The sequence below is a fragment of the Aquimarina sp. AD1 genome (assembly GCF_003443695.1).
Classification (GTDB): Bacteria; Bacteroidota; Bacteroidia; order Flavobacteriales; family Flavobacteriaceae; genus Aquimarina; species Aquimarina latercula.
In genome coordinates this window covers 1465073-1522743 of record NZ_CP031966.1, presented here as the reverse complement: position 1 = coordinate 1522743, position 57671 = coordinate 1465073, and the positions used below count along the sequence as shown (strand labels likewise).

The 57671-nt window shown below is 31.7% G+C and carries 54 protein-coding genes (2 of these 54 running past the window's edge); 36 read left to right on the top strand and 18 right to left on the bottom strand.

The window, feature by feature from the left end; genetic code table 11:
• The 7 genes from D1815_RS06875 to hutH all read right to left on the bottom strand — a co-directional run.
• A protein-coding gene (locus tag D1815_RS06875) for a PAS domain S-box protein (protein WP_118386434.1) crosses the window boundary here: on the bottom strand, positions 1–1163 show its 5' portion. Its footprint begins 727 nt before the window's first position; 1163 of the gene's 1890 nt are visible here — the first part of the coding sequence; the start codon lies at positions 1161–1163; its stop codon lies off the left edge, out of view.
• 253 nt (positions 1164–1416) lie between these two features.
• Positions 1417–1929: a hypothetical protein gene (locus D1815_RS06870; protein WP_118386433.1), complete on the bottom strand. Its 513-nt coding sequence runs from the start codon at positions 1927–1929 to the stop codon at positions 1417–1419.
• A gap of 67 nt (positions 1930–1996) precedes the next feature.
• Positions 1997–2626 carry a hypothetical protein gene (locus D1815_RS06865; protein ID WP_027391158.1) on the bottom strand — a complete coding sequence of 210 codons (630 nt, stop codon included), beginning with the start codon at positions 2624–2626 and terminating at the stop codon, positions 1997–1999.
• Positions 2627–2683: 57 nt separating this feature from the next.
• Complete coding sequence (gene hutG, locus D1815_RS06860) at positions 2684–3637, bottom strand: formimidoylglutamase (protein WP_118386432.1); 954 nt, start codon at positions 3635–3637, stop codon at positions 2684–2686.
• 48 nt (positions 3638–3685) lie between these two features.
• The gene (locus D1815_RS06855; RefSeq protein ID WP_118386431.1) at positions 3686–5689 is read right to left on the bottom strand and encodes a urocanate hydratase; all 2004 of its coding nucleotides are present in this window, start codon (positions 5687–5689) and stop codon (positions 3686–3688) included.
• A 59-nt stretch (positions 5690–5748) separates the two neighbouring features.
• On the bottom strand, positions 5749–6996 hold the full coding sequence (gene hutI, locus D1815_RS06850; protein WP_118386430.1) for an imidazolonepropionase: 1248 nt from the start codon (positions 6994–6996) through the stop codon (positions 5749–5751).
• A 2-nt stretch (positions 6997–6998) separates the two neighbouring features.
• Entirely contained in the window at positions 6999–8579 is a 1581-nt protein-coding gene (gene hutH / locus D1815_RS06845) for a histidine ammonia-lyase (protein ID WP_118386429.1), read from the bottom strand.
• Positions 8580–8662: 83 nt separating this feature from the next.
• Between hutH and D1815_RS06840 the strand changes: the two genes are divergently transcribed.
• Together D1815_RS06840 and D1815_RS06835 are read left to right on the top strand one after the other, a co-directional pair.
• Positions 8663–9553: a LysR family transcriptional regulator gene (locus D1815_RS06840; RefSeq protein WP_027391163.1), complete on the top strand. Its 891-nt coding sequence runs from the start codon at positions 8663–8665 to the stop codon at positions 9551–9553.
• A 147-nt stretch (positions 9554–9700) separates the two neighbouring features.
• Positions 9701–10330, top strand: a complete 630-nt coding sequence (locus D1815_RS06835) for a porin family protein (protein ID WP_118386428.1) — start codon at positions 9701–9703, stop codon at positions 10328–10330.
• Positions 10331–10395: 65 nt separating this feature from the next.
• Here the strand turns inward: D1815_RS06835 and D1815_RS06830 are convergent, their stop codons facing one another.
• From D1815_RS06830 to D1815_RS06805, 6 genes are all read right to left on the bottom strand, one after another.
• Positions 10396–10761, bottom strand: a complete 366-nt coding sequence (locus D1815_RS06830) for a nuclear transport factor 2 family protein (protein ID WP_027391165.1) — start codon at positions 10759–10761, stop codon at positions 10396–10398.
• Between the two features lie 87 nt (positions 10762–10848).
• On the bottom strand, positions 10849–12156 hold the full coding sequence (locus D1815_RS06825) for a deoxyribodipyrimidine photo-lyase (protein ID WP_027391166.1): 1308 nt from the start codon (positions 12154–12156) through the stop codon (positions 10849–10851).
• 1 nt (position 12157) lies between these two features.
• Positions 12158–12856: an SDR family NAD(P)-dependent oxidoreductase gene (locus D1815_RS06820; protein WP_027391167.1), complete on the bottom strand. Its 699-nt coding sequence runs from the start codon at positions 12854–12856 to the stop codon at positions 12158–12160.
• 40 nt (positions 12857–12896) lie between these two features.
• Positions 12897–13364 (bottom strand): SRPBCC family protein, encoded by a 468-nt coding sequence (locus D1815_RS06815; protein ID WP_118386427.1) that lies wholly within the window; start codon positions 13362–13364, stop codon positions 12897–12899.
• 70 nt (positions 13365–13434) lie between these two features.
• On the bottom strand, positions 13435–13791 hold the full coding sequence (locus D1815_RS06810; protein WP_118386426.1) for a hypothetical protein: 357 nt from the start codon (positions 13789–13791) through the stop codon (positions 13435–13437).
• A gap of 83 nt (positions 13792–13874) precedes the next feature.
• On the bottom strand, positions 13875–14534 hold the full coding sequence (locus D1815_RS06805; RefSeq protein ID WP_118389907.1) for an MIP/aquaporin family protein: 660 nt from the start codon (positions 14532–14534) through the stop codon (positions 13875–13877).
• A gap of 122 nt (positions 14535–14656) precedes the next feature.
• Between D1815_RS06805 and D1815_RS06800 the strand changes: the two genes are divergently transcribed.
• A complete protein-coding gene (locus D1815_RS06800; protein ID WP_027391171.1) occupies positions 14657–15496 on the top strand; it encodes a DUF2911 domain-containing protein in 840 nt (279 codons plus the stop codon).
• 349 nt (positions 15497–15845) lie between these two features.
• Here D1815_RS06800 and D1815_RS06795 read toward each other — a convergent pair whose 3' ends face one another.
• Positions 15846–16826 (bottom strand): Gfo/Idh/MocA family protein, encoded by a 981-nt coding sequence (locus D1815_RS06795; RefSeq protein WP_118386425.1) that lies wholly within the window; start codon positions 16824–16826, stop codon positions 15846–15848.
• Positions 16827–17045: 219 nt separating this feature from the next.
• Here D1815_RS06795 and D1815_RS06790 point away from each other — a divergent pair, with 219 nt between their 5' ends.
• From D1815_RS06790 to D1815_RS06765, 6 genes are all read left to right on the top strand, one after another.
• Positions 17046–17378 (top strand): hypothetical protein, encoded by a 333-nt coding sequence (locus D1815_RS06790; RefSeq protein WP_027391173.1) that lies wholly within the window; start codon positions 17046–17048, stop codon positions 17376–17378.
• A gap of 309 nt (positions 17379–17687) precedes the next feature.
• Positions 17688–18434 (top strand): 3-oxoacyl-[acyl-carrier-protein] reductase, encoded by a 747-nt coding sequence (gene fabG, locus D1815_RS06785; protein ID WP_027391174.1) that lies wholly within the window; start codon positions 17688–17690, stop codon positions 18432–18434.
• A gap of 163 nt (positions 18435–18597) precedes the next feature.
• On the top strand, positions 18598–20628 hold the full coding sequence (locus tag D1815_RS06780) for a VWA domain-containing protein (RefSeq protein ID WP_118386424.1): 2031 nt from the start codon (positions 18598–18600) through the stop codon (positions 20626–20628).
• Positions 20629–20653: 25 nt separating this feature from the next.
• Entirely contained in the window at positions 20654–21469 is an 816-nt protein-coding gene (locus tag D1815_RS06775) for a prohibitin family protein (RefSeq protein ID WP_118386423.1), read from the top strand.
• A 262-nt stretch (positions 21470–21731) separates the two neighbouring features.
• Positions 21732–23936, top strand: a complete 2205-nt coding sequence (locus tag D1815_RS06770; RefSeq protein ID WP_118386422.1) for an ATP-binding protein — start codon at positions 21732–21734, stop codon at positions 23934–23936.
• A gap of 264 nt (positions 23937–24200) precedes the next feature.
• Positions 24201–24824, top strand: a complete 624-nt coding sequence (locus tag D1815_RS06765; protein ID WP_118386421.1) for a hypothetical protein — start codon at positions 24201–24203, stop codon at positions 24822–24824.
• A gap of 105 nt (positions 24825–24929) precedes the next feature.
• Here the strand turns inward: D1815_RS06765 and D1815_RS06760 are convergent, their stop codons facing one another.
• Both D1815_RS06760 and D1815_RS06755 read right to left on the bottom strand, forming a co-directional pair.
• Positions 24930–25445: a hypothetical protein gene (locus D1815_RS06760; protein ID WP_027391179.1), complete on the bottom strand. Its 516-nt coding sequence runs from the start codon at positions 25443–25445 to the stop codon at positions 24930–24932.
• A 15-nt stretch (positions 25446–25460) separates the two neighbouring features.
• Entirely contained in the window at positions 25461–26378 is a 918-nt protein-coding gene (locus D1815_RS06755) for an OmpA family protein (RefSeq protein ID WP_118386420.1), read from the bottom strand.
• A gap of 327 nt (positions 26379–26705) precedes the next feature.
• On the opposite strand from D1815_RS06755, the gene hisG reads away from it, so the two are divergent.
• The 21 genes from hisG (at position 26706) to pdxH (ending at position 48306) form a co-directional block, all read left to right on the top strand.
• Positions 26706–27563: an ATP phosphoribosyltransferase gene (hisG, locus tag D1815_RS06750; RefSeq protein ID WP_118386419.1), complete on the top strand. Its 858-nt coding sequence runs from the start codon at positions 26706–26708 to the stop codon at positions 27561–27563.
• A 14-nt stretch (positions 27564–27577) separates the two neighbouring features.
• The gene (gene hisD, locus D1815_RS06745) at positions 27578–28870 is read left to right on the top strand and encodes a histidinol dehydrogenase (protein WP_118389905.1); all 1293 of its coding nucleotides are present in this window, start codon (positions 27578–27580) and stop codon (positions 28868–28870) included.
• Positions 28871–28911: 41 nt separating this feature from the next.
• The gene (locus tag D1815_RS06740) at positions 28912–29754 is read left to right on the top strand and encodes a DUF3667 domain-containing protein (RefSeq protein WP_118386418.1); all 843 of its coding nucleotides are present in this window, start codon (positions 28912–28914) and stop codon (positions 29752–29754) included.
• Between the two features lie 21 nt (positions 29755–29775).
• Positions 29776–30825, top strand: a complete 1050-nt coding sequence (gene hisC / locus D1815_RS06735) for a histidinol-phosphate transaminase (protein WP_118386417.1) — start codon at positions 29776–29778, stop codon at positions 30823–30825.
• Between the two features lie 42 nt (positions 30826–30867).
• Positions 30868–32007, top strand: coding sequence for a bifunctional histidinol-phosphatase/imidazoleglycerol-phosphate dehydratase HisB (gene hisB / locus D1815_RS06730; RefSeq protein ID WP_118386416.1), 1140 nt, complete (start codon positions 30868–30870; stop codon positions 32005–32007).
• A gap of 54 nt (positions 32008–32061) precedes the next feature.
• On the top strand, positions 32062–32655 hold the full coding sequence (gene hisH, locus D1815_RS06725) for an imidazole glycerol phosphate synthase subunit HisH (RefSeq protein WP_027391185.1): 594 nt from the start codon (positions 32062–32064) through the stop codon (positions 32653–32655).
• A 17-nt stretch (positions 32656–32672) separates the two neighbouring features.
• The gene (gene hisA, locus D1815_RS06720) at positions 32673–33401 is read left to right on the top strand and encodes a 1-(5-phosphoribosyl)-5-[(5-phosphoribosylamino)methylideneamino]imidazole-4-carboxamide isomerase (protein ID WP_118386415.1); all 729 of its coding nucleotides are present in this window, start codon (positions 32673–32675) and stop codon (positions 33399–33401) included.
• Between the two features lie 6 nt (positions 33402–33407).
• Positions 33408–33923 carry a DinB family protein gene (locus tag D1815_RS06715; RefSeq protein WP_118386414.1) on the top strand — a complete coding sequence of 172 codons (516 nt, stop codon included), beginning with the start codon at positions 33408–33410 and terminating at the stop codon, positions 33921–33923.
• Positions 33923–34678, top strand: coding sequence for an imidazole glycerol phosphate synthase subunit HisF (gene hisF / locus D1815_RS06710; protein ID WP_118386413.1), 756 nt, complete (start codon positions 33923–33925; stop codon positions 34676–34678). The genes D1815_RS06715 and hisF overlap by 1 nt, the downstream gene beginning before the upstream one ends.
• A 50-nt stretch (positions 34679–34728) precedes the next feature.
• On the top strand, positions 34729–35325 hold the full coding sequence (gene hisIE / locus D1815_RS06705) for a bifunctional phosphoribosyl-AMP cyclohydrolase/phosphoribosyl-ATP diphosphatase HisIE (protein ID WP_027391189.1): 597 nt from the start codon (positions 34729–34731) through the stop codon (positions 35323–35325).
• Positions 35326–35479: 154 nt separating this feature from the next.
• Positions 35480–38275, top strand: coding sequence for a gliding motility-associated C-terminal domain-containing protein (locus tag D1815_RS06700; protein ID WP_118386412.1), 2796 nt, complete (start codon positions 35480–35482; stop codon positions 38273–38275).
• A 3-nt stretch (positions 38276–38278) separates the two neighbouring features.
• Positions 38279–39196: a type IX secretion system membrane protein PorP/SprF gene (locus D1815_RS06695; RefSeq protein ID WP_118386411.1), complete on the top strand. Its 918-nt coding sequence runs from the start codon at positions 38279–38281 to the stop codon at positions 39194–39196.
• A gap of 3 nt (positions 39197–39199) precedes the next feature.
• On the top strand, positions 39200–41257 hold the full coding sequence (locus tag D1815_RS06690; protein ID WP_118386410.1) for an OmpA family protein: 2058 nt from the start codon (positions 39200–39202) through the stop codon (positions 41255–41257).
• Positions 41258–41431: 174 nt separating this feature from the next.
• Entirely contained in the window at positions 41432–43258 is a 1827-nt protein-coding gene (gene rpsA / locus D1815_RS06685; protein WP_027391195.1) for a 30S ribosomal protein S1, read from the top strand.
• Between the two features lie 193 nt (positions 43259–43451).
• Positions 43452–44111, top strand: a complete 660-nt coding sequence (locus D1815_RS06680) for a hypothetical protein (protein WP_155839586.1) — start codon at positions 43452–43454, stop codon at positions 44109–44111.
• A gap of 148 nt (positions 44112–44259) precedes the next feature.
• Positions 44260–44799 carry a bifunctional pyr operon transcriptional regulator/uracil phosphoribosyltransferase PyrR gene (gene pyrR, locus D1815_RS06675; RefSeq protein WP_027391197.1) on the top strand — a complete coding sequence of 180 codons (540 nt, stop codon included), beginning with the start codon at positions 44260–44262 and terminating at the stop codon, positions 44797–44799.
• A 58-nt stretch (positions 44800–44857) separates the two neighbouring features.
• The gene (locus tag D1815_RS06670) at positions 44858–45787 is read left to right on the top strand and encodes an aspartate carbamoyltransferase catalytic subunit (RefSeq protein WP_027391198.1); all 930 of its coding nucleotides are present in this window, start codon (positions 44858–44860) and stop codon (positions 45785–45787) included.
• 4 nt (positions 45788–45791) lie between these two features.
• Positions 45792–46124, top strand: coding sequence for a ribonuclease Z (locus tag D1815_RS06665; RefSeq protein WP_108804469.1), 333 nt, complete (start codon positions 45792–45794; stop codon positions 46122–46124).
• Positions 46125–46177: 53 nt separating this feature from the next.
• Positions 46178–46630 carry a thioredoxin family protein gene (locus D1815_RS06660; protein WP_118386409.1) on the top strand — a complete coding sequence of 151 codons (453 nt, stop codon included), beginning with the start codon at positions 46178–46180 and terminating at the stop codon, positions 46628–46630.
• Between the two features lie 60 nt (positions 46631–46690).
• On the top strand, positions 46691–47596 hold the full coding sequence (locus tag D1815_RS06655; protein WP_118386408.1) for a ribonuclease Z: 906 nt from the start codon (positions 46691–46693) through the stop codon (positions 47594–47596).
• A 59-nt stretch (positions 47597–47655) separates the two neighbouring features.
• Entirely contained in the window at positions 47656–48306 is a 651-nt protein-coding gene (gene pdxH, locus D1815_RS06650) for a pyridoxamine 5'-phosphate oxidase (RefSeq protein ID WP_118386407.1), read from the top strand.
• A gap of 41 nt (positions 48307–48347) precedes the next feature.
• Here pdxH and D1815_RS06645 read toward each other — a convergent pair whose 3' ends face one another.
• On the bottom strand, positions 48348–50525 hold the full coding sequence (locus tag D1815_RS06645; RefSeq protein ID WP_158594460.1) for an OmpA family protein: 2178 nt from the start codon (positions 50523–50525) through the stop codon (positions 48348–48350).
• 393 nt (positions 50526–50918) lie between these two features.
• Here D1815_RS06645 and D1815_RS06640 point away from each other — a divergent pair, with 393 nt between their 5' ends.
• The 4 genes from D1815_RS06640 (at position 50919) to D1815_RS06625 (ending at position 55110) form a co-directional block, all read left to right on the top strand.
• Positions 50919–51404 (top strand): histidine phosphatase family protein, encoded by a 486-nt coding sequence (locus D1815_RS06640; protein ID WP_118386405.1) that lies wholly within the window; start codon positions 50919–50921, stop codon positions 51402–51404.
• Positions 51405–53510 (top strand): polyphosphate kinase 1, encoded by a 2106-nt coding sequence (gene ppk1, locus D1815_RS06635; protein ID WP_118386404.1) that lies wholly within the window; start codon positions 51405–51407, stop codon positions 53508–53510. It begins immediately after the preceding gene.
• Between the two features lie 5 nt (positions 53511–53515).
• Positions 53516–54424, top strand: a complete 909-nt coding sequence (locus tag D1815_RS06630; RefSeq protein ID WP_108804462.1) for a Ppx/GppA phosphatase family protein — start codon at positions 53516–53518, stop codon at positions 54422–54424.
• 131 nt (positions 54425–54555) lie between these two features.
• Positions 54556–55110: a porin family protein gene (locus tag D1815_RS06625; RefSeq protein WP_118386403.1), complete on the top strand. Its 555-nt coding sequence runs from the start codon at positions 54556–54558 to the stop codon at positions 55108–55110.
• Positions 55111–55120: 10 nt separating this feature from the next.
• Here D1815_RS06625 and D1815_RS06620 read toward each other — a convergent pair whose 3' ends face one another.
• Positions 55121–55771: a Crp/Fnr family transcriptional regulator gene (locus tag D1815_RS06620; RefSeq protein ID WP_027391208.1), complete on the bottom strand. Its 651-nt coding sequence runs from the start codon at positions 55769–55771 to the stop codon at positions 55121–55123.
• Between the two features lie 243 nt (positions 55772–56014).
• Here D1815_RS06620 and D1815_RS06615 point away from each other — a divergent pair, with 243 nt between their 5' ends.
• A complete protein-coding gene (locus tag D1815_RS06615) occupies positions 56015–56560 on the top strand; it encodes a DUF4440 domain-containing protein (protein ID WP_118386402.1) in 546 nt (181 codons plus the stop codon).
• Between the two features lie 128 nt (positions 56561–56688).
• A protein-coding gene (locus D1815_RS06610) for an alanine racemase (protein WP_118386401.1) crosses the window boundary here: on the top strand, positions 56689–57671 show its 5' portion. It continues 295 nt past the right edge of the window; only the first 983 of its 1278 coding nucleotides appear in the window; its start codon is at positions 56689–56691; its stop codon lies off the right edge, out of view.

Genomic DNA, 57671 nt, shown 5'->3' with positions numbered 1-57671 from the left:
TTTAGTTCTATTTCATAAAGTTTTAATTCAGTGATATCTGTTGCAGTCCCTACATAACCAATAATTTCTTTTCGTTCATTATACTCAGGAATAGCTTGGCCTAATACCCAAATAGTAGTTCCATCTGGTCTAATAAATCTATATTCAGCATGTGAAGATTCTCGTCTTTTTGTATTATTATACCAGTCAGATTTTAATTTCTTTCTATCCTCTGGATGTACTGCTTTTAGCCATCCATCGTTCATTGCTTCTTGTTGGGCTAAACCGGAAATTTCGCACCATTTTTCGTTAACAAAGGTAGTTTTTCCATTGGCTTTAGTCATAAAAATGCCTACAGGAGAAATATCGGTTAATGTTCTATATCTGTTTTCGCTTAGCTGAATTACCTTTTCTGCTTCTTCAAATTTTTGACGATAGGTTAGTGAGTGATAAACATCCTTAAAAGTAGAATAGCTGTTTTCGGAGATTTCTTTTTGAAAGTATTTAATGTATATGGTAAATAAAATACCATAATAAATACTCATAACTATTTTAGAAGATAGTCCAGAAATTAGAAAATTTGTTACATCCATAGGTCCCCAAAACCCTACAATACTAAACATCAAAGCATCAAATGAAAGGATCAAAAGCATCGTGAAAAGTATTCTTAGAAAAAGAGATTGTATATGTTTAGAAATGTACTCAAAGACAAAAATTATAAGAATAGAATCAAGGAATAAAAGAATAGTACCATAAATTAGAAGAAATATATTGGTGTTAAAAAAATCAGATAACATAGTAAATGAAACCTGATGAATACTAGAATCTTTTAAGTTAATACCGAAAAGGAGTAATAAGATTACTATCATCAAGTTAGCAATAACGAGTGCGTATATTAGCTTTCTTGTTAATAAAGCATCTTCTTTAATGTAGAAAATTAATACGGTAAACAGTGTTACGGAAAAAAGAACGGAGGATCCTGGAGATACCGTAATTCCATTATATATTTCAAAATACATTGTTGTTGCTGTGAATACCTGTATGAATTGAAACATTCCTAAGGCTGTAAATAACAGTCCGTTACCTGTTACTTTTCGAAAATGAAATAACGTTAATACCAAAAAGGATACTACAAACCCTTGTAGCAAGAAAACTGATATTTGATAAAAATTTACTTCTTCCATAAAACATTCTGAACCATCTTTATTTAAGAATAAATAAAGTGATTGTAATTTATATTAAAAAAGCCCGAGAGGTAATCTGTGTGCGCAAATCTAAATGGGGAATTTAGATATATACATATATCCCGAAGATACGAAAGTAATTATATTTTGAATGCAATGAAATACAAGTTTTCCTATAAGTAAGTTTCTTAGTTAATTATTTGTGTAATAAAATGAATACGTTTTTACTGTTTAAGTTTTAAAAACATAATATTTATCGCTGTAGATACGTGTATCCAAAAAATAGTAAGGCGGCTAGAGCAGCACTTATAATAAACAATGAAGTTCTGTTGTCATCTTTTGGTGATTTTAAAGTAATTGTTTTAAAGATTTTAATCATTTTCTTTTGTTCGAAAAATAGAAGAATTATAAGAATAACAAGAAAGACGATAGCGTTAATAGTAGCTCCTGCGTTAACTTGGTAGAATACATCAAATAGTACAATATTGGTCATGATTGGCAATAAAAGGAATGTGCCAATAATTTTAGTACGCTTAGATAAAAGTAGTAATGCTCCTGTAACTTGCAATACTCCAATAATTATGGGTATTGCTTGTGTGTGTCCAAAAAAAGACCACATAAGTTCCATCCCAGTTAACTCACTTACTAATTTATCTGGAAAACCATTATTATTTTTAAATTGAAGTGGTTTGGCAGCACCGTAAACAAATATGAAAAATGCTACGAAGTATCGCAGCGTACGTTCAGTTATTTTTTGAAAATACATGATGTATGAGTTTAATTATCAGACGATGTACTAAAAATAATGTTACAAGGAAGGTAAGAACCTGTTGTTAAGATATTTTTCGTCTCCAAAAAGTAACAAATATTAATGTAACAATAGAAGGGGTTAACCAAACCCATAAGGTGCTTGAATCCAATGCAGCTAGTAAAAATGCAGTTATTGCTGCTCCGTATGCTCCGGACATTTTACCAATATGATTAGATAAATAAGCCTTAGGATTAGTTTTAAAGGTTTTATAGAGCTTAACATCTCTAATCGTGGCCATGACACCAAACCCTCCGAAAAAGAAAAATAAAATGCTTTTAGGGATCTCTTGCAAGTGATAATAGATGCCTGTACTAATCATTCCTAAAAATATTAATCCCATTACAGAGCTAATAATGATGTCCACTTTTTGTAAAACATATTGTTTTTTAAACCTGAGTACTCTATTTCCAGAAATTACAAGGTATATTGTGAATATAGAGAGTAAGTGTAGTAGTAAATTTTTATGATTAGGGAGAAGGGTGATAGGGATAGCAATTAGAGCACTAATAAACATAGCGATAGAAAATACTATTCCGGCTTTTTTGTGGTAAAACCTACCTTTTTTACCTATAATACTGATAAGGCCTGATAATAATCCAATACCACCAAATAATGCATGAATGTAAATGAGAATTATCACAGTTTGTTCCATAGGGCTTATAAGAAGTTCTATGGTAAATATAGCTAAATGTAGGAACAGATATTATAATTAAGAAGAGGAAATAAACTTCATCATATAATAAACTAATCTAGCAGCTAATTTAGCTGTGATATTATCTAAATCATATTTAGGATTAAGCTCTACAATATCCGCACTAACTAATTTTTTACTATTGCAAATTTGTTCAATAGCAAATAAGGCAATGTCGATAGAAAAACCAAATGGAGAAGGGGCGCTAACACCAGGAGCAACAGAAGATGAAAAACCATCTAAATCAATGGTTAAATAAACCAAGTCAACATCGTTTATAAAATTATTAATTACTACTTCAATATTGTTTTTGTTTGTAATATTGAAATCTGTATTCTTGATATATTCTACTCCCAATTTTTGAGCAGTTTGGAATAATTCTTTGTTATTGGATTCTTCTTGAATTCCTAAGCACAGGTATTTGAAACGATCGTTCTCTTTAGAGATTTGATAAAATGGAGTACCAGAATTTCCTTGGCCATTTACTGATCTCAAGTCAAAATGAGCGTCTAAATTTATAATTCCAATTCTGGCGTCTGGTTGGTGTTTTTTAATTCCATTATAGTGTGCGTATGCAAGATCATGACCACCTCCTAAAATAATACTAAAATATTGCTTTTCAAGAATTTGAAACACTTTATTTGAAGTGATGGTTTGAGCTTCTTCTAAGTCATTTCCTATGCAATAAATGTTACCTACGTCTATTATTTTAACAGTTTTATCGAAGTGATTTGATAAAGACCCTATCATTTTCCTTATTTGATCAGGTGCGGACTCTGTGCCAATTCTGCCTAAATTTCTTTTTACTCCTTCTTCGCAAGCGTATCCTAGAATTGTAAAGCTTGTTTGCTTATTTTTAGGAAGTTCATCATTTTCTATGTCAATACAAGTTATTTTCTCGTGAAGATATAATTGATCATTAGATGTCCGTCCTGACCAAATAGCGGGATTTGTTTTTTTATAGTTGTTCATTGGTAGAATAATGCTTGTGTGTAAAATATTGTACAGATGTGATGGTTATTAAAATAATTTATCTAAAATTCTTTCCTCTAGAATATTAGGGACGGTTACTTTAAGTGAAGGTGTACGTTTCATTTCTCTTTTTATCGCAAAAATAGCCTCTTCATTTCTTGCCCAACTTCTCCTAGAAATACCATTATTCACATCATAAAACAACATGTTTTTTAATCTTTTGGACGCTTCATCAGATCCATCTAATAGTAAACCAAATCCTCCGTTGATAACTTCTCCCCATCCAACGCCACCTCCGTTATGAATGGATACCCAAGTAGCTCCTCTAAAACTATCTCCAATTACATTATGAATCGCCATATCAGCAGTAAATTTGCTTCCATCATAAATATTACTAGTCTCTCTATATGGAGAATCCGTGCCGCTTACGTCGTGATGATCTCTACCTAATACTACAGGCGCCGATATTTGATTTGATTTAATAGCTTTATTGAACGCTTCAGCGATCTTTGATCTTCCTTCGGCATCAGCATATAGAATTCTTGCTTTGGAGCCTACAACAAGCTTATTTTCTTTTGCTTCTTGAATCCAAGTGATATTGTCTTGCATCTGTTGTTGGATTTCTTCTGGAGCATTTTTCTTAATCTCTTGCATTACCTGTATTGCAATGTTGTCAGTTGTATCTAAATCATTAAGGTTTCCCGAGGTACACACCCATCTAAATGGACCAAAACCGTAATCAAAACACATAGGTCCTAGGATATCTTGCACGTATGAAGGGTATTTAAAATCTATCTTGTTTGTGTCCATTACATCTGCTCCAGCACGAGAAGCTTCTAATAGAAATGCATTTCCGTAATCAAAAAAGTAGGTTCCTTTTGCTGTATGCTTATTTATTGCATCTGCATGTCTTCTTAATGATTCTTGTACTTTAGTTTTAAATTGGATTGGGTCATTTGCAATCATTTCATTGGATTCCGAATAAGTCATATCTACAGGATAGTACCCTCCAGACCAAGGATTGTGTAGTGATGTCTGATCTGATCCTAGATGTATATATATGTTTTCATCATAAAAACGTTCCCATACATCAACGATATTTCCTTTATACGCAATTGATACCACTTCTGTATTTTTAATCGCTGCTTGAACTCTTCTTACTAAATCATCTAAATTATCTACAATTTCATCTACCCAACCTTGTTCATGGCGTTTTTCGGCTGCATCCGGATTTACTTCAGCGCATACGGTAATACATTTAGCAATGTTTCCAGCTTTAGGCTGGGCACCGCTCATTCCGCCTAAACCAGCGGTTAAGAAAATCTTACCAGCAGTTTTTTCGCCAGGAGTTAAGGTTTTTCTGAATGCATTCATTACGGTTATAGTAGTTCCGTGTACGATTCCTTGTGGCCCAATATACATATAGCTTCCAGCAGTCATTTGTCCATATTGGGTAACTCCTAATGCGTTGAATTTCTCCCAATCATCTGGTTTGGAATAATTTGGAATCATCATTCCATTTGTAACAACAACTCTCGGAGCTTCTTTAGAAGAAGGAAATAGTCCCATAGGGTGACCTGAGTATATGTGTAAAGTCTGTTCTTCGGTCATGGTGGCTAGGTAATACATCGTAAGCAGATACTGTGCCCAATTTTGAAAAACGCCTCCGTTTCCTCCATAAGTAATTAATTCGTACGGATGTTGAGCAACAGCAGGATCTAAATTGTTTTGTATCATTAACATGATTCCTGCGGCCTGTGTGGTAATTGATGGATACTCGTGTATAGGTCTAGCATACATTTCATAATCTGGCATAAATCGATACATATAAATACGTCCGTATTCATTTAACTCTTCAAGGAATTCCTCGGCAAGTTCTTGATGCCAATCCGGTTTGAAATATCTCAGAGCATTTTTAAGTGCTAGTTTTTTTTCGTCAATTGACAATATTTGTTTTCGTTTAGGAGCTCTACTTATTTTTGTACTAAGTTCTTTTTTAGGAGGTAATGTATCAGGGATACCAGTTAAAATTTGTTCTTTGAAAGTAGTCATAAGTATTTGATGTAATTGTTGATCATATAGATCATTGTTGAAGTCTTTTTATCGTTATATTATTTAGAATATACTAGATCTCCTCGTTTCCATACTTGATTTGGAGTTAGTTTACCTTGATGATATAATATTTCATTGTAATTATCAGTTGAAAAGAAACAGAAGTCTGCTATCATTTTAGGAGCTAATTTTCCACGATCATCTAATTTTAAAGCAGCAGCAGCTCTTGTTGTAATTCCGGCTAATACCTCTGTATTACTTAATTTTTCGAATGTTCCTAAAATACAAGCCTGGGTAAGTAAATCTCCCATCGGTGCAGAACCGGGATTCCAGTCGCTTGCAATTGCTAAAGCTCCTCCTGCATCAAGAATTTTTCTCGCTGGTGTAAAATCACAACCTAATCCGATAGAAGCTCCTGGTAATGCAACTGAAACAACATCGCTTTCTGCTAACATTTTAATTTCTATATCTGTGCTTGCTTCTAGATGATCTGCACTTACCGCATTTATTTCTACCGCAATTTCACTTCCGCTAGTAGTAAATTGATCTGCATGAACGGTGATATCAAATCCCATTTCGATAGCTTTATTAAAATAAGGCTTGATGTTTTCTTTAGAAAAAGCACTTTGCTCTACAAATGCATCAATTCTATTTGTAAGTTTTTCCGTTATAAGATTTGGGAACAAGTTTGTAGTTATATCGTTTAGATATTCTTCATGAGTGCCGTTATAATCTTTTGGAAGCATATGTGCTGCTAAGCAAGTAGGTATTAGATCTGATTCTAAATTTTCATTAGCTCCTTTTATTGCGCGCAACATCTTTAGTTCTTCTTGTATAGAAAGACCATAGCCACTTTTTACTTCGACAGTAGTGATACCATTCTTAAGAAGGTGATTAGCTCTTTTTATTACAGAATGACATAATTCTTCTTGACTAGCGGTTCTAGTATTGGTTACTGTATCCCAGATTCCACCTCCTGCTTTTGCAATTTCTAGATAAGATTTTCCTGAGTTTCGCATGGCATAATCATTAGCTCTAGAACCAGAAAAGCAAATATGTGTATGGGCATCTATAAAACCAGGGAGACAGACATAATCAGATTGCAGTTGTATAACCTTTGCATCAAGACTTTTTGCTATTTGTTGCATTTCATTATAGTTTCCTATGGTGTGAATGCGTTCTCCTATTGTAAGAATACCTGCATTTTCAATTATTGGAAGCTCTTCGTCTTTCAAGGCTCCTTTTAAGGGTAATCCATCCATGGATAACAATTGTTTAATAGGGCCAATAAGTTTGTACTTTTCCATAATTAATATATTTCAAATTGAGAGGAAAACTCTGTTTCTAAGGATAAGTTATTGTCTTTTAATACATTATTAGAAACTTTAATGATGCTCTTGTTTTTTATTATTTCAATACCTTTATCTATGTCATCCGAAAAAACACGATCTTTTTCTGCAAAAGAGACTTTTTTACGTATCATTTTGTGAATTTCATCTAAAATTACACCAGATTTCATTGGTTTTCTAAATTCAAAAGCTTGAGCCGCTGTTAGAAGTTCTATCGCTAATATCTTCTCTATGTTTTCTAGTACTTTTAAAGCTTTTCTACCACCAATAGATCCCATGCTTACGTGATCTTCTTGTCCAAGTGAAGTAGGGATGCTATCCGCGCTAGAAGGGAAACACAAACCTTTGTTTTCGCTAGCTAATGCTGCCGTTGTATATTGTAAGATCATATATCCAGAGTTAATTCCAGTATCTTTCATCAATAATTTAGGAACTCCTGGAGAATTACCTTCTAGAGCAAGATATATTCGTCGGTCCGAAATGTTTCCAATTTCAGAAGCGGCAAGACAAGCGTAGTCTATAGCCATTGCTAGTGGTTGTCCATGAAAGCTTCCGCCGCTGATAGTAAGTTCTTCGTCAATAATAATAGGATTATCCGTTACAGAGTTTAATTCTACTTCTAATAATTCTTTAAGATGCAGCCATGCATTTCTGGATGCTCCGTGAACCTGAGGAATACATCGCAATGAATATGGATCTTGAACTCTATCACAATCAATATGATCTTCCATGATCTCAGAACCTTTTAATAAGGATTTTACTCTAGAGGCTACATGAATGTTTCCTTTAAAAGGGCGCAGCTTGTGTAATTCATTATAAAAAGGTTTAATAGAGCCTTGTAGTCCTTCTATCATCATAGCTCCAATAATGTCGGCTTGAGAAAGGCAGCTATGCAGTTTCTCAATAATTTTAACAGCGTGCGCAGCTATGAATTGTGTTCCATTTATTAATGCTAAACCTTCTTTAGGACCTAGGTCTAATGATGTTAAGCCAGTTTTTTTAAATAAATCAGCACTAGGTATTTCTTCACCCTTATATATTACTTTTCCTAAACCAATTAAAGGTAAAAAAAGGTGGGATAATGGCGCTAAATCTCCAGATGCACCAACAGAACCTTGAGAAGGAACAATTGGAATTGCATTATTATCAATATGCCAAAGAATACGATCCAAAGTGCTTTCTGCAATACCAGAATATCCTTTTGCTAGTGATTGTAATTTTAGAATCAGCATAAGTTTGGCAATTTCCTTATCTATAGGATCACCAACACCAACACTGTGGCTTTGTAATATATTAGATTGAAGTATCTTTGTTTCTTCTTTTGAAATCATGGTTGTGCATAATGGACCAAAACCAGTATTGATTCCATAAACTGGATTGCCTTTATCTACAATGTTTTCGACTACTTGGCGACTCTTTCTGATTTTTTTTCTGGAATCTTCAGAAATAGTTCCTTTAATTTCTCTAGACGCTATTTTGATAGCTTTACCTGCGGTGAGATAGTCTTCTCCGAATTGAAAATGTGATGATATTTTAGACATTATAATTGTTGGTATTTGTATAGACTAAGATAATATGTATTTTTAATACCTATAAATACTAATTTTATCAATAATTAATAACTATGAGTTATCAATTGGAATTACGTCATTTTACTTATTTCTTAGCGGTGGCGGAAGAATTACATTTTAGAAAAGCTGCGGAAAGGTTGTTTATTTCTCAACCTGGTTTGAGTAGGCAGATTAAACAGATGGAGGGTATTATTGGAGCTGAACTTTTTATAAGAAATAAAAGAAACGTAAGTTTAACTGCTGCGGGAGAGTATCTGAAAAAAGAAATTGCTTATATTTTTAATCATATAGATTTTACAATAAAACAAACATCCTTAATTGATAAAGGAAGTGAAGGAGAGGTAAGGATTGGTTTTTTGGGTTCTGCCATTCAAACGGTTATACCGGATCTATTGGTGAAAGTGGACAAAGAATATCCGAAAATTCAGTTTAGCTTAGAGGAAATGTCTAATTATGATCAAGTTAAGTCAATTGTTAGTGATGAGTTGGATATTGGATTTGTTAGGTTGGCTAGAGTTCCTGATGGAGTGAGTATTAAAGCTGTACAAACAGATTCTTTTTCATTAGTTTTACCAAAAGATCACCGACTTAATAAAAAGAATTTTAAAAGTGTTGCACAAGTTTCTTCGGAGCATTTTATCTTATTTTCTTCGGACTATAGTTCTATATATTACGATAAGATTATGAGTATATGCGAGGATAAAGGCTTTACGCCAATTGTTTCTCATAAATCGGTTCATGCGCAAACAATTTTTAAATTGGTAGAGAGTGGATTGGGAGTTGCGATCGTTCCAACATCTTTGCAGCATGGATTTGATCTAGAGGTAAAGTTTTTAGAAATCCCTAAAATCGCACAAAAAGCTGCATTATCTGTTATTTGGAAAGAAGATAATCGGAATCCTGCTTTAGAAAGGGTAAAGAGATTTTTGGATCCCGATATTTGATAATACATGTGAGTGTTTTTTGTAAGGAAATTTGTGCTTACCTATTGGTCAAATGATCAGATAATTCTTCACTTTTTTTAATTGGATTGATTTGTTTATTTTTGGCGCTTTTATTTTTTTAAAAATTAACCCCGAAATATAGATTTGATGATTAAAAAATTACTATTCCCAATACTTCTTGTCCTTTTAGTGTCAGAAAAGATAAATGCTCAACAAGATCGTGCTCAACTTGGTATAAAGGTAGGTTATAATCTTTCGTATATAGCAGGAGAAGAGATAGATGATTTTATTCCTAGAAATACAATTCATTTAGGGCTTGTAGGAGAAATACCAATTACAAGATATTTTGCAATACAACCGGAGTTACTTTATTCGTTTCAGGGGTCGTATGTACAACCTGGATTTACAGATAGTTCAGATTTACGGTTTACTGAGTGGTTGTTAAAGTTAGATTATGTTACGTTACCTATTATGGCGAAATATTATTTGACATCTGGATTTAGTGCAGAAGTTGGACCACAAATAGGTATATTAACCTCTTCGAGGTTATTAAAAAAGAGTTCTGTTAATGGTGTTTCTGAAACAACTGAAGATGATTTAAAAGATCTGATTGCACCCGTAAGTTATGGAGTTAATATAGGTTTTGGTTATCAGTTTGAGGATGGATTATTTTTTCAATCTCGTTTTAATATAGGGATTTCGGATATTTTTGATTTTGACGATGCATTAAGTCAAAGAAATCACGTCTTTCAGGTGTCTGCTGGGTATAAGTTTTAATGATTTGGCTATACGAATAAAAAGAGATCGAAAAGTATCACACATTTCGATCTCTTTTACTTTTATTAGCTTGGCATGGAATAAAAGAACTGTTCTTCTATTATTTTCCCATTATTTACATTATAAATAGCTAGTTCTTCTATTTGCATGCGTCCTTGACCTTTAAAAGTGCAATCCATTTTCATTTTACAAGAAAAATGATTTTCTGCGACTGTTGGTTCAGATACTTCACCTCCGTGAAACTCTTCTACGGTGGCATACCAATCCTGACTTTTTTTGGTTACAGCATCTTTTCCAGTAACAACAGCATTAGGAGCTCCTGGCATTTCTCTACTAACTACGTTGTCAGCATATAATTCTTTTAAGGCTTGCATGTTTTCACCTTTACGGCAAAGTTCTACTAAGCGATTAGCTACTTCTTGTGTATTCATTGGTTTTTGAAGTTTATTGGTTTATGATGGCTTTAAATTACAAAAAACTTCGTATCATATTTTTAAATAAATGTTATAATTTGTGGTTTAAGCAACAGCCTCTTTGTAAGTTATTAGACACCTTTCTCTAGCCATTTTGTGATCAACAATGGGTTGTGGATAGGTTAATTCGTTGATATCTTTTACCCAAGTATTGATATATTCCAGTTTTTTGTCAAACTTGGTTACCTGAGTTGTAGGATTAAATATGCGAAAATATGGTGCTGCATCTACTCCAGAACCAGCCGCCCATTGCCAGTTACCTACATTAGCGGACATATCATAATCTAAAAGTTTTTCTGCAAAATACGTTTCGCCCCATCTCCAGTCTATAAGAAGGTGCTTGCATAAAAAACTGGCAACTAGCATTCTAACACGGTTATGCATATATCCAGTTTCATTTAATTCTCTCATTCCTGCATCTACTAATGGATATCCTGTTTCTCCTTTTTTCCAAGCTTCAAATTCAGTTTCGTTATTGCGCCATTCAATTCGATCATATTTAGGTCTAAAGGCTTTGTTTTTTGTATGAGGAAAATGCCATAGGATTTGCATAAAAAACTCACGCCATATAAGTTCTGACCAGAAAACCTCGTTTTCTTCAGCGATTGCTTTTTTTATCATTTCACGGATACTGACAGTCCCGAAACGTAAATGTGGACCTAATCTAGATGTACCGTTTTTTATCGCAGGAAAATTACGAGTCTCCTCATAATGATTGATAAGATTGGAAGAAACTACATATTTTGGTACGCTAATTTTGGACTTCACAAATCCTAGATCGGATAGAGAAAGGTTTGGTAAGTTTATATCTTTTATAAGATTGTTAAGATGTTTGATCGAATTATGTTCTTCTAATTTAGAAGCATTAAATTTCTCTTTCCACTTATTTTTATATGGAGTATAAACAACATACGGAGAGCCATTAGCTTTTGTAATTTCGTTTTTCTCAAAAATTACTTGATCCTTATAGGTTTTAAACGCTATAGTTTTTTTAGTAAGTAATTTTTTTATTTTTTCATCTCTTTCGGTAGCATAAGGCTCGTAGTCATGATTTGTATATACTTTGTTTACCTCATATTCTGTGATTAAATTTTCGAATACTTCTATTGGGTTGCCATGGAACATTGCGATAGTACTATCGTAGTTATCTTTTAGTTTCTTGGAAATAGTTTGTAATGTACTATGTATAAATGATAATCTAGCGTCATCTTTTGGTAGTTTTTTCAGAATTTCTTTATCGAAAATAAAAATAGGTAAGACTGGCAGGTTGCCCTTTAATGCTTCTTTAAGACCTACATTATCATTTAGTCTTAAATCTCTCCTAAACCAAAAAATGTTTACTTTTTTTGGCATATTAATTTACGTTTAAAGTAGACATTCCACCATCAACTCCTAGTACTTGTCCTGTTATCCAGCTACTATCATCACTTAATAAAAATTTAGCAATATTAGCAATATCTTCTGCTTCTCCTACACGTTTAAGAGGATGTCTTTGATCCATTTTGTCTTTCTTCTTTTCGTTACCTAATAATCTTTTGGCTAGAGGAGTATCTGTTAAAGAAGGGGCGATAACATTAACTCTTAGTTTTGGAGCATATTCTGCGGCTAATGCTTTTGCAAAACCTTCAATAGCACCTTTAGCGGCTGCTACACTTGTATGGAAAGGCATTCCTACTTTAACGGCAACAGTGCTAAAGAAAATTAAACTAGCCTGTTCTGATTTTTTTAATTGAGGAAGAATGGAATGTATGATTTTTACTAAAAACATAAAATTGATTTGCATATCCTCATGAAATGAATCAGGGCTTAGCATAGTAAATGGTTTTAGGTTAATACTTCCGGGACAGTATACAAAACCATCTAATTGATCAGGTAGTTTAGAGGTGTCAATTTCATCGGTAGAAGCATCATATGGAATGTGAGTAACTTCTAAATTACCTAAACTTTGAGAAGTACGTGAAGCTATATAGACATTATGATTACTATAAAGTTTTAAAGCTAATTCAAACCCTATTCCATGGCTACCACCAATAAGTAAAATGTTTTTTCTCATTATGTTGTTTTCTAAATTTTACAGCTATTATGTTTATCTTTTAATCGTTAAAAGTTCCAAATAGCTCAATTAATTTCTTTTCTCTATAATCAAATATTTCTTTTAATTTTGGTTTTACCATAAATGGATGTACCAATTGTCCTAAAATTCCAAAAGGGACTTTATAATCAATAATATCTTCCATTTCTACACCACCAGGAATTTCTTTGATGAAATGTTTATGGTGCCAAAGTGCGTATGGACCAAATCTCTGTTCATCTACAAAGTATTCTTTATCTACTGAATGGGTGATTTCTGTAACCCATTTTGTTTTAATTCCTGCAACAGGAGTAACAATATATTGTATAATTTGTCCAGCATACATTTTTTTTTCTGCTCCGGATAATATTTTGAAACCCATATAATCAGGTGTGATTGTTTTCAAATTGTTTGGATCAGATAAGAAATTCCATGCCTCTTGAAGGGTAATAGGTAAGTTCTGTTTAGTCTTTAACGTGTATATTTTCATTGTATACCTCTTTTAGGTATAAAGGTACAATCATTTTTGTTTAAATTTTAAACAAAAAAGTTAAACAAAACTAAAAATAAGATTCAGCCCAGGATTTTGCTTCGTCCAGATTTTCAAAAAAAGCAAATGACTTGTCAAATAACTTTTGTTCGATAATTGCCTTATCACGTTCTGTTTTTTTCTTTGAGACAATTGCTAACGCCTTCATGTTAGCTAATTGGCCTCGTTTATATATTTCACCAGATACTTCATGATTGTTTTTTCTATTCGAAATCAAAAGAAACTCTTGATTTTTGTAATAAGACTGAAGCTTTTTTCTAATGATGCTAGCTTTGTCTAAAGTTAAATTAACTCCTTCATTTACGGTAACAATAACATACTTCTCGTATAATTCAATAGAACAAAAATCGGTAGTGTGTAGCTGCATTTAAAATACTAATAAGCTATAAATATATGTTAAATAAAGTAAATTTTGAAAAACTTAGAAAGTTTAAGCACTAAGATTTATTGTTAACATTCTTTGCAGCAGTTGTCTGCTTTAATAACTCTACACGTTAAAACTGCCAGTATAGCTCCTATTATTGGGGCGATCATATATAGCCATTGATGTTCCCAATGCCCAGATAATAGAGCTGGTCCCAAAGATCTTGCAGGGTTCATTGATGCGTTTGTCATAGGTCCGGCAAACATAGCTTCTAAAAGAACAACGCCTCCAATTGCTATTCCAGCCATCATTCCTACCTCTTTGGATCCTGTAGATACATTGATGATAACTAACATTAAAAAATAGGTTAAAAGAATCTCAAGAACAAATGCTCTAAGTGCATCGAAAGAAGGAAGTGTACCACCAAGAAACTCGCTTTCTGGAAATAAAAAGAGTAAAATACTACTGGCTGCGATGGCTCCAATACATTGAGACAAAATATATTTAGGTGCTTCTTTCCATTGGAATTTTTTAGCATATGCAAATGCAATAGTTACTGCAGGATTAAAATGTGCTCCAGAGATATCTCCAAAAGCATAAATCATAGCCATCACAATTAATCCCCAAGTAATTGCAATACCTACATGAGTGACATCACCACCGGTAACCTCGTTAATTGTCATGGCTCCTGTTCCACAAAAAACCATTATGAAAGTCCCTATTGCTTCGGATATGTATTTACGCATCATAGAATTATAAATGAGGACAAATATAAGGTTACTTATTTTAAGTTTTTGTTAACTTTTAATGTATGTGTAATTATTAATTTCGTTTCGATTAAACTAATTAAATACTAAATTTAAACACAATGAAAAAGATCATCTTATTTGTATCAGCGGCCTTACTATCGTTAGGTGTTGATGCACAGGTTAAAGTTCCTCAACCTAGCCCTCTTTCTAAAATAGAACAAGTAGTTGGATTAACGGATGTTGCCATCGAATATTCCCGTCCAAGCATGAAAGGTCGTACTATTTTTGGAAATTTAGTTCCTTATGATAAATTATGGAGAACAGGAGCTAATAAGAATACTCAAATTACATTTGGAGATGATGTAAAAGTAGGAGGCGCTGAATTGAAGAAAGGAACGTATGCTATTTTTACTAAACCTGGTAAAGAAAACTGGGAAGTTATGTTTTATAGCGATGCAAATAACTGGGGTACTCCACGTGAGTGGGATGATAGTAAAGTTGCTGCTAAAATAACTGTAAAGTCTACAAAAATACCGATGAATGTAGAAACATTTACTATTATGTTAAGTGATTTTACTATGGATAGTGCACATATCAATATTTTATGGGAAAATACAGAAGCTGCTATCAAGTTAGAAGTACCTTCTAAAAAGAAAGCGGCGGAGAGTATAGAACTAGTTATGGCAGGACCATCTCATAATGATCACTATCAAGCAGCAACATTTTATAAAGAAACTGGAGATTTAGATAAGGCTAAAGCACATATCGAAAAAGCTGTAGCGGGTAGAGCAGATGCATTCTGGTATCACAGACAACATTCTTTAATTCTTGCTAAAAGCGGAGATAAAGCTGGTGCAATAAAAGCAGCAAAAACTTCGTTAGAGTTAGCAGAGAAAGCTAAAAATGCTGATTACGTAAAGCTAAACAAAGACTCCCTTGCAGAGTGGGGAGCTAAATAACACTCTTTTTTTTCACACAAATCGAAAAGCGCTCTAAATAATAGAGCGCTTTTTTGTTGTTGATATCTAACGATCAGCGCAAAAACTAGGTTGACTATTAGAACAACATCTATTGTCTATAAGGGGATTTTCCAAACATTCTTCATATTCTACTATCCAAGGCCTTCGTACTGGATTTTCACTTTTTACGGACTTTTGCTTATTTTTTGATCTTTCTAAATTTTGATTTAATGTTATAGACAATCCATCTATACTTGTTCGTGTTAGGGTTAAGCGAAATGTTATTGTGCAGAATGATTTTTTCTTAATGTTTTTGGAATAAATAGATAACTGTAAAATATATTATTATCTAAGTATAGTTCAGACCAATTTTATCTCGAACACTATCTAATAGCTTGATTAGCTCTAAGCTTTTTTCAAAAGACATGATATTACTTTCTATGTTTCCTTCTGTTATCATTTCCTGAACGTGTATTGCTTCATAATTATAACCATTAGTTGTTACCGGGAATTCATGTAATTCAGAAACTCCATTTTTAGTAATTGTAATAGAAGAAGGTTCATGAAAACGACTATGTATGGCGATTGTTCCTTTTTCTAATTCAATAACTGCTTCTGTATTGGTTTTTTCAGTAACAGAAGAATATAAAAAAGCTCCTATATTATTTGGGTAGGAGAGTTGCATCGTACAGTTTTCATCAATACCGGTTTTCCCAAATGTAGCTTTTGCTTCAATATTTTCTGGATATCCTAATAAGCTTAATGCTGCGAATAATGGATAGATTCCCACATCAAATAGACTTCCTCCTCCAAGTTCTTTTTTAAATATTCTACTTTCCGGATTAAACTCGCTTGCAAAACCAAAATCAGCTTTTAAATTTTTTATTTTACCAAGTTCATGAGATGTAACAATTTTTAATACATATTTATAATGAGGTAAGAAGTATGTCCATAAGGCTTCCATAAGAAATGTATTATTATTTCTTGCTACAGCAATCATTTCTGTTACTTGTTCTAAATTTAAAGCAAAAGGTTTTTCACATAACACAGCTTTTTTAGCGTTTAGACACATTAGGGTGTTTTTATGATGAAAAACATGAGGAGTTGCTATATAGATTATATCAATTTCTGGATTGGAAATAAGTTCGGTGTAACTGCCATAACAACTAAATGCATTATATATATTACCAAAATCTTTTGCTTTTTTAAGATTTCTACTAGCTACAGCGAATAAGTTTGCATTAGGCACGGTAAGTAAATCTTCTGCAAACTTATGTGCTATTTTACCGCACCCAATAATTCCCCAATTATATTTTTTGTCTTTATCCATTAATTATAGGTTTTATGATTTTTTAGGGGTATTCTCCCTCTTTTTTTATATACAAATGATTATAAATAATTAATTTTTATTGAAATATAATGCTGATTTTTTTATAAATCATTTAATTCTTTAAATTAAATATAAAACACTTAAGTATAAGGTCTAAAGTTTTTGATGTCTTATTTTTTATTGGTAAATTTAAAACACTCACTTTAAAACCAAACCATTATGAATAACCAAATTACGTTTAGGGAATCACCTAATCGTCAAACACATACGCTTCGTTTGAGTCGTATGAAGGATGAACTCACAGCCATGCTTACTGATTTACATTCTTATCGATGTGAGCCTTGCACGCCTGATATGCATAAACAATTTTTAGAATTGGATCATAATGGTAGAAAGCTTTCACAAACTATTAATAAAGCTTCGGATTTATTAAAGGATTCTGTTCAGTTCTCTAAAGAAATAGGGGATGAAGTTTTTGGAGTAATTAAGAAATATCATAAGTTTCAAGAAAATCTATCCTCGTATAGATCAGAGGCTATAGTACATCACTAAACTTAGTGAAAATAATATTCTATTAAGGCCTCGATCAGTCGTATCGAGGTTTTTTATTAAAGATTTGTTTTGGAATATAAAAATTTAAAGCGTTTTTGAAGTAATTATGATAAAATTAGTTGCTAAAAGATTGAAAGTTAACAGGATCAAACTTACCTTCAATTGTTTTATAACTTTTGTATATAATACCAATTATAAATCAAGTGTTTTATTATTGTTGAGCTGCTAGTAATTCTTATATTTGAAAACGTAAAATAATTCATATCATTAATAGATGATGTGAGATACCAAAAAAATATTATAGAGCGAATGAATCTCTTACAAGGTAAAACTGCCATTATCACGGGTGCTACACGTGGTATTGGAAAAGGAATAGCACAAGTTTTTGCAAAACAAGGTGCCAACGTTGCATTTACATATAGTTCTTCTGTAGACGCTGCAACGGATTTAGAAAAAGAATTAAACGGTTTAGGTATTAAAGCAAAAGCATATCAAAGTAATGCTGCAAGCTTTGAAGAATCCGAAAGTTTAGTAAAAGATGTTTTAGAAACTTTTGGAAGTATAGATATATTGGTTAATAACGCAGGTATTACAAAAGATAACTTGCTTATGAGAATGAGTGAAGACGATTTTGATAAAGTTATCGAGGTTAATCTTAAGAGTGTTTTTAACATGACTAAAGCAGTTCAGCGAACAATGCTTAAGCAACGAAAAGGAAGTATCATTAATATGAGTTCTGTTGTTGGGGTAAAAGGAAATGCTGGTCAAGCTAATTATGCGGCATCTAAAGCGGGTATTATTGGTTTTTCTAAATCAGTTGCCTTAGAACTTGGTTCGAGAAACATTAGAAGTAATGTGATTGCTCCTGGTTTTATCGAAACTGAAATGACTGGGAAATTAGATGAGAAGGTAGTGGATGAATGGAGAAAAGCAATTCCCTTGAAAAGGGGAGGAGCTCCCGAAGATATTGCAAATGCTTGTCTGTTTTTAGCTAGTGATTTAAGTGGATATGTTACTGGTCAGGTTCTTAATGTAGACGGAGGAATGCTTACCTAAAATGAATTTTCCGAAATTACGATTTACGATTTTTTGGATAGTTTTTTAATAAGTTTAAGATCTTTTAAATTTAATGTGATTATTTTCAATTTTCAAAATAAACTATTTAAGAGTGAGAAATCAATGATTTCTTGATAAGATTCTTAGATAGTAATTAATAAGAATGCAGATACAAAATATAGGATTGATTATAGCAGCAGGAGTAATTGCCATAGTTATTGCGCTATTTCAATATATGTACAAAGCAAAAAACAGAAATAAAAAAAATCTGTTTTTTGCTTTTTTACGTTTTCTTAGCATTTTTGCGTTATTAATATTGTTGATTAATCCAACATTTCGAAAGAATACTTATTATATAGAGAAACCTACCTTGGTTTTTGCAGTGGATAATTCTTCTTCTATAAAACATCTTAAGCAAGATGAACAAGTATCACAATTTATTGGTAGAATTAAAGACAATCCAGAACTTAAAGAAAGATTTGATGTAAAATATTATTCTTTTTCAGACGTATTAAAAGATAGTTTAGGCTTAACATTTGATGAAAAGCAAACAAATATCTCGGAAGCATTAGAAAGTTTAGATCAAATCTATAAAAATACAAATGCTCCTACGGTATTGATTACCGATGGTAACCAAACGTATGGAAGGGACTATCAATTTAGTAGTGTTAATTATAAACAACAGGTTTATCCAATAGTTATAGGTGATACAACGGTAGTAACAGATACCAAGATCCAACAACTTAATGTAAATAAGTATGCATATCTTAAAAATAAGTTCCCTGTAGAGGTTATTCTTACTTATTCTGGAACAGGTAATATAAATACAAGTTTTGAAATAAGATCTGGTAAAAATATTGTTTATTCTAAGCCTGTTTCTTTTTCCGAAGAAAATAATTCTACAGTTATTAATTTTACACTCCCAGCTAGCTCAGCTGGTGTTTTAAAATATAGTGCTCGATTAGCACCAATAGAAAATGAGAAAAATGTAATTAATAATAAGAAAGATTTTGCTGTAGAGGTAATAGATCAAAAGACAAATGTTTTATTGATTAGTGATTTAACTCATCCAGATTTGGGAGCTATTAAAAAAAGTATCGAAAGTAACGAAAGAAGAAGCCTTACAATTAGTAGGCCATCAGAAGTAAAAGATATTGAAGAGTATCAACTTATTATTTTATATCAACCAAATGCAAGATTTAGAGCGGTATATGAAAAGATAAAAACTGCTAGGAAAAATTATTTTACGATAACTGGTTCTAAGACTGATTGGGTTTTTCTAAATAAATCACAAAATGTATATAGGCAAGAAATAACTAGGCAAACAGAATACTATTTGCCAAGATTCAACCCTAACTACGGAACATTTTTGTTAGAAGATATCGGTTTTAATGACTATCCTCCTTTGATAGGAACTTTTGGAGAGATACATATGAAATCATCTTATGATGTGTTATTACAAAGAAATATAGGAAACATAAAAACCGGTGAACCCTTGTTAGCCACTATAGAGGATAATGGGGTTAGAGAAGCAATTTTATTTGGAGAAGGTATATGGAGGTGGAGAGCACAGTCGTATTTGGATAATAAAAGTTTTGAAAGTTTTGATGATTTTTTCGGTAGGCTCGTTCAATATCTAGCATCTAATAAACAAAAAAGTAGACTTAATACGATTTCTGAATCATTTTATTATGGAAATTCTAGTATAAAGGTAAAAGCGGAATATTTCACTAAAAATTATGAATTTGATCGCAGGGGTAATTTAAATATAGTAGTAAAAAATAAAGATACAGAAGCATCACAGACAATCCCAATGTTATTAAAAAACAGTTCATATGAAGCCGATCTCAGTAGTTTTGCTTCTGGAAATTATGAATATACAGTAGTGGTTGTGGGTGAAAATATTTCACGATCTGGGAGTTTTAGTATTTTGGATTATGATGTAGAACAACAATTACTTAATGCAGATGTAACAAAACTTAGACAAGTTGCGACTAATACTAAAGGAACTGCCTATTTTATGAATCAAATAGATGGCTTAGTGAGTGATCTGATTGAAGATCAGAGGTATCAAGCAATTCAAAAGAGCAAAGAAAATATTGTATCTTTAATAGATTGGACATACCTTTTGATGATAATTATATTATTATTAAGCATTGAGTGGTTTATGAGGAAATATAATGGGCTTATTTAAAAATTAAAAACTATACACATATATCATGGAAAAATTACCTAAAATAGGGTTGCCTATTCTTATAATTATTGTACTAACGATTGTCTTTATTTCTAAATCAACAGAAACCATTGGCTCAGGAGAAGCTGGAGTGTTGTATAAAACATTCGGTGGGGGAGTTGTAACTGATAAAGCACCTCTTGGAGAAGGGTTTCATCTCGTGTTGCCTTGGGATAAAGTAATTGTTTACGAAGTAAGACAGCAGGAAGTCTTCGAAAAGATGCAAGTACTATCGTCTAATGGTCTAGAAATAAAATTAGACGCTTCGGCTTGGTTTCAACCGGATTATGCTAAACTTGGGTTGTTACATCAACAAAAGGGAGAAAATTATGTTCAACGAGTTTTATTACCGACCATACGTTCTGCAGCACGTAGTGTAGTGGGAAGGTATACGCCAGAACAATTATACTCAAGTAAAAGAGATGCTATCCAGAAAGAAATCTTTGAAGAGACTAAGAAAATTGTAGGGAATCAATATATTCAGTTAAATGAGGTATTAGTGCGTGATGTAACATTACCGCCAACAATTAAGGAAGCTATCGAAAGAAAACTTAAACAAGAGCAAGAGGCATTAGAATACGAGTTTAGATTAGAAAAAGCTAAGAAAGAGGCAGAAAGACAGAAAATTGATGCTGAAGGTAAAGCGATAGCAAATCAAATTCTTAGTGCTTCTCTAACGGATAAGATTCTTAAGGAAAAAGGAATAGAAGCTACTCTTGAATTAGCAAAATCTTCTAATTCTAAGGTTGTTATTGTAGGTTCTGGAAAAGACGGGATGCCTTTAATCTTAGGTAATCAATAAATAAACCCTTTTCTGTAAATAATTACTGCCACTATATTTAATATAAATATAGTGGCTTTTTTTATGCTCTCTTACTACTCTTAGTAAGAGATTTTTGTGGGAATAATACTCTTAAATGGTTTTGATACAGTGAGTTGTGTTTTAAAAAAATGTGGTTTATAAGTATGAAATTTAAAAAAAAATGTATTTTTATCTGTATAATAAGTCAGTTAGTCTTTTATCTCCTAGATTAAGGTAAGAATATTTTTACAACCCTTGTTTTATGATTGAACATAATAATATCTTATCCAAAATTCAATATTTACTTGATAAATCCTACGAGTTTAGGGTTAATAATTTAAAAGAGAGTATGAGATTGGCTAATGAGGCATTGTTATTAAGTCAAGAAGTTAATCATATAGAGTATATTGGAAAAAGCCTAAATATGTTATCTCTGTTTAACATGATTTGTGGCAAAGGTAGTATCGCCTTAGACTATGCAGAGAAAGCTATAGTTTGTTTTAGATTATTAAAAGACGATAGAGGAGTAGCTGATGCCAAATATAGTATTGCAGGTATTTATTATAAAACCAATGATTATCATCTCGGAATGATCTATCTTATTGATGCTTTGGTAATTTATCAAAAGTATGATGATTGGTATAATGTATCTAGGACTCAGAAATCTCTAGGTACAATCTATGAAATTCTAGGAGATGAAAATAATGCTATTGAAGCCTATAAAATAGCTATAAAAGCAGCCAAAAAATGTAAAAGTAAAAACCTAGAATCTAATGTGTATAATCCAATGTCCGGGATTTTGTTAAAAAAAGACAAACCTGTAAAAGCTTCAAGGATGATTAATAAATCTATAAAGCTTAAACAAGAAACTGGAGATGAAAGAGGGTTAGCTTTTGCGATTTATGGACGTGGAAAAGTTTTTTATTATTATAAAGAATATGTAAAAGCAAATAAAGATTTTTTAGAAGCATTAGAAATACATAAAAAGTATAACGAAGTTTTTGGAATAGGAATGTCTAAGCAAAAAATCGCTCAATTACATTTAGAAATAGGTGATAGACAAAAAGCGAAATTTTTACTAAAGGAAGTGATTGCACACGGAGATAAATACAACCTTTCTAGAACTAAATTCAAAGCATGTCATCTTCTTTATCAGTTATATAAAACCGAAAATAAGCATAAGAAATCACTAAAATATTTAGAGAGTTATTTAAAAGAAAAGGATAAATCTATTAATTCTCAGACGCTAAAAGTAATTGAGAATTATGAACGTATTTCTAAAATTAAATACGAACAACAAGAAGAGGGATTAAAGAGAGAGAAAGAGGCAATTGTTTTAAAAGAAAAACAAGCTGAGGAAACTGCAAAGATGAGACAAGAGTTTTTATCGGCAATGAGTCATGAAATAAGAACACCTTTAAATGCAGTTACAAGTATTATTTCGATGTTAAAAGAGAGGGCGGATGAGGATGATCAAAAATTACTTGTTTCGTTGCAGTTTTCTTCTAAAAATTTGATGCGCATTATTAATGATATCTTGGATTTTTCTAAGTTGGATTCCAACAAGATGGAGTTGGAAATACATGCAGCTAATTTTGAAGAACTAATAAATAATATTAGGGATACTTATCTAGGAATGGCTTTAGAAAAAGGTATAGAACTAAACGTTCATATTGATGATAAGTTAACTAAATTTTATTTACTTGATGAAACTAAGTTATTTCAGATTCTTGGAAACCTTGTAAGTAATGCCATAAAATATACTAATACAGGAGCAGTTGATATAAATATTAAATTGATTTCTTCTAAAGGTAGAAAAGATAAAATTTCTTTTAGTGTTAAGGATACAGGTGTAGGTATAGCTAAGAAAGAACAGTCTAGATTATTTGATAGTTTTTACATACCGTCTACTATTACAACTAGAAATAATGGCGGAACTGGATTAGGTTTAGCAATAGTCAAGAAAATTGTAGAGTTATATGGCAGTAGTGTTTTATTAATAAGTGAAAAAGGAAAAGGTTCTACATTTACGTTTGATTTAGTCTTGGAAAAAGCTGAGGAGATTATTAAAATTGATCAAAAGCAAACGGATCAGTTACAGGGTAAAATAGCAATTCTTGCAGAAGATAATGAAGTAAATGCTTTGGTAATGGGGCAGCTACTGAAGAAATGGGGAGTTAAAATTGAAAGAGTTAAAAATGGATATGATGCCGTACAGATAGCTAATAAAGTAAAAGTAGACTTTATTTTAATGGATATTCATATGCCAGAAATGAATGGTTTTGATGCTGCTAAGTTGATAAAAGATTCAAAAAACAAAAATAACCATACCCCTATATATGCCCTTACCGCGGATGTTACTGCTATAAATAATGAGGATTATTTGAATTATTTTGATGGTTTTTTATGGAAACCACTACAAATAGATAGACTTTTTGATACATTAGTTAAGAAAAAAAAGGTATAGTTTTTCTTTTTTTTTTGTACTGTACTTTATGATTCCTGTAACAATTAATATGTTTTATGTACTAATAAATAAAATATATTTATGAGTTACTTCTTCATTACGTTATTAAGTCTCGCAGGTTTTTTGTCTCTTAAAGATGAGAAGGATAAAAGAAGGAAAAACATTTTTCTATTAATCTACTGCTCTTTGATAGCGGTTGTTGTACTTTTTTCTTTTGGAGAATTTATTGGTAAAATGTTATATCAAATTCAATATTCATAGATTATGAGAAAAGTAACGCCATATAGGAATAAGGACGAGGCTATTAAAACATTAGATAATGGAGGGAGATTCTATAACATTCTAACAAAAGCTGATGATGGAGTGATTTCTCAATCGGAATTAGGAAAAGTATCTGGTCTTTTTAGTGATAAACAAAAAATGATTCTTTTTTTAGATTTGGCAACTTCTAATCTAAGTGATAAAGATAGAGAAGAAATTATCGTTGCATTATCAAATGAATTAAGATCTGTTTATGATCAATATGCTATCAAAAGATTGTTGGTCAATGAAGTGATGGAAAAGGGTGAATTATCTACTAATATAGTTATTACTGGTGTTCCAAAGAGAATAGCTTCTAAATCAGACTTTAATGGGTTTATTATGGTTCCGATTGTTGCGGGTAAAGTAACAACATTTTCTATGATTCCAATCGTGGATACGTATGATGTATATGAAATAACTTCTGATGACTCATTAGATACTTTTGTAATTGCACATGCAAAAGGAGGGCAAAGACTTCCTGAAAGGAAAATAAAAGTTGCTGGAGTTTTGAAAGAACTAAAAGCGCAAAAGGATGAAACCGATTCAAAAAAATATTTAGAAGTTATTTATTACTTAGATATATAGTTTTCTATATTCTCAAATAAATAGGATCTAAATGCATATTGGATATTAAAAAAGCCTTTATAAATATATTACAAAGGCTTTAATTTTTAGGGTTGAATTTTTGGATTATTGATTTTTTAGCTTTTCTGCTTGAGCTGTCCAGTTATCACGTTCAATACGACCAGGAAAGAATTGTATTAATTCTGTAACTGTTTCTATATCTTCTTTGGTAAATTTACTTATTTGATCAAAAGTATATATTCCAATACTATTTAATTTCTTTTCAATGAATGGTCCAACACCACTAATCAATTTTAAATCATCTTTTTGTGACTCACTTGCTGTTCCAAAGCTTTCAAAATTTAATTGAGGCTTTTCTGTATCACTCAAATCCTTTTTGACTTCTGCTACTTCAATTGATTTAGGAGCTTCTACCGGAATAGGATTAGAAAAAGTGGTATTAGCCTTTTTGTAGCTATCACTAGCTTTGCGTAATTTTTCTTTCTCTTTATGGCATTGATCTAATTTTTCTTGGTATTTATTTTTAAGAGACCATCTCGATAAAAGCCATCCAAGTAAGAAAGCTATTATTAATAATAAGAGAAGGCACCACCAGTTTGCTTCGTTTAAAAAATCTAACATTTTTATAGTTGGTATTTAGTTTACAATTATTTCTATTCGTCTATTTTTTGCTCTATTTTCCTGTGTGTCATTTGGAGCAATTGGACTTAATTCTCCTTTAGATTTAGCAGTAAATTTGTCTGAAGGGATACCTTGAGAAGTTAGATAATCTCTAACGTTTTGGGCTCGCTTAAGTCCAAAGAGCTGATTGGATTTGGTATCACCAATGTTATCAGTATGACCAGTAATTAATACTTTTTTATCAGGATACTTAGTAAGGTAGTTTTTTAGTTCTAAAGCATAATTAGATAAGGTAGCATCTGGTTTAAAATCTTTAGATCCAAAACTTGAGTATAACGTTTTATTAGCAATACCTTTTTCTATTTCCTCTATTCTGGATTCATCTATTTTATGAAAGTTTAGCAAAATACCACCATTGTATGTACCATTAGCATCATAATCATAGGTATGTAATTTTGCTTTGGTTAGAATTCGGTCTTTGTTTACTCCACCGGTGTTAACTAAAATATCTTTAATAAAATTGGCTCTTGAGATACCAGTTAATGAGTCTGTTTCTCTTTCGGTAGAAGTTTCATACCCATAGATTATTAAGTCTTGATCTTGATGTTGTCCAAGGTAATTAGCTATTTTATTCTCAAAACCATTAAGGCTTTCAGGTATAAAAACATCAAAATTAGAATTGTTGATTTGGATGTTTTTTGGATATCTAAAAACATCCATGTTTTCAATATCCTTTGCATATAGACCATGAGCCAAAGCAATACTATCTTCGTAAGCTTTTTTTGCTTTTGCTTCAATAGCAGGATCTATTTGCTCTTTTACAATAGTAGATCCTTCATCTTTGTTTCCAAGACACCAATTACAGGAGTAGTACCACCACATTCCCAGACAGGCGAATAAGATAAAAATAAAGAACGAAATTAAATTTCTCATATGTTGATGATTAGTGTTATTCTCTTAAAGTTAAAAAATGTTTTCATTAAATTATTATTCTTGAGCGATTTATGTTCCGAAAAAAGATGAATAGCAAAATTTTAAGCTGAAATGCATTTGAGATGAAAAAAAATTTATAAATTCGCAGCGTAGAAAAAATTATGGAAAATATTCTTTTACATCATCATCATTCTTATATCTCCGCCCAGGCGTGGTAAGTTGATATGTGTATAAGTTAATCATATATAATAACCCGTTTGAGCATTTTCAAACGGGTTTTTTTGTTTAAAACTTGTTTTGAACTGACCAAACACAACAATAAAAAAAATGTCAAAAATTAAAATTGCTATTCAAAAAAGCGGAAGGCTTAATCAAGATTCTGTTCAGATTTTAAAAGATTGTGGTATTTCTATAGATAACGGAAAAGACCAATTAAAAGCTACTACTAGAAACTTTCCTATGGAAGTTATGTTTCTTAGGAATGGTGATATTCCTCAGTATTTGAGAGATGGTGTTGTTGATATCGCTATTATTGGTGAAAATGTTCTAGTAGAAAAAGGAAAAGATATTACGATTGCAGAAAGGTTAAATTTTTCGAAATGTAAAGTGTCACTTGCCGTTCCTAAAGATGTGTCGTATAACTCTATAAAAGATCTTGATGGGAAAAGAATAGCTACTTCATATCCCAATACGGTAAAAGAATATTTAAAAGAAAAAGGAATCTCTGCAGACTTGCACCAGATATCAGGATCTGTAGAAATAGCACCTAATATTGGTTTAGCAGATGCTATTTGTGATATAGTGTCTAGTGGTAGTACATTGTTTAAGAATAATTTAAAAGAAGTAGAAGTAATGTTAACTTCTGAAGCTGTCTTAGCTGTTTCTCCTAAAATTACCGATAAAAATAAGAGTTTGCTTCAAAAATTACAGTTTAGAATACAAGCTGTATTAAAGGCTAGAGCTTCTAAGTATGTATTATTGAATGCTCCGAATGATAAGATAGATCGTATTGTTGATATCCTTCCAGGAATGCGTAGTCCAACAGTTTTACCTCTTGCAGAAAAAGGTTGGAGTTCAATACATACTGTGGTCGAAAAAAATAAGTTTTGGGATATTTTAGATGAGTTAAAAGCTGAGGGAGCTGAAGGTATTTTAGTATGTCCTATCGAGAAAATGGTATTGTAGTTAATTTAGAGAAAATGCAGAAGATATATAATCCAAAGAAAAATACTTGGGCGGACATATTAAAACGACCTACACAGACCGTGGCAGATATAGAAAATGTGGTTTTAGATGTTTTTAATGATGTAAAAACTAATGGAGACGGTGCAATAAAACAATATACAGAGAAATTCGATAAAGTATCTCTAGATTCTATATTGGTATCTAAAAAAGAAATAGAAAGCGCCGATCAATTAGTTAGTCAAGACCTTAAAGACGCTATTGTTTTGGCTAAATCTAATATCGAAGCTTTTCATGCTGCTCAGAAAACGGATAAGGTTTCCTTAGAAACAACAAATGGTGTAAACTGTTGGCAAGAGAAAAGACCTATTCAAAAAGTAGGATTGTATATTCCAGGCGGAACAGCTCCACTGTTTTCTACAATTCTTATGCTGGCAGTTCCAGCTACTATAGCTGGATGTAATGAGATTGTGTTATGTTCTCCACCAAATAAAGAAGGAAAAATCAATCCAGCTATTTTATATACAGCAAATCTTTGTGGTGTAACAAAAATATTTAAGGTAGGAGGTATTCAGGCAATTGCAGGAATGACATTTGGCACTCATACAATTCCACAAGTATATAAAATTTTCGGACCTGGAAATCAGTTTGTTACTGTAGCTAAACAATTAGCTACAAAATTTGGAGTAGCGATTGATATGCCTGCTGGACCAAGTGAATTGTTGGTAGTGGCTGATGATACAGCAAATCCATCTTTTGTTGCTTCCGATTTATTAAGTCAGGCGGAACATGGAAAGGATAGTCAGGTGATTCTGGTGACTACTTCTAAAAAGCTTATAGAGCAAGTAGAAAAAGAAGTTACAAATCAATGTAATTTGTTACCAAGAAAAGAGATTGCTGAAGCGGCAATAGCGAATTCTAAACTTATTTATGTAGAACATGACCAAGAAGCTTTAGAACTAATTAATGAATATGGTCCTGAGCATTTTATAGTATGTGTAGAGGATGAAGACTTTTATGTGAATAATATTATGAATGCCGGTTCTGTGTTTATTGGTAATTACACGCCAGAGAGTGCAGGAGATTACGCTTCGGGAACGAATCATACCTTGCCTACAAATGGATATGCAAAACAGTATAGTGGAGTAAATCTAGATAGTTTCATGAAATCAATGACATTTCAGAAACTATCCGCGGAAGGTATCAAAAATATTGGAAATGCCATAGAGATTATGGCAGATGCCGAAGGTTTACAAGCGCATAAGAACGCAGTTACATTGCGATTAGAAAGTTTAAAGGGTATTGACTAAAACGTTATTCGAGTATAGAATTTATAGTAAAAAAGAAGTAAATGAATTGTAGAAATTGTGAAAATATCTTAGCTGATGATGCTGATTATTGTCAATCTTGTGGTGCGAAAGTAATAAGAGAACGTATTACTTTAAAAGGGTTGAAAAGTGATTTTTTCAGTAATGTTTTGGGATTAGATAATCTTTTTGTTAGAACTTTAATTCATTTTGTGACTTCTCCAGATAAAGTTATTTCAGAGTATATCTCGGGAACAAGAAAACGATATATAAACCCATTTGCATTTCTGGTAATCGGAACTGCTGTTGCTACATTTATTTTTAACTTTTTTTCTGATGATTATAGTGAATTGATTCTCGCTACTCAAACGGAATCTTTTTATGAGTCATTATTTTCTATGTCAAACCCCGATATAGAGAAAAACACTGTGGAATATCAAGAAAAATACTTGGAATACAAAAAAGAACAGGCTGAAGCTAATAAAGTTACCCAAAGTTTTATGCTTAAGTATTTTAATATTATAGCTTTTATGTTAATTCCTTTTTATACGTTTTTAGCGGTAATGGTTTTTGGGAGAAAACGGTTTAATTATGGAGAACATCTTGTTATAAACTCTTATTTACTTGGGTTCGGATTGTTTTCTGGTACGTTATTCTTTTTATTAGGTTTACTAATTAGTCCATCAATCTATTTCGTAAGCTCTTTGGTCGTTATCTTTTATTATTTGTTTACTTATAAGAAACTATGTAGCTATAGTATTGGACAAATGATTCTTAAACTATTAAAGTTTGTAGTGGTATTGATCCTGTCAACAATAGTTTTCTTCATATTCGCTATTATAATAGGGATTATAATAGGATATATGAGAGCAATGATTTTTGGATAATTTATAGAATATTAACAAGTAATGAAACAATTAAATTTCAACATAAATAATATAACTCGTGAAAACGTTAAAGGATTAAAACCATATTCCTCTGCGAGAGATGAATACGTTTCAGATGGTTCTGAAATGATTTTTCTGGATGCCAATGAAAATCCATATGAAAATGGAGTAAATAGATATCCTGATCCACAACAACGTAGTCTAAAAGAGGTATTAGCTACACAAAAGGGGGTTAATACAAATAATATATTATTAGGAAACGGAAGTGACGAGGTATTAGATCTTTTGTTTAGGGCTTTTTGCGAACCTAAAGTTGATAATGTTATTACGTTACCACCTACCTATGGGATGTATAATGTATTAGCTAATACCAACGATGTTCAAAATAAAAAAGTTCTTTTAAATGATAATTTTGAACCTAATGTTTCTAAAATATTAGATACAGTTGATCAACAAACAAAGATCATATTTTTATGTTCTCCTAATAATCCTACAGGGAATTCTTTTTCAGAAGATAGTATTTCCCGAATTTTAGAAAATTTCAAAGGGTTGGTAGTTATAGATGAAGCGTATATTGATTTCTCTTCTAAAAAAAGTTGGATACTTAAAATTAGAGAATACCCAAACCTAGTAATAACGCAGACGTTATCAAAAGCATATGGAATGGCAGGGATCAGACTAGGTTTGTGTTATGCTTCAGAAGAAATCATAAGTATACTCAATAAAATTAAGCCTCCTTATAATGTTAATGAATTAACGCAGAAAAAGGCGTTAGATAGAGTTAAAGACGTTAATAAGATTAAAGAAGAAGTAGCTAATATTTTAAAGGAGAGAGAACGTATGATAGATTCCTTAGAAAATATTCAGTTTGTAAAAGAAATTTATAAAACCGATGCTAATTTTGTATTGATTCAAGTAGATAATGCAAATGTACGATATGATCAATTGTTAAAACAAGGGATTGTTATTCGTAATCGTACGACACAACCATTATGTGAAAACACACTGAGATTAACAGTTGGAACTAATCAAGAAAATAAGAAGTTAATAGAGGCTTTAAAAAGTATATAAATTCTGTTCTTAAAGAATACGAATTACAAAAAATAAATTAAAATGAAGAAAGTATTATTTATAGATAGAGATGGGACATTGGTGTTGGAACCACCTGTAGATTATCAATTAGATAGTTTGGAGAAGTTAGAGTTCTATCCAAAGGTTTTTCAATATATGGCTAAAATAGCCGACGAATTGGATTATGAATTGGTGATGGTAACTAATCAGGATGGATTAGGAACTGATTCTTTTCCAGAAGATACTTTTTGGCCAGCACATAATAAAGTAATGACTGCATTCGAAAAAGAAGGAGTCGTGTTTAATGCTGTTCATATTGATAAAACTTTTCCTCATGAAAATGCGGATACTCGTAAGCCAAGAACAGGTTTATTAACGGAGTATTTTGATAAGGAAAATTACGATCTAGAAAATTCATTTGTTTTAGGAGATAGAATTACAGATATGGAGTTGGCAAAAAATCTTGGAGCTAAAGGGATTTTCCTGTCAGAAGATCCAGAGCTTGGAGCAGATGAAATAGAAACTGATACAACAGCCATTTCGGAAAGTATTGTATTAACATCAACAGATTGGAAGGAAATTTATGAGTTTTTAAAGTTAGAAGATCGAGTAGCAGAGATTACTAGAAATACGAACGAAACTAAAATTTATATCAAGTTGAATTTAGATGGTTCTGGTAAAAATGATATATCAACTGGTTTGCATTTCTTTGATCACATGCTAGATCAGATTGGACGTCATGGAGCAATGGATTTAACAGTTAAAGTAGATGGAGATTTACACGTAGATGAACATCATACTATAGAAGATACTATGATTGCTTTAGGAGAGTTGTTTTCTAAAACTCTTGGTAATAAATTAGGTATCGAACGTTACGGGTTTTGTTTACCTATGGATGATTGTTTAGCACAGGCAGCAGTTGATTTTGGAGGTCGTCCTTGGTTGGTTTGGGATGCTGATTTCAAACGTGAAAAAATAGGGGATATGCCAACAGAAATGTTTTTTCATCTTTTTAAATCTTTTACAGATGGTGCCAAGTGTAATCTAAATATCAAAGCCGAAGGAGAAAATGAACATCATAAAATAGAAGGAATATTTAAAGCATTTGCTAAAGCGATGAAAATGGCGGTAAAAAGAGATGCAAATAAAATGTTTTTACCAAGTACCAAAGGAATGTTATAACAAACCAAATTGTATAATTAAAAAGGTCTTGAATCAAGTTCAGGATGCAATAATATGAAGATAGTAATTATAAATTACGGAGCAGGAAATATTCAATCGATCAAATTTGCGATTCAACGATTGGGATATGAAGCTGTCTTAAGTGATGACCCTCAAGAAATAAAATCTGCGGATAAAGTGATTTTTCCTGGAGTAGGAGAAGCGAGCAGTGCTATGAGTAAGTTAAAAGATTCTGGTTTAGATACCTTGGTCCCACAATTAAAGCAACCAGTTTTAGGAATTTGTTTAGGGATGCAATTGATGTGTAATTACACAGAAGAAGGTGATACTAAAGGTTTGGGTATTTTTCATACGGATGTGGTAAAGTTTAATCACGGAGTAAAAGTTCCTCAAATAGGATGGAATCAAATAGAGTCATTAAGTTCTGCCTTATTTAGTGGAGTAGAAGAGAAGGAGTATATTTATTTAGTTCATAGTTATTATGCTCCTATAATGGAAGAAACCATTGCACAATCTACTTACGGAGTAACTTATAGTACAGCTTTACAGAAAGATAATTTCTACGGAACTCAATTTCATCCAGAAAAGAGTAGTGATGCGGGAGAGAAGATTTTGAAAAACTTTTTAGAGTTAAAAATTAATAACTAATAATTATAAAATAAAGCATGAGGATCATACCTGCAATAGATATCATTGACGGAAAGTGTGTTCGCCTTTCTAAAGGAGATTATGATACTAAAAAAATATATAATGAAAATCCATTAGAAGTAGCAAAAGAATTTGAGGCTCATGGAATTCAATATTTACATTTAGTTGATCTAGATGGTGCAAAATCTAAGCATATAGTAAATCATAAGGTGTTAGACCAAATAGCTTCTAAAACGGGTTTAAAAATTGATTTTGGAGGAGGTTTAAAAACAGATGAAGATTTAAAAATAGCTTTTGATAGTGGTGCAAATCAAATTACTGGTGGTAGTATTGCAGTAAAGAATCCTGATATTTTTAAATTTTGGTTGCAAAAATTCGGGAGTGATAAAATTATTTTAGGAGCAGATGCACAACATGAAAAAATCGCAGTAAGTGGTTGGTTGGAAGAAAGTGATAAAGAGCTAATTCCTTTTGTTAAAGAATATAAAAAAGAGGGTGTGTCCTATGTGATTTGTACAGATATTAGTAAAGATGGGATGTTAGAAGGACCTTCTTTTGATTTGTATAGAAAAATGTTGAATGAAATAGGAGATATAAAGCTAATTGCTTCTGGAGGGATTTCAACTTTTGATGAATTACCAAAATTGGCTGAAATTGGATGTGAAGGAACAATTATAGGAAAAGCAATTTATGAGAATCGAATAAGTTTAAAACAATTAGAGAATTATATTCTTCAAAACAGTTAGTAAGTAATGAAAGAGGAAATATCACAAGAGTTTAAGGAGCAAATCTCCTATAGATTGGATGAAAGTCTTAGGATGATTACTATTAGTTTTGATCAACTTTCTGAAGATGATATATGGAAACGGTTTAATCAATCTTCAAATAGTATCGGAAATTTGATGCTTCATCTTTGTGGTAATATTACTCAATATGGTATAGCTTCTCTAGGAGGTTTAGAAGATGAAAGAGATAGGGATACTGAGTTTGAAGCTAAAGAAGGTTTTTTGAAAGAAGAGTTGTTATTAAAACTTAATGAGACTTTAGAACAAGCCAAGACAATCTTGTTCGATTGTACTATTTCTGAATTAATGAGAAAACGAGAAGTACAGGGTTTTGTTTTTTCAGGAATTGGTATAATGATTCACGTGACTGAACATTTGTCTTATCATACGGGCCAAATAGCATTTTGGACAAAACAATTAAAAAATAAAGATTTAGGTTTTTATGAAGGTATGGATCTAAATATAAAAAATAAAGAAAACTAATGTTAACTAAAAGAATTGTACCGTGTTTAGATATTAAAAACGGACGTACGGTAAAAGGAGTCAATTTTGTTGATTTAAGAGATGCTGGAGATCCAGTAGAATTAGCAGATGCATATTCTAAAGCAGGAGCCGATGAACTAGTTTTTTTGGATATTTCAGCTACTGAAGAGCGAAGAAAAACACTTGCTAATTTAGTTCTTAGAGTTGCAGAGAAAGTTAATATACCGTTTACCGTTGGTGGAGGAATATCATCTATAGAAGATGTAGATGTTTTACTGCAAAATGGAGCGGACAAGGTTTCTGTTAATTCCTCTGCAGTAAAAAATCCACAGTTAATTAATGAATTAGCAGGGAAATTTGGAAGTCAATGCATTACAGTAGCTATTGATGCTAAACAAATTGATGGGAAATGGATAGTACATTTGGTCGGAGGAAAAGTACCAACTGAGCTTGATCTATTTGATTGGGCAAAGGAAGTAGAAGAAAGAGGTGCCGGAGAAATTTTATTTACTTCTATGGATAATGATGGAACTAAAGATGGTTTTGCTAACCAAGCTTTAGCAAGATTATCTACAGAATTAAATATTCCTATAATTGCATCTGGTGGAGCAGGTAATACACAACATTTCATAGATGCTTTTAAGGAAGGAAAAGCAGATGCTGCATTAGCAGCAAGTGTTTTTCATTTTAAAGAAATAGAAATAAAAGATTTAAAAGAGGAATTGCGGTTAAATGAAATTCCGGTAAGATTATAACAAAATATAATTCCGGACTTGATCTGGAAACCAAAATATAGATTGATAAAATGGAAATAAATTTCAATAAAAATAATGATGGACTTGTTCCGGCAATAATTCAAGATGCAACCACTAGAAATGTTTTGATGCTTGGTTATATGAATGAGGAGGCTTACCAGAAAACAATAGAAACTAAAAAGGTGACTTTTTTTAGCAGAACTAAGAATAGATTATGGACCAAAGGTGAGGAGAGCGGTAATTTTTTGAATCTTGTAGATCTAAAAAATGACTGTGATAATGACACCTTATTAATCCAAGTAAACCCAGTGGGTCCAACTTGTCATAAAGGAGATGATACTTGTTGGGCACAGAAAAATGTTCAGTCTTTTGGTTTTTTGACAGATTTAGAAAACACTATACAGGATAGAAAAGAAAATCAAGATAATGAAAAATCTTATGTAGCATCTCTCTTTAGAAAAGGGATAAATAAAGTTGCTCAAAAAGTAGGAGAAGAAGCTGTCGAAGTGGTTATAGAAGCTAAGGATGATAACGAAAAGTTGTTCTTAGATGAAAGCGCAGACCTTCTTTTTCATTATTTAATTTTACTACAAGCTAAAGGTTATAAGCTTAATGATATTGTAAAAGTGTTAAAATCTAGAGGTTAAGGGTGTAGGTAAGTGTTGATTTTTGTAAGGGGATGATGTTTTTTTAACATATTTTTATAATTTCGCCGGGCTTTTCGAATACCTGTTAATTTTATTTCGTTTTTATAGGTAACAAAAAGCTTAAAAATGATACTTACAGATAAATAAATTGATTTTGAAACAAAACTACACAAAGTTACTTTTCGTTTTATTAATATTTTTTGGCGGTATTGGAGATGCTTTTTCTCAATGTAGCCAAGAACAAATGATAACCATTTGTGATATGGAGACTATCGATTTCGATTTCGATGGTATTCCAGATGGTATTATTAATTTGTATGATGAAACAGGTATCGTACCGGAATCAGGAGATTTTTGGGAATCTACAGGAATAGAAGAAGGTGAAGAAGGAATAGAAGCTTCTGGAGTTTTAAGATTATGGCAGTTAAGAAATGCTTCTGATGGTTATTTTTTTGAACTTAAAAATCCGAATTGTCCAGATGACTACAGAGTTAGAGTTAATGTCAAACTTGGTCCGTATGCTGGTATAGCAGCAACAACAGGTTTCTTTCCTGTTTGTGATAATGATGATATTTGTACAGCTGGATTTGAAATAGACATTAACCTTTTTGACACATTAGAATCAAGAGAGGGATTCGCTCTTCCTCATTTAAATGGGATGTGGACTTATACAGGTTCTCTACCTTCTAATACGTATATTCTAAGCGGCCCAAACTTTGGTACTACCATTGATAATAATGGCGGTTTTCCTGTTGATAGTGAAGATTTTAGTTTTAGATATACAGTTGCTAATGTGGATACTTGTGTTACTGAATTTGTTGATGTTCAGGTAACTGTAGTAAGACCGGTTACAGCTGGGTATGGATCATCATTCTCGATTTGTGAAGGTGATATTGAATCATGGGATATGGATATTAATTTATTTGATGACCGATTTTTAAATGGAGAAGAATTAGGTGGAAGTTGGGAAGACGATGATAATACTGGCCAAATTACAAGTGCTACGGATGCAGTAATTAATTTGAAAGAGGTCTATGATGCGTTTAGAGCTTCTCCAGAATATGTTCCAGGTTTTAGTTGTATAGATTTTAGTTATACCTATAAGATCAACAGTAGATCTCCAATATGTCCTAATGACGAAGAAACGGTAATGTTTGTTATATATGAAGAGTTAAGGCCATTTGCTCCACAGAATTCAGTGGAAGAAATTTGTCCTAATTCGTCTCCGGCTCAAATTAACCTTTTTGATTTACTTGAGTTTGAACCCGGTTACGTTTATACGGATGGTTCATTAGTGGATGATTTTGCGTATTGGACATTTCTTGGAGGTATTCCTTTCAATGGTGATCTTAATTTAGAAAATAATTTAAATGATACACCAGAAGATGAACAACATTTAGGACCAATTACTATTGCGGGAGCCAGACCAGGGAGTTATAGATTTAGATACGATGTGGTTCCTAGACAAAGCTGTGGTGCAACATTTTCTTATTCCGGTGATGTTTGTCAGCCTATTAGTATAGAGAGCAACCCTTGTCCTACTATTTCTACTATAGTTACAATTGTAATTTTACCTCATGATTATGCAGGAGAAGATACTTTAGATCTAATTATATGTAAGACAGATGCCAATCAATATAGTTTAAGAAGTTTATTAAACTCAGATGGACGAACTATAGAAGAAGGGATTTGGACAGATAATAATAATGGGGGTAACGTAGTTGATGATTTATTCTTGGTTCCTGAAGAAATTAATGACCCAATTTCGTATTCCTTTACACATACAACAACCAACCCTTCTGGGTGTGTTGATGAAGCTTTATTAGAGTTTACAATTTATAAAGAAGCAAATGCTGGAGCAGGAAGTGGTGCCGCTACATCACTATGTTCAGATAATTTAACGGTAACACTTTTCAATCTTTTAGAAGGTAATCCTGATCCAACAGGAACGTGGATTGGACCTTTTGGTTATATGTCACCAGATCATCTAGGTATTTTTGATGCTTCAGATAATACACTACCAATTCTAGGTCCGGGAGATTATGTATATACTGTTGGAGGTAATGTCGGTTGTAGTTCTCAAGATCAAGCAACAGTAACTATAGCTATTGTAGAACCAGTAGAGATTGGTAATGATAGAAGTGATTCTTTTTGTGAAATTGATGGACGTGTTAACTTATTTACAATTTTAGATAATAATACACCAAGAACCGGAACTTTTCAGGATATAGAAAATACAGGTGCTTTAACTCCAGATGGAGTGGTAGAGTTTGATTTATTGCCAAATCCCGATAATGAGGTTAATAAGATTTATAATTTTAGATACGTAATTCCTAACACTGCACCTTGTAATGAATCTTCATTAAATGTAGAAGTACAAATCATAGATTTACCAGAACCGAATGTTCCGGATCAAGAATTCTGTATTCTTGATGGTAAAAGATTAGATGATATTGAAGTGGATGTATTAAATTATAATTGGTATCCTACATTAGAAAGTGATATGCCTATTATTGATAATCCATTACTTTTTGATAATCAAATATATTATATCGCAACTGTAGATGCTGATAATTGCGAGTCAGAAAGAGTAACGGTTGCTGTTAACATTCTTAATATGGGTGAGCGATTCTCTAATGGTGATATATGCGCATTGGATTTCCAAGACGGAGTTTCTCCAGATGGGAATAATCAAAATGACACTTTTGATTTGTTTATTGAAGATGAGTTTAATATCCCAGTTGCTTTTCCGGATTTTGATTTGAAGATATATAACAGATACGGAGCAAAAGTATTTGAAGGAAATAGAAATACTGAGGAGTTCCGGGGAGAAAGTAATGTTTCTATTCGATTGGGAGATGATTTACCATCTGGAACCTATTTCTACATTTTTACACCAAACTTTGAAAACAATTTTCCTATTCAAGGAAGCTTTTACCTAAGCAGATAAACAATGAAATCACGATTAATTTTTAGTATAGCGATAGTTTTCTGCTCGGTATTGTATGCACAGCAGGAACCACAATATTCTCAATATATGTATAATATGAGTACGGTAAACCCGGCTTATGTTACGAACCAGAGTGGATTGATTTCTACTGGTTTATTATATAGAAGACAATGGACAGGAATTGAAGGCTCACCAGAAACAGCAAATGTATTCGGAAACATTCCGCTAAGTGAGAAGATAGAATTAAGTGTTAATTATATAAATGATAGAATTGGTGAAGCAATTAGCACCAATAATAATTTCTTTAATGTTGATTTCGCCTATATTACACGGATATCAGATCGTTTTAAATTATCTTATGGTTTAAAAGTAGGAATTAATAGTTTTAAATTAGATGCTTCTGGTTCTGATGTAGCAGATGATCCTGCCTTTGCTGCAAATAATTCTGAATTACAGCTAAATATAGGAGCGGGGTTATTCTTGTTTTCTAATAATTTTTATGCTGGTATTTCTTCTCCAAATTTATTACCTAATGACGTAGCTGTCGATGGTATTGGTGTTTCTCAATCAAAGACCCATTTATATGGAGTTACAGGTTTTGTGTTTGATCTAGTAGATGAGGTTAAACTTAAGCCATCTATGGTTATAAAGCAGGTTTTAGATTCTCCACTTACATTCGATATTTCTCTTAATTCTTTGATTTATAATAGATTTGAATTAGGAGTCTCTTATCGTTATGAGGATGCTTTTATCGCATTAGCTGGATTTAATATAACGAGAAATCTAAAAGTAGGATATTCATATGATTTTAGTACAAGTGAATTAAGTGGGTATAATAATGGAAGTCACGAAATAATTCTATTATACAATTTCGATTTACTCAATTTTAGTAATAAATATACATCTCCAAGATTTTATTAAGATATGAAAACTAAAATAATATTTGTATTCATCTTATTGATTACACAGCTTATATTTTCTCAGAAAAAGAGTAGAGCAGATCGTTTTTTTAACAATGGAGATTATATAAATGCGGCATTGCAATACGAAGAAGAATTAAATCAAGAAGGATATGAAAAACACATTCTTGAAAATATTTCTATTTCATACTACAATACATTTCAGTTTAAAAAGGCATATAGATATCTTAAGGTTCTGACTTCGGGTAAGTTTTATGGAAAGGATAAGTCTTATGATAACTCATATAATTTTATGATGCATCAAGTACTTTCTTCCTTAGGTAAATATGAAGTAGCTGTTGATTTCCTGGCATTGTATAAAAAAAACCAGGTAACAAATCCATTAAATAAATTAGATGCAATTGCGACAATAGAAGCTTTTAAATTAAAAGATGATGATTATGTTGTGAATTCTGTAGCGTTTAATTCTGAAGCTTCAGAGTTTGGAGCGGTAAAATTAGATAGTACCGTGTATTTTGCATCTGACAGAAGTTCTCATGGTTTTATGAATCAAAAATATAAATGGACGCATAGACCATTTTTAGATATATATACTGTTAAGGTTGATAGCAATAATATAGGAGTCTCCGAAATTGAGGCTCTTTCTGGAGAAGTTAATTCTAAACTCCACGAAGGTAATTTTTGTTTTACTTCGGATGGTAATACTATATATTTTTCAAAAAGTAATTCAGAAAAAGGGAAAAAGAAATTTGATAGTCTAAGAAATAATGCAATTCATTTATATAAAGCTAAAAGAGTTGATGGAGAATGGCAGAAGCCAGAAAAATTAAAATTTAATAATAAAGAATATTCTATAGAACATCCTTCTATTTCTGCAGATGATAGGATGTTGTATTTCTCGTCTAATATGCCAGGCGGATATGGGGATTTTGATATTTATGTTTCCGAAATTAATATGGATGGAACTTATGGAGAACCAATTAATCTTGGTTCATCTATTAATACAGAAAATAGAGAACAGTTTCCGTTTATTTCTAAAGAAGGACATTTGTTTTTTTCTTCTAATGGTCACTTAGGATTAGGAATGATGGATGTTTTTGTCTCTGAATTAAAAGAAAATCAATTTACAAAACCAGTAAACTTAGGTGCACCAATTAACTCTAGCTACGATGATTTTTCCTTAACGTATTATAATGAAAAAGACGGTTTTTTTGCATCGAATAGAAAAGGAAAAACAGATGACGACATCTTTTCTTTTTCTCAGATAGGAGAAATATTTTTGAAAGAATATATGGCGAATTTTGAGGTTAGAGATTTTGCTACAGATAATTATGTTTCCAATGCTGATGTGTATTTACAAAATGCAGAAAGGCAAAAAGTGTACGAATCTACACTAGATTCAATCTCAGCGTTTAGTTTATCAATTTTTCCTGGAAAATATGATTTTAGAGCCTCATCTATTGGATATAAATCAAATATTAAGCCTATTCTAGTGAAAGAAAAAGATAATGAAACTTATGTGATTTATTTAGAAAAGGAAGTAGAACCTGCAATTGTAGAGAATTCTAAGGAGCGACAAACAGAAGCTGTTACTACTTCTGAAGCTACAAACAAAAAAAGAAATGAAGAGCTTACTACAGAAGAATTAAGATTAAAGCTACTTTCGGATAAAGTAGGACCTCCTGTTATCGAAAAGAATGGAAAGTTGTATTTTGATCTTCCACCAATTTATTTTGATTATGATAAATGGAATATTAGAGCAGACTCTAAAAAAGTATTAGATGATTTTGCTTTAAAACTAGAAAAGTATAACACAGTCTACATTAAAATTTCTTCACATACGGATAGTAGAGGTACTGATTCATATAATCAAGTGTTATCTGAAAAGAGAGCAGAATCTACACGTAATTATTTGGCATTAGTAGGTTATGTAAATGCAAGAAGGATGCAGTTTGAAGGATTTGGAGAATCTGCACCTTTAATTGATTGTGATACTAAAAACTGTTCAGAAGAGGAACATCAGATAAATAGGAGAAGTGAGTTCGAGATAACTAAATTTTAAAGAGGTTTAATATAATTCATAATACTTTGTTTTCTAATAAATTAAATTGTATTTTTGCAGCCCTTTTTAGCGAATAAGAGAATATAAAAAGGATAAAAATAATTTAATTTAACGCTTCTGTATACGTTTTCGTATTGATTCTCAAACAAATACAGGATACAAATTTTATCTTCAATGTCTGAAGAAACAAAAAACACAGACGTTCAGGAAGTAGAGGCTCCAAAGGCAGCTCCAGCTGTATCTCCTCAACAAGAAAATCCTGAACAATTTTTAAAAGACTTTAACTGGCACAACTACGAGGAAGGTATTGACCCAATCGCAGATTCTAAACTTGAAGAGTTTGAAAAGCTAGTTGCAGAAAACTTTGTTGATACCTTAAATGATGAAGTAGTTGATGGGACAGTAATTAATATTACAGATCGTGATGCTATTATTGATATTAATGCGAAGAGTGAAGGTGTTATTTCATTAAATGAATTTCGTTACAACCCAGATCTTAAAGTAGGTGATAAGGTTGAGGTGTTAATTGATGTGCGTGAAGACGCAACAGGTCAGTTGATATTATCTCACCGTAAAGCTCGTGTGATCAAGGCTTGGGATAGAGTAAATAATGCTCACGATACTGGCGAAATCGTAAACGGTTTTGTTAAGTGTAGAACTAAAGGAGGTATGATTGTAGATGTTTTCGGAATTGAAGCATTCTTACCAGGTTCTCAAATTGATGTGAAGCCAATCCGTGATTATGATGCATATGTAGGTAAAACAATGGAATTTAAAGTGGTTAAGATTAACCATGAATTCAAAAACGTTGTTGTATCGCATAAAGCACTTATCGAGGCTGATATCGAAGAGCAGAAGAAAGAAATTATTGGTCAATTAGAAAAAGGTCAAGTATTAGAAGGTACTGTTAAGAATGTTACTTCTTACGGTGTATTCGTTGATCTTGGAGGAGTTGATGGACTTATTCATATTACTGACCTTTCTTGGTCTAGAATCAACCATCCAAATGAGATTGTTGAACTTGATCAGAAGTTAAATGTTGTAATCTTAGACTTTGATGAGGCTAAGACACGTATCCAATTAGGTCTTAAGCAGTTGAAAGCGCATCCTTGGGAAGCTCTTGACAACGAACTTAAGGTTGGTGATAAAGTAAAAGGTAAAGTAGTTGTAATTGCAGATTACGGTGCGTTTATCGAAGTTGAAGAAGGAGTAGAAGGATTGATCCACGTTTCAGAAATGTCTTGGTCAACTCATTTGCGTTCAGCACAAGACTTTGTTAAAGTTGGTGATGAAGTAGAAGCTGTGATTCTTACTTTAGATAGAGAAGAGCGTAAGATGTCTCTTGGTGTTAAGCAATTAACTCCAGATCCTTGGACTGACATTACTACAAAATATCCTGTAGGTTCTAGACATACTGGTATCGTTCGTAACTTTACTAACTTTGGAGTTTTTGTAGAGTTAGAAGAAGGTATCGACGGTTTAATTTATATTTCTGATCTTTCTTGGACTAAGAAAATCAAGCACCCATCTGACTTTACAAATGTTGGAGATAAGCTTGATGTTGTTGTTCTTGAATTAGATGTAGAAGGACGTAAATTAAGTCTTGGACATAAACAAACTGAGGATAATCCTTGGGATAAATATGAAAAAGAGTTTGCTGTAGGAACTAAGCACACTAATACTATTGCAGAGATTGTAGACAAAGGTGCTACAATTGAGTTCAATGAAGATATTGTTGCTTTTGTACCTTCACGTCACTTAGAAAAAGAAGACGGTAAGAAACTTACTAAAGGAGATGAGGCTGAGTTCCAAATCATTGAGTTCAACAAAGAATTCAAAAGAGTTGTAGCTTCGCATACTGCTTTATTTAAAGAAGAAGAAGCTAAGATTGTTAAGCAAGCTGCTAAGAAAGCTGCTGCTAGTAATTCTGAGAAAACCACCCTTGGTGATATTGATGCGTTAGCAGATCTTAAAGCTAAAATGGAAAAAGGAGGTAACTAATAATCTCTTTATTTTCATAATAAATACTAAAGACCGTTCGTATGAACGGTCTTTTTTTATAATTTAACTGAAAAAAGGGGTGTTGTTTATACTGGTTTTGGTGTGTTCGAGATTGAATGGTTTATCGAAATTTGCGGTAAATTGATCAATAATGGGGAAAAGTCTGTGGGTCCTACTTTTAAGTATTTTGTTTATGAATTTATCGAATAGTCAGAATATGCATACCGAAGAGGAATTAAAAATATTCAAAGAAAAAGTTAATCAAACCATAGAATTAGGTAGAGCTACTATTGTGGATATTGCGGCAAACGGAATTAGTAACGATACTGAATCTCTTATTAATGACGAGAACGTCCTTATTTCTGTTTGGTATAATAATGCGGAGGTAAAGGTAGAATTCAGGGAACGTTCTCCAATAAAATACCTTGCTTATGGAGAAGAGTTTTATTTTCAGGTTGTTGTAAAAGTGTCTATAGATAGAGTTTCTGGTAGTGGTGGTTCGGTAGTTAGGAATTCTGAGAATGAAACTTCTAGATCTGGTTTTTCTTCAACTTATTTATATCGATCTACTAATAATACTAAAGCCGCTATTGATCATGTATTGGAATTGAATAATACCAATGACCCTAAATATCATATCAACGCATCTTCACAGATATATACTATTATAAGAGAACAAAAGAACTATTATGATATGCAGATCTATGATAGATATTCGATAACATATAAGATCGATAAAAAATCAGGTAAAATATATGATTATAAAAATCCTTATAAAAACTTTTATCCAACACCAGCAAGTGCTCCTAGTTTTCCAATGCCATTTGGCCCATGGATAGAAATAAAAGAATAGTAGTCTTTATTTTTATTGTTTTGTAATAGAAAAGATTATACTGTCGTTTTATTATTGAGTGTTGATCTGGATATTTTAAAACTAGACTTAGGATTGATTAATTCTAAATTTTCATTACTTTTGTATACCAAATGTCTATTTGGAGATTATGAGTCAGAAATTACTACTTAGTGCAAAGGAGATAGATATTATTCTGCACCGTTTGGCTTGTCAATTAATCGAAAATCATACTCATTTTGAAGACACTGTTCTGATCGGAGTACAACCAAGAGGTATCTTTTTAGCGGATAGAATAAAGGAAGTCTTAGTTAGGGATTATGGGTTGTCTAATGTAAAAATGGGACACCTTGATATTACTTTTTATCGAGATGATTTTAGAAGAGGAGAAAAGCCTTTAGAAGCAAATAAAACACATATTGATTTTACAGTAGAGGATAAAAGAGTTGTTTTTATTGATGATGTTCTATATACAGGTCGTAGTATAAGATCTGCATTAACTGCAATACAGTCTTTTGGTAGACCAAGAGAAATAGAGCTACTTACATTAATTGATCGACGTTTTAGTCGTCATTTACCAATTCAACCTAATTATAGAGGTCGGCAGGTAGATGCTATTAATCAAGAAAAGGTAAAGGTCCATTGGGTAGAAAATGGAGGAGAAGATGCAGTTTATTTAGTAAATAATTAAAGTTCAATAATTTCTGAAGTATATTCATACATTAGAAATATAATAACAGAAGAGAAGAATGAGTGAATTAAGTGTAAATCACTTACTAGGAATTAAATATCTCACTAAAGAAGATATTAATCTCATTTTTGAAACAGCAGATCACTTTAAAGAAGTGATTAATAGACCAATTAAAAAAGTCCCTTCGCTTAGAGATATAACGATAGCTAACCTTTTTTTTGAGAATAGTACAAGGACAAGATTGTCTTTTGAATTGGCGGAGAAAAGATTATCTGCAGATGTTATTAATTTTTCTGCAGCATCATCTTCGGTAAAAAAAGGAGAAACACTTATAGATACGGTTAATAATATCCTATCAATGAAGGTGGATATGGTTGTAATGAGACATCCTAATCCTGGAGCTGGTGTTTTTTTATCTAAGCATGTAAATGCAAGTATTGTAAATGCCGGAGATGGAGCACATGAACATCCAACTCAAGCGTTGTTGGATTCGTATTCTATACGAGAAAAATTTGGAGAAGTAGAAGGAAAAAAAGTTGTTATTGTTGGTGATATTTTGCACTCTAGGGTTGCACTTTCTAATATTTTTGCTCTTAAATTGCAAGGAGCAGAGGTAAAGGTATGTGGCCCCAAAACATTAATACCAAAATATATAGACAAACTTGGTGTTACTGTAGAAACAAATCTTACAAAAGCACTCCAATGGTGTGATGTAGCAAATATGTTGCGAGTACAAAATGAAAGAATGGAGATTAGTTACTTTCCATCGACAAGAGAATATACCCAGCAATTTGGAGTAAATAAAAGGTTATTAGATAGCCTTGATAAAGAGATTGTAATAATGCATCCTGGACCTATCAATCGTGGTGTTGAGATCACGAGTGATGTAGCCGATTCTAAACAAGCCATAATATTAGATCAGGTTCAAAATGGGGTAGCAGTGAGAATGGCTGTCATTTATCTTTTAGCTTCGAAAATAAAACAATAAACTTATGATATTCAATAAAGAAGGTTCTACAACCATAATAACACAGGAAAAAGCGACTGTAGTAGAGTTCGTAAAAGGAATTGAAGATAGATATGAATCGATGAAAAACGACAATATTGTAGCTAATTTATTTTCGTTAAAGGATTTATCTGTTAATGATGTAAATGAATTTCTTAGAGTTTCAAACAAACATAAATCAAATAAACGCTCTTTTGTAATTGTTACCGACAAGGTTTCTTATGACGAAGCGCCAAAGGAAATTACTGTTGTACCGACGTTAATAGAAGCTTTGGATCTAATTGAGATGGAGGAAATAGAAAGAGATCTAGATTTTTAAAAATATTTTAATTAATTCTGTAATCTAAAGTAATTTTTTACGTCATAATACTTATGAATAAATTAGCCCCATTTATTCTTGTGTTGATATTCTTTATTTCAGGTAATATTCATGCACAAGACTGGAAATATGACTTTGACGAAGCAATAAAGTTAGCGAAAGAAAAAGATCAAAATATTGTTTTACTGTTTACCGGATCTGATTGGTGTCCTCCATGCATTAAATTAGAAAGAAAAGTGTTTTCTAATCCAGAATTCGAGAAATTCGCAGATGAAAAGTTTGTTTGGTTAAAAGCTGATTTTCCTAAAAGAAAGAAAAATAGATTACCAGAAGAACAAAGCGATAAGAACTATGAATTAGCAGAGCGCTATAATAAAAAAATGGTGTTTCCAGTTATATTGGTTATAAACAAAGAAGGAACAGTTCTTGGCGCTACAGGATATAGGAAGATGTCAGCGAAACGTTATATGGATTTGCTAACTACTTTTGATTCTTTTGGAAACTGATATAGATTAATCTGTTAGATTAGATTATCTTGAGACTTTTTAAATTTAAGAGATATAAAATTGAAAGTAACAATTTTAGGTTGCTACTCTGCGACACCAAGAACATTCACGAATCCAACTTCACAGGTATTAGAAATAAATAATCATATTTTTCTTATTGATTGTGGAGAGGGTACACAGGTTGAACTAAGAAGAAATAAGATTAAATTTTCTAGAATTAATCATATTTTTATTTCACATCTTCATGGAGATCATTTTTATGGACTTGTTGGTTTGGTTTCTACGTTTAGGATGCTAAATAGAGAAAACCCGCTCCATATATATGGACCTAAAGGAATAAAAGAAGCAATTACACTGCAGCTTAAGCTATCTAATTCTTGGACAGATTATCCATTACATTTTCATGAACTTACGAATACAGATTCAGAATTAGTGTTCGAAGACGAAAAAGTAACAGTTCGGACCATACCGCTTCAACATCGAATTTATTGTAATGGCTTCTTATTTCAAGAAAAATCAGGAGACAGAAAGTTATTGATGAGTAAGGTTCTTAATTATGATATTGATAAAGCGTATTATAAATCTATCAAGAAAGGTAAAGATGCTATATTACCGAACGGAGATGTTATTCCTAATGCAGAGCTAACGGATGATCCGGCACCGGTAAAGAGTTATGCCTTTTGTAGTGATACTAGATATGATGAAGATAAAATTTCCTTACTAAATAAAGTAACAGCTTTATATCACGAATCAACTTTTTTAGAAAGTCATAAGCACTTGTGTCAGAGAACTGGTCATAGTACGGCTATCGAAGCCGCCACAATAGCAAGTAAAGCGGATGTAGAAAACCTAATTCTAGGTCACTACTCTACGAGATATGATAATATAGAGAAGTTTAAAGAAGAGGCTTCTACAGTATTTGATAATGTTGTAATAGGAGATGATGGTAAAGTTTTTGAGTTCTAAAGAAAGAAATACGTTTTTTCATATTACATTTAAACTATAAATGTGCTAATTATAAAATAATGAATAGAGATCTTACGGATTATAGAAAATCTTATGATAAAAAGGCTTTAGAAGAAAACGAATTACCAGTCTCTCCATTTCTTTTGTTTTCGAATTGGTTTAAAGAAGTAGAAGAAGCAGGTGGAGTAGAAGAGACTAATGCTATGAGTTTAACAACTTTTGGGTTAGATAGTTACCCTAAAACGAGAATTGTATTGCTCAAACATTTCGATGAAGAAGGATTTGTATTTTATACCAATTACGAGTCTGAAAAAGGAAAAGCTATGGCTGCAAATAATAAAGTCTGTATTTCTTTCTTTTGGCCTAATTTAGAACGTCAGGTAATTATAAAAGGTGTAGTTAATAGAATTTCAGAACAAAAAAGTAGTGATTATTTTAATTCTAGACCAAGGGGAAGTCAATTAGGAGCTTGGGCTTCTGAGCAGAGCAGTATTGTTGAGTCTAGAGTTTTTTTAGAAAGCAAATTACTAGCATTAGAAGAAAAATATAAGGAGAAAGAAATTCCTAAACCTGACTTTTGGGGTGGGTATTGTGTGACCCCAGTAGAATTTGAATTTTGGCAAGGAAGACCAAATAGACTTCATGACAGAATTCGATATGCCCAACAACAAAAAGGTAACAACTGGGTAACAAATAGGCTGTCACCGTAACTAGGTAGAAGTAATTAAATTTCTTATTTAGAAATTAAAAATTACATAATCACAAAACTTGATCTACGGTTTTTTCGATATTCTTCTTCAGAACAGTCTTTACCATCTTTACATTTGTTTACCGGTTTAGCTTCTCCAAAACCAATATAAGATAGAATTCTATTTTCAGAAATATCTTTACTAATAAGATACTTATAAATAGACTCGGCTCTTTTTTGAGATAGTGTAAGATTGTAATCTGTATCTCCACGACTATCTGAGTGAGTTTCTATTTTTATAACCATTTCTGGGTATTCGTTGTTCATTAACGATACGACCTTATCTAATTCTACAATAGCTCTTTCTGTGATATCCCATTTGTCAAACTCAAAATATATTTCATTTAACTTAATAAGGTCATTAATAGTTTTATCTAAAGAAATTGAAGAATCTAAATTAGATTCAGGATCTGTACTGATATCAACAATATCCTCATTGTTAATTCCGGTATTGCCCGTGTTTTCAGATTTATCTGAAGTGCTTAACTCTACTATATTTTTATCTAACTCTTTAGAGCGAGTTGCGAAATCCGTATTAAAATTAGGACAATTTAAACCACTCATATCAACAGCTAGTTTAAGTTGATAATAATCAGGAAGATTACATTTGTTTATATGATTGTATCCTTTACTGAATTTTTTAGTTTCATTAAGGGAACCATTAAACTCAGCAATCACAGGTTGATCTACAATAGTAATTTCGCCAGTTTCATTTAGTAAATCACAACTGGTATTTACTTTAATAGAATAACGAATTTCAAAAGGTTCGCTATCAATTTTCACCATTTTATTAGGTACAGAGAAGCTTACAGTTCTTGTTGATTCATCATAAGATACTTTTATTTTCTTAGAAGGAAGTACAACTGATTCTTTGAAAAATAAAACGTTTTCTGGCAAAATATCTTTTATAACTGTGTTTTTAGCATCGTCATTACCATCATTATTTATAGTTAAACTATAAACAATATCTTGATCCGGTGCTACAATATCATTTGGAAAAACAAAACTATTATCTGTGTAACGAGATCTTTTTATGATCTGAATAGCCGGTTCATATATCTCTACACTAAATGCTACAGCCATCACAGAATAACCGTCATTATCTGTTAATAATCTAAAGCTAGACTTCGTTTGGTTGTTACCTATAATACTATTTCTTGGATTTTTTATATCAAATAAATCAGCATCATACCCAAGTGTGTTTTGACTTGCCGGAACCCTAGAAGTAATATTTTTCCCGTTTTCAGTAATGTTCGCATTAAAGAAATTGTTCATTGGGTTGGTGTTATCTGTAATACCTTTGTACTTATTAGTCTCATTAGACATTACCTGAAAACGATCACCTCGTATTCCTTTATCTCCTTCATAAGAAATAACACCAATTTTTCCGTGAACAGCGCCTTCAGGAATTGTTTGGAAATTATCAAAAGAGAATTCTACCGGTTTTGCTTTGGAATCGATATTAACAAAACCATCATATATATAAAAACGTTTTCTAGGCTTGGAGTTATCTTCATAAATAACAACCATTGTCCATCCGCCTGCTAGACCATTTCCAAGAGTAGCATCATCATTAACTTCTGAAGTGGTGACCGGAATATTTGCAACCGTATAGGTACCCGTAGGGTTTTCCAAATTCATTACTTCTTTAGTAATGTCTTTGTAGCAAGAATATTGCTTAAACAAAGATTTAGAATCATTATAATAGTCATGTATTATTTGAGCATCCTTAATAGTTGAATAAGAATTATTACCAGGATATTTGATTTTGATAGAAGAAATGTCGTGTTCTCTATTCTCATCCGCATAAGAGGCCGTCCAATAAAGTCCAACATGTTTAATAGCAGCACATCCCGAAGTGATATCAAGATCAGCGCTACTAGAATTAAAAGTAGAAGGGTCATTATCAATATCTATGAATCCCATTCTAAATTGATTATTTAATCCTCCATTGTTATAACTCTTATTAGGATCGAATTGATCTGTACCATCATCATTGCTTACTTTACCAAGAATAGTATTAGAGACGAATTTAAAGTCACCTTTGATGGTAAACTCCGTTCTTTTTTCAAGAGGAACTTCTACCTGAGCTTGTAAATTAAATGAAAAACATAGTAGAATCAGCATTATGCTAACATACGTTTTTCTATAATTTATTATTTGATTACTTATTTTTTCCACTTTTCCTTTTTTATTCCCTATTATATATAACTTAAATCTTGTCACTAAATTGCGTTTAATTAATCAGGGTAAACGTCTTCATTTTAAGGGGAAACCGTAGGTAAATTTAAATTTTAACATTTGATTATGTAAGTAAAATCTGTTCTTTTCGATATAAAATACGCTTTTATCGATTAAGTGTAGGGTATTACCCGTCTCATTTTCACATATTTATGTTTTAGTTTGTAAATAATTCCCGTTTCCTTATGGTTTTAGATTCATATTCATGAAAATTATACTTATGGATAGTTTTTTTTTAGAATATTCTTTTTTATCATTTTATTTATAGAATTGTAAATGCTTATTCTTAAACTTGCGTATATAATTTTATTTTACTTAAACTTTTTCTGAAGTATGAAAACTTTATATATTATTAGGCATGCTAAATCCTCTTGGGAGTTTGATTTAGATGATCATAAACGACCTTTAAATAACCGAGGCTTGAAGGATGCTGATTTGATCGGAAAAGAGTTAAAAAACCTTATAAACTCTATTGATAAGGTTATAAGTAGTGATGCGGAGAGAGCCAAAAGTACCGCTAGGATTATATTAAATAATCTAGAGGTTCATGATGCTATATTTAGTTTAGAGTCAAAGCTTTATGATTTTAATGGACATCAGGTGATAGAAGTTATTAAAAATTGTGATGATAAGGTACATGCTCTTATGATTTTTGGTCATAACCACGCATTTACTTCTATAGCAAATCTTTACGGTAGTGAAATGATAGATAATCTACCAACAGCAGGTGTTATAGGTATTCAGTTTGATATTGATAGTTGGAAAGATATAGGTGTAGGAAAAAACATACTGACTCTTTTTCCTAAAGATTTGCGATAAATGGTAGAAAATCAGGTAAATAAATATATAAATCGAGAATTAAGTTGGTTACAATTTAACGCTAGAGTGTTACAAGAGGCGTCTGATGATAGTGTTCCGTTATTAGAAAGGCTAAGATTTATAGGTATATTTTCTAATAATTTAGATGAATTTTTTAAAGTACGTTATGCGGCAATAAAAAGAATTGATCTTGCAGGCAGGGATGGTAAAAATGTCCTTAAAGGTAAAACTGCAAGCGAGTTATTAGAACAAATTACCAAAATAGTTATTAAGCAACAAGCGGAAAGTTTAAAAACGATTAATACTATTGGAGAAAGACTAAAAGAACATAATATTTTTATTATTAATGAAAATCAAGTAACTCCAGAACAAGATAGTTTTATTCGTAGGTATTTTGTAGATAAGGTAAGCCCCGCCTTGGTAACCTATATTTTGAATGATCTAGATAAGTTTCCACACCTTAAAGACAGTGTAGCTTATCTGGCGGTAAAATTAGTGTTAAAAGATAAAGTACCTAAAGAGGGTACGATATCTAAGATTTTACACCAGAAAACAAAGGAAAAAATCTATGCACTAATTGAAATTCCTAAGAATACCGATCGTTTTGTTGTATTACCAGAAAAAGATGGTAAAAAATACATAATAATTTTAGATGATCTAATAAGGTATTGTATGCAGATCAACTTTAGTATTTTTGATTATGTAAGTGCTTCTGCACATATGATCAAGATTACTAGGGATGCACAGCTTGATTTTGACAATGATTTTAGTAAAAGTTTTATAGAAAAAATTTCTAGTAGTGTAAAATCGAGAAGAGATGGAGAACCTGTGCGATTTGTATACGATAAGACTATAGATAAGGATACACTTAATTTCTTAATGGAAAAAATGGGTGTTGATAATGCCGATAGTATTATTCCTGGTGGTAGATACCATAATCGAAGAGATTATATGAATTTTCCAGATTTAGGTAAAAAGGAATTAGTATATCAGTCATTGATTCCGTTAACAATTCCTGGATTAAGTTTACAAGGAAGTCTTCTGGATAAAATAGCTAAAAAGGATTACCTGCAATATACTCCGTATCATACATTTTCTTATACCGTTAAATTCTTAAGAGAATCAGCAATTGATCCAAAAGTAAAGACAATTAAGATTACGATATATCGATTGGCTAGTATTTCTCATATTGCTAGTTCTTTGATAAATGCAGCAAAGAATGGAAAAAAGGTTACTGTGCAGATAGAGCTTCAGGCTAGATTTGATGAACAAGCAAATATTAGTTATGCGGAACAAATGCAGAGAGAAGGAGTAAACTTAATTTTTGGTGTTCCAGGTTTAAAAGTTCATTGTAAAGCTTGTGTTATTGAGCGAGAAGAAAAAGGTAAATTAAAAAGATATGGATTTATTAGTACAGGAAATTTTAATGAATCTACGGCCAAAATATATACTGATTATACCTTGTTTACTACCAATGAAGCTATTTTGAAGGAGACAAATAAGGTGTTTAAATTTTTTGAAATTAATTATAAAGTAAGTAGATATAAGCATTTATTTGTATCACCTCACTATACCAGAAGCTCATTGACTAAATTAATTGATTCTGAAATAGAGAATAGTAAAAAAGGAAAACCTGCTGGAATTAAACTAAAATTAAATAGTTTAAGCGATTATAGTATGATCGATAAACTTTATGAAGCAAGTAGAGCAGGTGTAAAGATTGATTTAATAATTCGAGGTATATGCTGCTTGATTCCAGGAATTCCAGGGATGAGTGAAAATATTAGAGCGATCAGTGTGGTAGATAAGTTTTTAGAACACCCAAGGCTTTTAATATTCGAAAACGGAGGAGACCCTAAGGTTTTTATATCCTCTGCCGATTGGATGAGAAGAAACTTAGATAGACGTGTGGAAATTACCTGCCCTATTTATGATGATGATATTAAAGATGAATTGATAGATACATTCGAAATATGTTGGAGTGATAATGTCAAAGGCCGAAAACTTTCAGAAAATCAGGATAATGGGTATATTCGAAACGACAATGCGAAGGTAAGATCTCAAATTGCTACGTATGATTATTATTTAAGAAAACTAGGAAATTAAATATTTTGTTGACTATAGAAAAATATGGGGCTATTGATATAGGTTCTAATGCTGTTAGATTACTAATTAGTAGTGTACATGAAGAAGAAGGAAAAACTACCCGGTTTAAGAAAACCAGTCTGGTTCGAGTTCCTATAAGATTGGGAGCCGATGTATTTTTGACGAATAAAATTTCTGATGAAAATATTAAAAGGATGATTGACACAATGCAAGCATATCAACTTTTAATGAATACTCATAAGGTAGTTAGATACAAAGCTTGTGCTACATCTGCCATGCGCGAAGCTGAAAATGGCAAGGAAGTAGTAGATCTAATTAAAAAGAAAACAGGAATTCAGATTGATATTATCGATGGAACTAATGAAGCTGCTATTATTGCAATGACGGATCTTCATGATTTAATTAATACTGATGCAACTTATTTATATGTAGATGTAGGAGGTGGTAGTACTGAGTTTACGCTTTATCATAACGGAAATACAATAGCTTCTAGATCTTTTAAATTAGGTACAGTAAGATTGCTTAACAATGTTGTTTCCGAAAATACTTGGAAAGAAGTAGAAAAATGGATAACAGATACTACTAATGGATATTCCAGATTATCCTTAATCGGTTCTGGTGGAAATATTAATAATATCTTTAAGAATAGTGGAAAGAGTAATGGGAAACCGTTATCGTTTTTATATTTAAGTTCTTATTATGATCTTTTAAACTCTTTAACCTATGAAGAACGAATATGGGAGTTAAACTTAAATCAAGATAGAGCAGATGTTATACTACCAGCTACTAAGGTATATTTATCAGCTATGAAATGGAGTGGGGCTAAGGATATTTTTGTTCCTAAAATTGGTTTGTCAGATGGGATTATAAAATCTTTGTACAGTGAAAAACTAGAAAATCGATTAAAGACATAAAAAATCAACTTATCGACTTTTTGTCGATTTATCATTGGAATATTTGGCTTAAACTATCTACATAGTCTTTAAAATTACTTTTTTTGTGTTAAATTGCTTTAGGAACCAAATTGATTATAAATACTTATGTTATGAATAAAATTTTACTTTTACTTTTTGCCTTATTTATAGGTGCTGTTACTATCAACGCTCAGGAATCAAGATACGGAATTAGAATAGGAGCAAATTTAAGTTCTATTAGTTCTGATGATATCACCGGGGATTTAGATGAGAGTAGAATAGGTGTTGTAGTTGGTTTTTTAGCGGACTATAGATTAACAGATAAATTAAGATTACAACCAGAATTTCAATATTCTGGACAAGGAAATAAAGATAGAGACTTACGAGTTAATTATCTTCAATTACCTGTAATGTTAAAATACAATATTACTGATCTTTTTAATGTTCAATTAGGACCACAAGCCGGACTTAAGATATGGGAATGGGAAGATAATCAATCTAGTGATACTGATTTTGGTACGTTTGATTTTGCCGGAGTAATTGGAGTTGGAGCGAATATCACAGATAACTTTTTTGTAGATCTTCGTTATGCTTTTGGATTATCTAATGTTTTTGATGATGGAGCGGGTATAAACATAGATGGAACAAACCGAAATATTCAATTATCTGTTGGTTATAGATTGTAATTACTTTACTTTAAAATCCTTTCTGGTAGTCAAAAAAACCTTTTTTCAAAATAATTTTTTGCTGATTAGATTCAATTAGTAGATCTTTTTTAAGTTTATTAATTATTTTATTTATAGTAACTCTTGTTACCCTAATGTAATTAGAAATTTCTTCTTGATTGAGGGGTATATCAATGATGATATTTTGATTGTTATCCGATATTGATTCAAACTTTTCCATGAATTCTAGAAGAACATTGATTAAACGTTGTTCAGCACTATTATTTGTTAAAGTTCGTATTCTTCTTTCTAATTGGAAATATTGATTCCCTAGTGCAATCAGTATATCTTTATATTTGAAATGATTTTCTTTTATATGATTCCTCACCTGCTGAATGTCAAATTCATATAATATAGTTTCTTCGTTAAGCGATTCACAAAAGTAATTTGTGTACGAATTATCTATAATCGGGTTCGACCCAAAAACTTGCCCTTTGCTTAGTACGAATAGTATTATTTCATCTCCTTTTTCTGTTAGACTACTAACTTTTACAACTCCATTTTTAATGATGTAGAATTTGTTACATATATATTCTTGATTAGTTATAATTTCTTTTTGATCATAGCAGTTCCGCTTATATTGATCGGCTTTTATAAGGCCATCTAATAAATTAATATACATTCTCTTTTTTGATTTTTTACAGTAAATCTTTATGAAATGTTAAAATAATATCGATTTAACGTTTAAAATCACATTTGATTATCATTATTACATATTTTTTTTATGGTATTCATGCCATTTATTATCGCTCATAACTATAATAAAGTAAAGTTTGTGTTAGAATATTTATAACTAAAAAATTGAAGCTGCTATAATTTCGAATCTTATAAATATTAATTTTTAACTCTTAAACTCAAACCAGTTATGAAAACAGTTAGTCTAAAACCAACTTGGACGTTTTTTATCGGAATTTTTGTCTTAATCTTATCATCATCATTTTTGGCAGCTACAAAACCAACTCAAGCTGAAATTAAATACAAAGATTCTGTCGTTAGTTATTTCGGAATTGAAAATGTTACGGAAAAAGACCTTTTAAAAGAAGCAAAACTTATTGATAAAGCGGATCGTCGTTTCGAATCTAAATGGAGGAATAAAGATCCAAAAGGAATTTCAGAAGAATACACGAGCAAAGGTGCGGTTTTTATGAAACCAGGAGTCAAACCTAGAATAGGAAGAATCCAAATTGAAAAAGAATTTTCTCTAAGTGTAAAATCGGTAGATAGAGTTGAATTTTTTCAGGATGAATTACAGTTTTTCGGAAAAATGGATGTGGCCTTTCAAAGATGTCATATGCTTGGTTATTTAGATTCACAAAAAGAGCACGTTTTCGAAGGGTCATATGTGATTCTATGGAAAAAAGAAAATGGCCATTGGCTTATAGAGTATGATATGTTTAATTCAGATCAATAGAATTCCAAACCTTCCTTAAAACACTCTTAAAACTCAATACTTAATAAGAATATAGTGCTCAATGGAGTAATATATCTTACTGTAGTTAAACATGTGTATCACGTTTACTACTGATAATTACTAAAAAAATGAAAAACAATAATAAAGAAATAATATCTGCTGTAGACAAATATGGAACACCAGCATATTTTTATGACGGAGAACAATTGATTACCAATTATCAAAATTTAGTTAATGCATTACCTTCTTGTGTGGATGTATTTTATGCTCTTAAAGTAAATCCAAATGTTTCTTTGGTAAAATTGCTACGAGAACAAGGAGCCTGTACAGAGGTATGTTCTATCACAGAAATGGAAATCGCTCTTAAAGCTGGAACATCTGTTCATAATATCATTTATTTAGGTCCTTGTAAAAAAGATGAAGAGCTTAAAAAAGCCATCGCATTAGACATATTTGCTATAGTAATAGAATCTGAAGTAGAATTGGAAAGAGTCTCTTCTTTTGCTGGAGAATTGGGAGTTACAGCTAATGTTGCGATTCGCATTAATCCAGACTTTTCTGCAGAAGGATCTCCTTGGAAAATGGGAGGTAGGCCTACTCATTTTGGGATTGAAGAACAACAAGCGATTCGTAATTTTAAAACTTATTTGCATACACCGAATGTAAATATTAGAGGTATTCATGTATATAATGGTACAAATATTTTAGAAGCTAAATCAGTATATGAAAACACTAAGTATATTTTAGAATTATACGAAAAGATTGTTGAAAAATACAATTGCGAATTCACTATGGTTGATGTAGGGGGAGGAATGGGAATTCCATATTTTAATAATCAAGAAGAACTAGACCTTAAGGAATTTCGAAACTTAATGGTTCCATTATTCAATAGCTTTCACAAAAGGTTCCCTAACACTAGAATCATTATGGAATCTGGAAGATTTATAATTGGTACCGCAGGCTCTATGGCTGTTAAAGTAAATAATATGAAATTTAATCATGGAAAAACTTTTGTTGTAACGGATGGAGGTACTAATTGCCATTCTGCAGCAGCGGGCTCAGGAAGAGTGGTAAAAAGAAATTTTCCAATGAAAAATATATCTAATCCTGA

Coding starts and splice junctions, on each gene's coding strand:
- D1815_RS06870 (WP_118386433.1), bottom strand. CDS start 1,929: ATGTATTTTCAAAAAATAACTGAACGTACGCTGCGATACTTCGTAGCA.
- D1815_RS06865 (WP_027391158.1), bottom strand. CDS start 2,626: ATGGAACAAACTGTGATAATTCTCATTTACATTCATGCATTATTTGGT.
- hutG (WP_118386432.1), bottom strand. CDS start 3,637: ATGAACAACTATAAAAAAACAAATCCCGCTATTTGGTCAGGACGGACA.
- D1815_RS06855 (WP_118386431.1), bottom strand. CDS start 5,689: ATGACTACTTTCAAAGAACAAATTTTAACTGGTATCCCTGATACATTA.
- hutI (WP_118386430.1), bottom strand. CDS start 6,996: ATGGAAAAGTACAAACTTATTGGCCCTATTAAACAATTGTTATCCATG.
- hutH (WP_118386429.1), bottom strand. CDS start 8,579: ATGTCTAAAATATCATCACATTTTCAATTCGGAGAAGACTATCTCACC.
- D1815_RS06840 (WP_027391163.1), top strand. CDS start 8,663: ATGAGTTATCAATTGGAATTACGTCATTTTACTTATTTCTTAGCGGTG.
- D1815_RS06835 (WP_118386428.1), top strand. CDS start 9,701: ATGATTAAAAAATTACTATTCCCAATACTTCTTGTCCTTTTAGTGTCA.
- D1815_RS06830 (WP_027391165.1), bottom strand. CDS start 10,761: ATGAATACACAAGAAGTAGCTAATCGCTTAGTAGAACTTTGCCGTAAA.
- D1815_RS06825 (WP_027391166.1), bottom strand. CDS start 12,156: ATGCCAAAAAAAGTAAACATTTTTTGGTTTAGGAGAGATTTAAGACTA.
- D1815_RS06820 (WP_027391167.1), bottom strand. CDS start 12,856: ATGAGAAAAAACATTTTACTTATTGGTGGTAGCCATGGAATAGGGTTT.
- D1815_RS06815 (WP_118386427.1), bottom strand. CDS start 13,364: ATGAAAATATACACGTTAAAGACTAAACAGAACTTACCTATTACCCTT.
- D1815_RS06810 (WP_118386426.1), bottom strand. CDS start 13,791: ATGCAGCTACACACTACCGATTTTTGTTCTATTGAATTATACGAGAAG.
- D1815_RS06805 (WP_118389907.1), bottom strand. CDS start 14,534: ATGCGTAAATACATATCCGAAGCAATAGGGACTTTCATAATGGTTTTT.
- D1815_RS06800 (WP_027391171.1), top strand. CDS start 14,657: ATGAAAAAGATCATCTTATTTGTATCAGCGGCCTTACTATCGTTAGGT.
- D1815_RS06795 (WP_118386425.1), bottom strand. CDS start 16,826: ATGGATAAAGACAAAAAATATAATTGGGGAATTATTGGGTGCGGTAAA.
- D1815_RS06790 (WP_027391173.1), top strand. CDS start 17,046: ATGAATAACCAAATTACGTTTAGGGAATCACCTAATCGTCAAACACAT.
- fabG (WP_027391174.1), top strand. CDS start 17,688: ATGAATCTCTTACAAGGTAAAACTGCCATTATCACGGGTGCTACACGT.
- D1815_RS06780 (WP_118386424.1), top strand. CDS start 18,598: ATGCAGATACAAAATATAGGATTGATTATAGCAGCAGGAGTAATTGCC.
- D1815_RS06775 (WP_118386423.1), top strand. CDS start 20,654: ATGGAAAAATTACCTAAAATAGGGTTGCCTATTCTTATAATTATTGTA.
- D1815_RS06770 (WP_118386422.1), top strand. CDS start 21,732: ATGATTGAACATAATAATATCTTATCCAAAATTCAATATTTACTTGAT.
- D1815_RS06765 (WP_118386421.1), top strand. CDS start 24,201: ATGAGAAAAGTAACGCCATATAGGAATAAGGACGAGGCTATTAAAACA.
- D1815_RS06760 (WP_027391179.1), bottom strand. CDS start 25,445: ATGTTAGATTTTTTAAACGAAGCAAACTGGTGGTGCCTTCTCTTATTA.
- D1815_RS06755 (WP_118386420.1), bottom strand. CDS start 26,378: ATGAGAAATTTAATTTCGTTCTTTATTTTTATCTTATTCGCCTGTCTG.
- hisG (WP_118386419.1), top strand. CDS start 26,706: ATGTCAAAAATTAAAATTGCTATTCAAAAAAGCGGAAGGCTTAATCAA.
- hisD (WP_118389905.1), top strand. CDS start 27,578: ATGCAGAAGATATATAATCCAAAGAAAAATACTTGGGCGGACATATTA.
- D1815_RS06740 (WP_118386418.1), top strand. CDS start 28,912: ATGAATTGTAGAAATTGTGAAAATATCTTAGCTGATGATGCTGATTAT.
- hisC (WP_118386417.1), top strand. CDS start 29,776: ATGAAACAATTAAATTTCAACATAAATAATATAACTCGTGAAAACGTT.
- hisB (WP_118386416.1), top strand. CDS start 30,868: ATGAAGAAAGTATTATTTATAGATAGAGATGGGACATTGGTGTTGGAA.
- hisH (WP_027391185.1), top strand. CDS start 32,062: ATGAAGATAGTAATTATAAATTACGGAGCAGGAAATATTCAATCGATC.
- hisA (WP_118386415.1), top strand. CDS start 32,673: ATGAGGATCATACCTGCAATAGATATCATTGACGGAAAGTGTGTTCGC.
- D1815_RS06715 (WP_118386414.1), top strand. CDS start 33,408: ATGAAAGAGGAAATATCACAAGAGTTTAAGGAGCAAATCTCCTATAGA.
- hisF (WP_118386413.1), top strand. CDS start 33,923: ATGTTAACTAAAAGAATTGTACCGTGTTTAGATATTAAAAACGGACGT.
- hisIE (WP_027391189.1), top strand. CDS start 34,729: ATGGAAATAAATTTCAATAAAAATAATGATGGACTTGTTCCGGCAATA.
- D1815_RS06695 (WP_118386411.1), top strand. CDS start 38,279: ATGAAATCACGATTAATTTTTAGTATAGCGATAGTTTTCTGCTCGGTA.
- D1815_RS06690 (WP_118386410.1), top strand. CDS start 39,200: ATGAAAACTAAAATAATATTTGTATTCATCTTATTGATTACACAGCTT.
- rpsA (WP_027391195.1), top strand. CDS start 41,432: ATGTCTGAAGAAACAAAAAACACAGACGTTCAGGAAGTAGAGGCTCCA.
- D1815_RS06680 (WP_155839586.1), top strand. CDS start 43,452: ATGAATTTATCGAATAGTCAGAATATGCATACCGAAGAGGAATTAAAA.
- pyrR (WP_027391197.1), top strand. CDS start 44,260: ATGAGTCAGAAATTACTACTTAGTGCAAAGGAGATAGATATTATTCTG.
- D1815_RS06670 (WP_027391198.1), top strand. CDS start 44,858: ATGAGTGAATTAAGTGTAAATCACTTACTAGGAATTAAATATCTCACT.
- D1815_RS06665 (WP_108804469.1), top strand. CDS start 45,792: ATGATATTCAATAAAGAAGGTTCTACAACCATAATAACACAGGAAAAA.
- D1815_RS06660 (WP_118386409.1), top strand. CDS start 46,178: ATGAATAAATTAGCCCCATTTATTCTTGTGTTGATATTCTTTATTTCA.
- pdxH (WP_118386407.1), top strand. CDS start 47,656: ATGAATAGAGATCTTACGGATTATAGAAAATCTTATGATAAAAAGGCT.
- D1815_RS06640 (WP_118386405.1), top strand. CDS start 50,919: ATGAAAACTTTATATATTATTAGGCATGCTAAATCCTCTTGGGAGTTT.
- ppk1 (WP_118386404.1), top strand. CDS start 51,405: ATGGTAGAAAATCAGGTAAATAAATATATAAATCGAGAATTAAGTTGG.
- D1815_RS06625 (WP_118386403.1), top strand. CDS start 54,556: ATGAATAAAATTTTACTTTTACTTTTTGCCTTATTTATAGGTGCTGTT.
- D1815_RS06620 (WP_027391208.1), bottom strand. CDS start 55,771: ATGTATATTAATTTATTAGATGGCCTTATAAAAGCCGATCAATATAAG.
- D1815_RS06615 (WP_118386402.1), top strand. CDS start 56,015: ATGAAAACAGTTAGTCTAAAACCAACTTGGACGTTTTTTATCGGAATT.